Origin of the sequence: Alkaliphilus pronyensis (assembly GCF_009017275.1) — a bacterium.
Taxonomy (GTDB): Bacteria; Bacillota; Clostridia; order Peptostreptococcales; family Natronincolaceae; genus Alkaliphilus_C; species Alkaliphilus_C pronyensis.
In genome coordinates, this window is record NZ_WBZC01000027.1 from 1 (window position 1) to 57,671 (window position 57,671).

Here is a 57,671-nt window from a genome sequence, read left to right on the forward strand (position 1 = left end):
TAATTTAATCTTACCATAAACAGCTACAGTAGCAATAATAGCTACAAACAAGGTTGTAATTTTCTTATCTAAGGCATCTGGCATATAGTCCTTTATAAAGTGGGTGATAAGATTCGTAATAAAAACAGCCCCATAAAAGGTCGCTAAGTATTCAGTTGTTATCCAATCAATTTGAGGCATAGCACACACTCCTAATTATAATAATTAATACATTGTATGCTCTACACCCACTGTTTGCCTCAGTTTTATGTCTTTCTTTACATCCTTTTGCTTAAATGAGTTAATAATAATTATTTACAAAACTTAAAATGTGTATTATAATATCTGCAGGTAATGAAGTTGTAAGGGGCATTAGTTCAGCTGGGAGAACGCTTGACTGGCAGTCAAGAGGTCAGCGGTTCAAGTCCGCTATGCTCCACCAGTATTGAAAAATACAAGAAAACAGGGTTTTTATGCCCTGTTTGTTTTTTGCCTTTTTGGGGGTGTAAAGGTATCACTATAGTCTAATGTTCTGACCTGTTACAGTCTCTTAAATAGTCGAAACTAAGTTTACTTAATTTTTAATAAGTCTTCTAAATCAATTAAATCTGTAGGCAAATCAGCTGTTACCTCCAGCTGGTTTTTGTGTCTTGGTTGATAAAATTTCAAGTATGCAGCATGTAATGCTTGTCTATCTATAGGCTGATCTTCACTCTTACCATATAAGGTATCTCCTATAATCCTATGTCCTATATGGCTTAAGTGAACTCTAATTTGATGGGTTCTACCTGTTAATAACTCCACCTCCAGCTTAGTTGCTGTTTTATATCTATTAATTACCCTATACTTAGTTAAAGAATATTGACCCCGTTTATCAACAATTCTTTTTATAGAATCATCTGTTGGTCTATAAATTGGCTCTTCTATTATGCCTTCATCCTTATTAACAATTCCCTCTACAAAGGTTATATATTTTTTTTGAATTTTATCCTTTAGCATCATTTGAGACATTACATGATGGGTATATGGATTCTTTGCAATAATTAAAAGACCTGATGTATCCATATCTAATCGATTAACAAATCGTATTCTGCATTTTTTTTTATTTTTCTGTAGATAATAGGCGGCTGCATTGGCAATAGTATAATCAGAGTGACTTTTTGTAGGATGGGAAACTATCCCTGGTTGTTTATTAATTAATATTAAATCAACATCTTCATATACAATGTTAAACTGAATATCCTGTGGGATAAATTGATTATCTTCTTCCTCCATATCAATTTTTATAATATCCTTCTCCCTTAATATTTCATGATACTTTGCATATGAGTTATTAATAAAAACCTTTTTTTCTTTTTTTAGCTTTGTTAATAGCCTACTTGAAAAATCTAATTTCTTTTTTAGAACTTGCTTTATTGGTTGTCCCTCATCTTCCTGTTCTACTTCATATACCATTATGGTTTCAGTTTCCTTGTCTTTAAGTAGCATCTTTTCACCTCTTCTTCTTATGCATTGCTATTATATTATGAAATTTTTAGTATATCAATATATATTAATAAATATATTATTAAAAACCTGCTACAAAGAAATTAGTTAGTTTTAAAAATTGATAATCTGTGGTATATATAATAATAGGGTATCTAAATTACAGACATTTTAATCAAAGCCCAACAGTAATATTTAATTATATAAGTAATTAAATGTATTAAAGGAGAGTCTCTATGGATTTTAATAAGGCAATTAACATTGTTTATAATGATTCAAGCTTTTCTGTTGAAACCTTTAAATATCTTAAGGAAAAACTAAATGAATTAGGCTATTATGTATGTGATGTTTTTGACTACACAGCAGAGCTGGTTATATGTATAGGTGGAGATGGTTCCTTCTTAAGGGCATTGCACCAATATAGCTTCCCTGATATACCTATTTTGGGAATTAATACAGGGCATCTAGGTTTTTTAGCTGAAATAAATCCTGAAGAAATAGATAGCTTTATTGAACGTTACGTGAAGGGAGATTATTTTATACATAATATAAACCCCGTAGAGGCTGTTATTTGCACCAGAAATGATTGTATTAACTCCTTTGGATTAAATGAAATAGTAATTAAAGGTGATAAATCTAGGACTATTCATTTAGATATTTCAGTTGATGATCAATTAATACAAAGATTTAGTGGAGATGGCATTTTGGTATCAACCTCTACAGGAAGTACTGCTTATAATTACTCAATTGGCGGTAGCATTATTGATCCCAGATTAAATGTTTTGCAGGTAACCCCACTTGCTCCAATTAACACAAATGCGTATAGATCATTTACCTCAAGTGTTGTATTACCCCATGATGCTACAATAAAGGTTAATCCAGAATATAGGTTTGAAGACTCAATAGTAATTGTAAGTGATGGAATGGAATACAGGTATAGTAGCATAACTGAAATATCTCTTAAGCTATCTGAATTAAATATTAAGATGCTTAGATTAAAGGATTACGAGTTTTGGGAAAAGGTTATTGATAAGTTTTTATAGGAAAAGCCCCTTTAGGTTACACTAATGGGGCTTTGCTTTATTTTTATACCTGATTTGCAAATAGAATTATACCCTCTAAAAATTTTTTTACATTAATTTTGCCATGATACTTGCTTTTTCCCTTTAGATAATCCATTTCTATTCTTACTTCTTGAAAATCAAATAGTGTATTTGCATAGGTTGTAAAGGTTAAATCACCATAATCCTCTAAGCCTAAGCTGGCTACGTTTTTTATTGCTTTACCTATGGCCCTTCTGACCCTTTGCTCAATGGCTTTATCACTGCATTCAACTTGGTTATAACCAGTAGAATAGTGTTGACATAGCAATTTATAAATATCAGATGTTTTATATCTAGATAATCTTTCATTTTTTTGTAATCTACTTATTGATAGCATATGTACTATCTCTATTATATCTTTGCTTCCAGCTTCTCCTAATATGCCTATCTGAGATAAAATAAGCTTTACAGACTCCTTTATGTCTTGCCTATTGTTTTGGCTAGATAGATTACTATTCATATCCTTCAATAGCTTAAAACCACTTTCAAAATGTCTAACGGCTTCTGTTAGCTTATGCTTTTCTATAACCTTTTTCATAACAGATTCAACTTCATTTACATTTATAGGCTTATTAATAAAATATTCAATTCCACCTTCATATGCCTTTGCTATCATATCCTTTGAGTTAACCTGTGATATCATTACAAATAGAGTATTAGGGTTTATTTCCCTGGCCTTTTCCACCAGCTCTATACCATCTAAAGTTGGTAGAAGTAGGTCCACTATCACAATATTAGGTCTACATAAGCAAATCTTATTGAGTCCATCTTCCCCCTCTTCGCTTTCACCAACAATGTTACCTAGCCTACAAGAAAGTATAATGTTCTTTAAAATTTCCCTTATACTTATATCGTCGTCTATAATATAAATACTAATATCCATAAGCTTTCCCCCATTATAAATTACTTATTGGTATATAGACTGTAAAGCTTGTATTAAATTGATTGTTGTTGTTTTCTGTGTTAACCTCTATTTTCCCCTTAAATTGGTTTACTACTAAGTAAGCTACATGGGTTAATCCTATTCCTGAGCTCATTTTACCCGTGCTTTCATCAAACTTAGTGGTAAAGCCTGGTTCAAAAATTACAGTGTAATTCTGTGGTAATATACCTTCTCCATTATCCATTACAGAAATCACTAAATCTTGTCCATTAACTTCCCCCTTTATTTTAACATATCCTTTATCTGATATGGCTTCTATTGAATTCACTAGTAAATTATTAATAATTGATATTAATTCATAGGACTTGTTCACCATTATGTTTCCACTGCAATGGTATTCTATAGTTATATTTTTTTTAATTATTACACTATTTTTATCATAGCTTGATTCAATTATACTAAACATATCCTTAAGCAGCATGCCTTCGTGTTGGCTAATTTTAGGCAGAATATTTTCTAGCCCTGCCGTTAATCTTAAATAATCCTTTTTAATTTCGTGTATATCCCTTGATATTGATAATGCTTTAAAGCTCATTTCACTGTTTTCCTCTGACTGCTTAATCTCCTTATACAGCTGGTAGCTCTTATTCATTGCATTTTCTATATCATCCATAGACTTTTTTAAAAAGAACACCTCTGACCTCAGATTTGATGTCAGCAGCACCAGCTGTTTATATCTTTCCTCGTGCTGTTCTTTGACAAGTAGCATTTCATAGTACTTAATCACCTCAATTATGAGGATGGTAATGAAGCTTCTTAATAGCCCTACAAAAAAAACTATTGTAAAATTATGTAGAGCCTCCATTCTTATTAGTAACTCAATAATATTTGACAAGCCATCAGACATTGTTAGTAATAGTATAAACATAAACTTTTTTTCATGTAATAGTCTATAGCCAGAAATACTTAAAAAAATGCCAAAGAATGTATAGTATATTATAACAGGAAAATGAGTTATGGCTAAATTGTATGCATTGCTTGTGTTAGGATTTTGAACAAACTCAATAAATACTCTGAAGATAAATAAGAATACACCAACAATAAATGAGGTTGGAACTATACTAAGCTCTTTATACCAAAAAATAAATAGTGAGAAAGCAACAACGCTTAAGGAAAATCGAAAATCACTGCTGAAGGGATTTAAATAAATTTGTCCCATAAAGGTTGTAATGAAGCAGACAGAAAATATCTGCTTTAGTTTTGAGTTCCTCAAATTACCCCTCCCTTAGAATATTTAGAGGACTTACTGTTATAGTTTAACGATTAAGCTCATTGTATATGGATATAGTACTGCCCTCTGCCCATTGCTTACGTTGCTTATTATTCTTATAAAAGATAAGTGTTTTATTTTTTTTATTATATTGCCATTTTCCCTGATGTAGTTTGTACTCACCCTTTACAATTAGATCCTCTAATAGCATATAATTATTATAAAAGTATTCATTATAGATGGCCTCAAGCTCTTCTTCAGGTAATAACTGCTGATAGGTATCTATAGCCATAGCCTTGTAAACCCATTCCAGTTCATCAGTCAGCCTATTCATTCTAGTTATAAAATAACCTCTACTAACAAAAACAAATGTTTCAATATCAGTAGTTGGGATAAAGCTTTCTTCAATTTCAGTAAATAATATTTGATTAACCTCTATCCACCCTATAGCTTTAAATTTTTTTCTTATTAACTCTATAAAAGCATTCTTATTAATATTATCTAGTGTTAGGCTTGAATAATCATTACTATAATCTTGTGCCTTAGAAGCATTGTTTATTATATCAGTAAAAATCTCTTCATTTAACCAAATCCAGTTTATTTCATTGGTGCTAGTATCAAACAACTCCTCAACACTGTTTTTATCTATTAAATCTATTAAGCTATTCATCATATAAACCACCTCTTGATTAATTTAAAATATTTGAATTAGTAATAATTAAATACCTATAGTTAAAAGTATGTAATAAAGCTTACTATTACACCAACTAAATATGCCGATTTAATCAAAAGGAGGGAAATAAACTATAAAATCCAGCCTTAACACAACTACACCGGCTGGATTTAAGCATATCATAAAAACTCTTTATGGTAAATACTATTGTAACCTTACTAGATTTTCCATCTCCTCTAGTAATCCCTCAAAAACCTTTAAGGCTAACTCTACAGGTTCTTTACTTGTCATATCTACACCTGCATTTTTTAGCAGGTTGATTGGATAGTCAATGCTACCACTCTTTAAAAATTGCATATATGGCTCTACAGCACCTTTACCCTCTTCTAGTATTTTCTTTGAAAGGGCCATTGCGGCAGAAAAGCCTGTTGCATATTGATAAACATAAAAGCTACGGTAAAAATGTGGTATTCTTCCCCACTCTATTTCTATTTCTTTATCAATAATCATGTCATTTCCATAGTACTTGACATTTAATTGATAGTATATTTCATTAATTCTTTCTGCCGTTAAGGCTTCCCCTTCTGCTATTAATCCATGAGTAATCTTTTCAAACTCTGCAAACATTGTTTGTCTAAACATCGTTGTTCTAAACTGCTCTAAGAAATAGTTTATATAGTACATTTTCTTTTTTACATCACTACTGTTTTTTATCATATAGTCAATAAGTAAAGCTTCATTTACAGTTGATGCCACTTCAGCTACAAAAATCTTATAGGATGAATATATATATGGCTGATTTAAAGCTGTATAATAGCTGTGTAGTGAGTGTCCCATCTCATGTGCTAATGTAAATAAATTATCTACATTATCTTTATAATTCATTAGTATAAATGGAAATGAATCATAGGTTCCCCAGGAATAGGCTCCGCTGGACTTACCTTTGTTTTGGTATACGTCCACCCAACGGTTTTCGAAGCCAAGCTTTAGCTTATTACAATAATCCTCTCCAAGTGCATTAAGACCCTTCACCACCAAGTCCTTGGCATCCTCATAGGTTACTTTTATATCTATATCTTGAACCATTGGTGTGTAAATATCGTACATATGTAATTCTTCTACCTTTAGCATTTTCTTTCTAAGGGACATATATCTATGCATTAGGCTTAAATTATCATTTACAGCTTCTATTAGCTTATTATATACCTCAACTGGTATGTTGCTTTCAAATAATGTAGCCTCTAGTGAAGAGTTATAATTTCTAGCTTTAGCATAAAATGCATCTTTTTTAAGATTAGAGGTAAAGGTGGCTGCTAAAGTATTCTTATAGCCTAAATAGGTTTTATAGAATTGATAGAAGGCATTTTTTCTAACTTCTCTATCTTTGTTTTCCATAAAATGTGTGAAATTCCCTGCTGTTAACTCTACAGTTTCTCCTTCTTCATCCTTTATTTCTGGAAATTTCATATCTGCATCATTAAGCATATCGTATATATTTTCAGGTGCATTTGCTAAATCTCCAGCTTGTGCCAATAGCTTTTCCTCTTGAGTTGATAATATATGTGGCTTATTTCTTAATATTTCCATTATAAATTGCCTATATTTTATTAATCCTTTTTCCTTTGCTATTAAGCTTTCTATTGTTTTTTCATCAATCTGCAATAATTCTGGATTAAGAAAAGATACCTTACTTTCAATCTCTATAAATAAGCCCTGAGCCCTGTCGGTTAATGCTTGATATTTTGGATTAAGATTGTTTTCATCCCGTCTCATCTTGGCGTAGGTATACAGTTTAGAAACCTTAAGCATTAGTTCTTCATATAGCTGCAATGCTTCATAAAGCATATCCTTAAGCCTTCCTTGATACATTGCAAACTCATTTGATAGCTTTTTTGCTTTTACAAAATCCTCCTCCCAAAGGACGTCACTGCTATAGATTTTTTCAATATTCCATTTGTATTTAATGTCAATATCTTCTCTGTCAAGTATCTTCTTTGAGGCTGATTGATTATCTGACATCTAATTACCACCTTCCATTTTTTCGTTATGTATAATAGTATATTAAATATATTTTACATATAACTTCTTTTTCCTCTATTTTCATAGAAAAAAAAGGCATATCTGCCTATAATAGATAATATACTAGTTTCGTTTTTAAGCTTATTTTCTATTGTTCTAATATATACTCCTTATAACTTGCATACAAACATGATTCTTTAAATTGTTTTAATATTTTTATATTTTTTTTAAATTGTTTGTGATTTCGTAGTATAATTGATATAGTAGAATAAATATATTATTATCTGTGGGAGGACTCATTATGCATTCATTAATCCATGCAATTGCTTTGGATCCCTCTAAGTGTGTAGGATGTACTAATTGCATAAAACACTGTCCAACAGAAGCCATTAGGGTTAAAAATGGTCAGTCAAGAATTATTAAAGAGAGATGTATAAACTGTGGTCAGTGTATACAGGTATGTCCTCGCCGTGCAAGATTTGGTGTTACAGACAGCTTAAACTCTATTGATAATTATAAATATAAGATTGCTTTAATAGACCCTGTCTTATATGGTCAGTTCATTGAAGGTATAACACCTTCTCAGATTATTCGCAGTATACTAAGCTTTGGGTTTGATGATTTTTTTGAAACCTCTAGGGGTGCTGATATAATAACAAGCTTCACAAAGCAGCTGGTTAACAATGGCTTTAAAAGACCTATTATATCCTCCGCTTGCCCTACTATAGTTAGACTAATTCAAGTTAGATTTCCTAGTTTAATTGAGCATATATTGCCTATAGACTCTCCTGTAGAGATATCAGCCCATTTAGCTAGGGAAAAAGTAAAGGCTAATCATAAATTAAGTGATGAGGAAATTGGTGTCTTTTATATTACACCATGCCCTGCTAGAATATTTAGTTTCCAGAAGCCAGTTGGAATAAAAAAATCTCATGTAAATGGTACCCTTTCTGTTAGAGATGTGTTTTTATCAGTAAGCAAAAATCTTGATAAAGATAAAGCTACCCATGAAGAATTCTACCCCTCAGGGAAAGGTATTGGTTGGGCAAGAACAGGAGGGCAAAGTCAAGCACTTGGATTAAAGGAATATCTAGCTGTTGATGGAATACAAAACGTGATAAGTGTATTAGAAGAGATAGAATATCATAAAATTAGGGACTTAGTTTTCTTGGAATGTCATGCCTGTACAAATGGCTGTGTGGGTGGCAGCTTAACAATAGAGAATTCTTTTGTTTCTAGAAATCGTATTAGAAAGCTTGTAGAGGATTTCTTTAACTATGAGGCCAAAGCAATAGAATCCTTTACTGAATATCAATTAACAGAATCCCTCAAGCCTATTCAGGTTAGCACGCTGGCTGATAATTTATCAGAGGCAATAAAAAAAATGGAGCAAATTGAAAAGGTGTTACCAACATTACCTAATATTGATTGTGGTGCGTGTGGTGCTCCCCGATGTCGATCATTAGCAGAGGATATTGTTTTAGGTTATGCTGGAATAGAAGACTGTATAGTTCTTTTAAAAAAGCATATCTCTGAAAAAGATAATACAGATGAGGATGACAGGGAGTAAGAAAATTAAAGATTAAAAAGCAAATAAAGAAATGTTGAATGTTGAACCATAAAAGCAAGGAATATGGAATAGGTAATAGGTAATATGGAATAGGTAATAGGTAATAGGTAATATGGAATAGGGAATAGGGAATAAGTGCAAAACCTTAAAAAGTAAAAGTAAAAGGTGAAAAATAGCAAATTATAACTGAAAATTGAAACCAGCAAACATGCTGTAATTCAGCTTATCTGCTGGTTTTTTTATTTTTGTATTTTTAATTCTTAACTCTTAATTCTTAACTCTTAACTCTTAACTCTTAACTCTTAATTCTTAACTCTTAACTCTTAACTCTTAATTCTTAATTCTTAACTCTTAATTCTTAACTCTCAACTTTTAACTTTCATTTTTTTTATCTAAATTACTGTGTTTGTTATTGAGCCAATTTTTTCTATACTACAGATTACTTCATCTCCTGCCATTAGGAACCTTGGTGGCTGAAAGCCCATACCAACTCCTGCTGGTGTGCCAGTAGCAATAATATCTCCTGCCCTTAGGGTAACACCCTGGGATAAATCGCTAATTATAGTGGGTATATCAAAAATCAGCTTGCTTGTATTAGAGTTCTGTCTTATCTCACCGTTTACACTAGATTGAATATTTAGATGAACTGGAAAAGGAATACTAGATTTATGGGTTATGCAGGGCCCCATAATACTGAAGGTATCTAAGCTTTTACCCTTTAGCCATTGGGTATGCTTTTTTTGTAAATCTCTAGCTGTTATATCATTAAGTATACTATAGCCAAAAATGTACTCCTCTGCCCTTTCCTTTAAAATATTACTACCTTCCTTACCTATAATTACTGCTAACTCTACCTCATAGTCTAATTGATTAGTTAATTCCTGATGGCTTTTAATGGCTTCCTCTGAGGCAATTATATTTGATGCCATTTTACTAAAATACACTGGTGCTTCTGGTAAGGTGAAGCTATTTCCTTTGAATTTTTGCGATTCTAATGCATGATCATAATAGTTAAGACCGAGGCATATTATATTACGCAAAGGTGTAGGTATTGGACTGATTAGTTTTACATCCTCTTTCTTAACAAAAAGCTTACTATCATTTGCTTTGCATAGATAATGGTTTATTAAACCAATGGTTTCATCCTTACAGTTCTTAATAAAGTTAAGCATGTTACCATAGTGATTAAGCTCTTTTGTGTTTGATAAGTCAAGTATAAGATTACTGTCCTCCGTTAAAACCCCTATGCTTTCAATATTATCCTTTACAAAAGTTATAAATCTAATATCAATCACCTCAATTATATTGTTATTGTTAGCTGTTTCTCTTATGTATTATATACTCTTAGCCTGTTTTCTTTATGTTTTTAATAATTACAAGCTGCATGCACATTAGTCATATGGGTTAAAAAACAAAAAACCTCGGCAAAGGGTGTATTATTAATACGCTAGGATGCCGAGCTCTGACAATTATGATTATATTTTGGTGGGCAATAAGGGACTCGAACCCCTGACTTCTTCCACGTCAAGGAAGCACTCTACCAGCTGAGTTAATTGCCCTTAAACTACATATAAATATAATTAATAATAACATCTCTTTATAATTAAATCAAGAACTACATTTATTAGTTGGCTTTAGCAATACATCAATAGCAACGAATAAACCTACAAATTATTTATACCATTTATTTGCAGTATGTTTCGGTAGTCTATTTTGGGGGTAATAGAATATTATGATTAAAATAACTTACATAAGGAGGTCATGGGAATGCCGACAGGTGATAGATTTTTTAAGAATCAACCTATTATGCGTAGGGTTCTATATAGTCTAGTTCCAATTATTGTGGGAGCAATTTATTTCTTTGGTTGGCGGACTATTATTTTAATGTCTGTAGTAACCTTATTTGGCTTTTTAACAGAGGCAGCCTTTAAAAGAAAGGGAAAACAGCCAGTTACAGAGGCAGTAGTTGTATCCTCTATACTATTTACACTGACTTTGCCGGTTTCAACTCCCCTCTGGGTCGCAATAATAGGTATTATTTTTGGAATTGCCTTCGCCAAAGAAGCCTTTGGTGGCTTTGGTCACAATGTATTTAATCCTGCCCTTGCGGCAAGAACCTTTATCTATGTTTGTTTTCCAGAATATCTTACAGTTAAATGGAATGTTGCAGCTGAATCATTCCCAGGTGGGTTAGTTCAATATATGACACCAGCAGTGGATGCCATAACCAGTTCGACCCCTTTAACCATCTTAAAGCAAACTGGAGAGGCTCTTCCTTTAAATCAGCTATTTTGGGGTAATGTTTCAGGTTCCTTAGGTGAAACAAGTGGATTTCTAATTTTAATAGGTGCTATAATACTAATTTATACTAAGGCTGCTGATTGGAGATTAATGATTTCACCGATAGTTGGCTTTGTGGGATTAAGCAGTATTTTAAACCTTACAGGTGTTTTAAGTGATCCTGGTCCTGTGTTCGGGCTACTGTCAGGAGGAATATTGTTTGTAGCTGTGTTCTTTGCAACCGAACCAGTGACAGCACCGAAGGGTAAAGAAGCAAAGCTTGTATATGGACTACTTATTGGTATAATCACCCTAATAATAAGGGCATTTGGAATATTTGTTGGAGGAGCTATGTTTGCAGTACTAATAATGAATACCTTTGCTCCAATTTTGGATGTAGGGTTTAAGACCTTAAAGACAAGGAATGGGAAGCAGGTGAAGGCGACATGAAGAAATTCAATATAAAAGCTATACTTTTTATGTTGGTTTTATCTGTAATTTTTACAGGAGTTCTTGCAATCATCAATGAATATACGAAGGATAGAATACTTCTTAATGAAGAATTAAAGCAGCAAAAATCACTTTTATATGTATTGGATCTACCGATACAAGAAAAAACAGCAGTTGAAGTAAGCGCCACATATTCAACTAATATTATTGAAAAAACAACTAATGGTATTACATATTATGAAGGCTATAGAGATGGAAATATTGAAGGTTATATATTTCCATTTGAGGGTGAAGCTGTTTGGGGTACATTAAAGGGTTTTATTGCCCTTTCCACCGACTTTAGTGAAATAGTTGGTGTAGATTTCCTTTCCCATAGCGAAACACCGGGCTTAGGTGGAAGAATAGATGAATTGCAGTTTAAAGAGCAGTTTAGAGGCATAGAAGTAGACATTACTAAGGATGAAGACTACCTAGTCTATAGGCCAAATCAAGGAGGACAAATAGATACTATTTCTGGAGCAACTGGAACCTCAAATGCTGTTATAAACATTTTAAATAATAACCTAAACAATATCCTTAATGACGTAAAGGAGGGGTTGGAAAATTGATTAAGCTAAAGGAAGTAAACAATATTTTTACTATGGCAATTTTTAAAGACAACCCAATTTTCAGACAGATTCTAGGAATTTGCTCTGCCCTTGCTGTAACAAATCTTATGCTGAACTCATTGGTTATGGGCATTGGATTAGTTTTCGTAACCTCTTTTTCTAGCTTGACAGTATCCATTATCCGTAGCTATATCCCTAAACATATTAGGATGATGGTTCAAACCCTTATTATTTCAGGCTACGTAATTATTGTTGATATTATACTAAAGGCTTATTATCCCACCATGAGTGAAGCCCTTGGACCATATGTGGGATTAATAATAACGAATTGTATTATTATGGGACGTTGTGAATCCTTTGCTCAGAATAATTCTCCTCTACCATCTTTTCTCGATGGAATTGCAACTGGTGTTGGTTATACTATAGTTTTATTAACCATTGCCTTCTTTAGAGAGCTACTAGGATTTGGAACTCTATTTGGATTTCAGGTTGTTGGTTCCTGGTGGCCTAATTGGATCTTTATGATAATGCCCCCTGGAGCATTCTTTATGCTGGCTATTTTGATTTGGGTTTCTAACTCATTGGTGCCGAAGCCTGATGAAGATAAGCTTTCACCGGCAGCAGCAAAGGTAGGAGGTGTTAATTGATGGCTGATATTAATCCCTTTGTAATTTTAATAGCATCAATTTTTACCAGTAATATGATTCTTAGTAATTTCCTAGGGATGTGCTCATTTATTGCAGTCTCAAAGGAGATTAAAACCTCCTTAGGCTTAGGTCAGGCTGTAACCTTTGTTTTAACAGGCACTACAATAATTAACTATTTAGTATATCACTATGTTTTAATACCCTTTAACCTTGAGTACCTACGCTTTATAGTGTTTATTATAACCATTGCTGCCTTTGTACAGCTGGTTGAAATGATTGTAGAAAGATACTTACCAACCCTTTATTATTCATTGGGAATATTTCTACCTTTAATTACTGTTAACTGTGCTATTCTTGGTGTTTCACTGTTTATGGTAATTAGAAGCTATTCCTTTATTCAAGCAGTGGCATTTGGTGTTGGCTCAGGTCTTGGTTGGCTTCTTGCAATCTTGGCTATGTCAGGTATAAGGCAAAAAATTAAAAATTCTCCAGTTCCAAAGGGTCTACAGGGTCCTGGAATAACCCTAATAATAACTGGGTTAATGGCTTTGGCATTTATAGGCTTTTCAGGCATTGTTAAAATACAATAATCGAGGGGAGGAATAGCCCTATGATGACTATACTAATTACAGTAGGCGTTATATCGGGTATAGCAACAACACTAGCTTTACTCCTTACAATTGCCGATGTATATATAGCTAATTATGGTGAAAAAAAGATTATCATTAATGATGATAAGGAGCTAATTGTAGAGGGTGGAAGCTCACTGCTTTCTACATTAGTAGGTAATAATATCTTTATACCCTCCGCCTGTGGTGGCAAGGGTAGCTGTGGCTATTGTAAATGTAAGGTAAATAGTGGTGCTGGTCCAGTTCTTGCTACCGAGCTTTCTTACTTAACTGAAGAGGATCAAAGAAATAATGTTAGACTTTCCTGTCAAATAAAGGTTAAGGAAGACATGGCAATAGAAATACCAGAGGAATTGTTTAACGTAAAGCAATTTAAAGGTGTTGTTGAAATATCTAAGGATTTAACCGACAAAATTAAGTTCTTACGTTTAAGGATTACAGATGGTCAAGAAATATCCTTTAAGGCTGGGCAATACCTTCAATTGACTTCACCACCATATCCAGGAAACAAGGATGAGGTATATAGAGCATATTCAATTGCATCATCTACAAAGCACAAGGATTACATAGATTTGATTATAGGCTACGTTGAAGGTGGAATATTAACAACCTATGTCCATAAGCATTTATCTGAAGGTGACGATGTAACCTTTAATGGCCCCTATGGTGATTTTTATCTACAGAATTCTGACTCTGACATGGTAATGGTTGCTGTAGGTACAGGAATGGCACCCATTAGAAGTATATTACAGGAAATGCTTGACAAGGGTATAGAAAGAAAAGCTGTATTTTTCTTTGGAGCCCGAAGCAAAAGTGACCTTTTTATGCTTGATGAAATGGAAATGTTTGAAAGGGAGCTTTATGATTTCAAGTTTATTCCTACACTATCTAGACCAAAGGATGAAGATAACTGGGATGGCTTCACAGGTAGAGTACCTGATGCTATAGCTGATTATTTAGAGGAAGCACCAAATCGTGAGGCTTACCTTTGTGGTAGTGCCCCTATGATAGAATCAACCGTAAAGAATCTTTTATTAAAGGGCTTTACTGAAGATAAAATTTTCTATGATAAGTTTGATTAAACATTAAAGACTAAGATGATTACAATAATCTTCTTAGTCTTTAGTTTTGGTTTATATAATTTAACCCTTATACTCTTTATTCTATTGACACCAGCCCAAAGGCTTTTCCAACTAGAGTGATTACCTTTTCTTCAAAATGACTATCAACAACCCATGATATTTTAATTTCCGAAGTTGTTACCATTTTGATTTCAATATTATTGTCGTCCATAGCTTTAAAAACCTTAGCAGCTACCCCAGAGTGGGTTCTCATCCCTAAGCCTACTACAGAGATTTTTGCAATGCTTTTGTTAATTTCCCATTTAATATCCGAATATTCCTTTTTCCAATTACCAATAATCTCTTCAGCTATTGCAATATCCTCTTTAGGTATAGTAAAGCTCACATACATTTTCCCTGCTTCAGTTATCATATGGGATATCATATCTACATTTACTTCCTTGTCCGCCAGTTGTCCAAATAATCTATAAAGATTACCTGTGGAGGATGGTAAGTTTAATACTGTAACTTGTATATCATCTAGGCTTGAAGCCATACCGGTTATTATTGTTTCTTCCAATGAATCTTCCCCCTCAAATTCTATCATGGTGCCCCTTTCATCAGAAAAAGTAGAAGCAACATATAAAGGTATTTTATATTTGTTTGCCAGTTCTACAGCTCTATAATGCATTACTCCTGCACCTAAGCTTGCCATTTCCATCATTTCTTCGTAGCTTATTTTATCTATTTTACGGGCCATTTTAAGCTTTCTAGGGTCCATTGTATATATACCCTCTACATCAGTATATATTTCACACTTTGCCCCTAGCTTAGCTGCCAATGCCACTGCTGAGGTATCGCTACCTCCTCTACCTAATGTAGTATATTCATAATTGTCATTTACACCTTGAAAGCCTGCAACAACAACTATTTTATTATCTTCTAAAGCATCTATAACCCTTGAGGTATTAATGTCCTTAATACGTGCTTTTTGGTGTAGTGAGGTGGTTTTAATATTTAATTGATGCCCAGTAAAGGATATGGCTGAATACCCCTTTGAGATTAGAGCCATTGACAACAGGGATATTGTAATCTGTTCTCCTGTTGTCAATAGCATATCCATTTCTCTTGGTTCTGGTGAATCGGTAACCTCTTTAGCCAAAGACAAAAGCTCATCAGTTGTTTTTCCCATTGCAGAAACTATAACAACAACACTATATCCTTCAGAGCTTTTCTTTATAATTTTATCAGCAACAGCCTTAATTTTATCAACTGAGGCTACAGAGGTACCTCCGTATTTCTGTACAACAATATTCATCTTATGCTTCCTTTAAATTACGAAGAACCTCGACAATTTCTGTCTTTGACTTCGTTTTTTCATCAATTGCCTTTATGACCTTTGCAGGTGTGCCTGCAACCACTACATTTTCTGGAACATCTTCAGTAACTATAGCCCCGGCAGCCACAACTGATCCTTTTCCTACCTTTACACCCTCTAATATTACAGCATTAGCACCAATAACAACATTATCTTCTATAATCACAGGAGTTGCAGATGGAGGTTCAATAACTCCAGCTATTACAGCTCCTGCCCCTACATGACAGTTTTTTCCTACAATGCCTCTTCCTCCTATAATGGCGTTCATATCTATCATAGTGCCTTCACCAATGACTGCACCAATATTTATAACTGCCCCCATCATAATAACTGCATTTTTCCCTATTTCCACCTTCTCTCGGATATATGCACCTGGTTCTATTCTAGCTTGAATATCTTTTATATCTAACATTGGAATTGCAGAATTCCTTCTATCGTTTTCAATTTCAAAATCCTCTATTAGTTCTTTGTTCTCCTGTAGCAGTACATTTACATCCTTCCATTCTCCAAACAAAATAGCTGTAGAGTCTGTAACAAAATTTTTAACCTGATAGCCATTCCAGTTAATCTTATCAATTTTTCCCTTTAAGTATACCTTCACTGGGGTCTTCTTTTCACTGTTCCCAATGTATTCTATTATAGTTTTTGCATCCATTTATGCTTCCTCCTTAGTCTATTCCAAGTACATTTTTCATATTGTATAAACCATTTGCTTTATTTATTATAAACTTTGCAGCCACAAGAGCCCCTTGTGCAAATACTGACCTGTCATGGGCTTCATGGATAATCTTTAATGTTTCTAAATCATTAATAAAATGTGCTTCATGAAGTCCTACAATATTACCTCCCCGTATAGCATGAACTCCTATTTCCCCCTTCTCTCTTGGACATTGTCCGTATCTCCCGTGCTGATGCTTTGTAGTGGCTTCTAGCCCTTTTTCTATTGCCTCCACTATAGTTGTTGCACTTCCTGATGGAGCATCCATTTTTCTATTATGGTGTGCCTCTATTACTTCGATATCAACTTTGTTCTTAAGTATTGCTGCCACCCTTTCCACCAGCGAAAACATTATGTTCATACCAAGTGACATATTAGTTGCATGTAATATTGGTATAGTCTTTGAGGCTTCTTTAATTTTATTTAAATCCTCATCATCAAATCCTGTGGTTCCAATTACCAATGGAGTTTTATTTTTAATGCAATATTCCAGTAGGCTGTTTACTGTTGTTGGATGTGAAAAATCTATAACAACATCTGCTTTAAACTCAATGCTTTCTACAGGGGTGCTACTGCTAACACCACCTATATTTATCCATTGGGAATCTTCCTTTGCTAGACGGAAAATGTTTTGCCCCATTCTACCGCTAATCCCCCATATATATAAGTTCACAAGGATCATTCCCTTCAAATGATATTTTGAGTCTTCATTTCACTTCTTAGTTTTTCTAAATTTCCTTCTTCTAATACTGTTAAAGGTGATCGTAGTTGGTTAGAAATAAACTTCATTTCATTTAGTGCAGCCTTTACAGGTATTGGATTAACCTCAATAAACAAATAGTCGATTAGCTTTTTATACTTTAATTGTAAATCTAATGCTTCACTTACCCTTCCATCCATAAAGGCTTTACACATCTGTTGCATTTCCTTTGGTATTATATTTGCTGATACAGATATTACACCATGCCCCCCGCAGCTATAGATAGGAATTACCTGATCATCGTTTCCCGAATATATTTTAAAGCTATTTGGAACTAATCTTTTAACCTCTAATATTTGAGAAATGTTTCCACTAGCTTCCTTTATGGCAATAATGTTGTCAACCTCTGCAAGCTCTGCAACTGTTTGTGGTAATATGTTGACACCTGTACGGGAGGGTACATTATATAATATAATGGGTAGCTTTGTAGAATTAGCAATCTCTGTGTAATGGGCTATCAGTCCTTTTTGGGTGGCTTTATTGTAGTAGGGTGTTACAACTAGGGCTCCATCTGCACCTAGAGCTTCTGCCTCCCTTGTATAATTAACTGCGGCTTCTGTACTGTTTGAGCCTGTTCCAACTATAACGGGTATTTTACCACCAGCTACTTCAACGGCGGTTTTAACTATCTGTACCCTTTCCTCATGGCTTACAGTTGAGGCTTCACCTGTTGTACCAAGTACAATTAAGGCCTGTGTTTCATTCTCTAGGTGAAACTCTATTAAAGCTTTAAAACCTTCTAAGTCTATGTTACTCCCTTTAAAGGGGGTAACTATAGCAACTCCCGAACCATTAAACATAAATATTTCTCCCTTCTATAATTTGATATTTTCCATAGCTTCAATAATCTGTACTGCATTTGTTGCAGCACCCTTCCTTAAATTATCAGCCACCACCCATAAGGAAAGACATTTAGGGTTAAATAGGTCTTTTCTTATTCTTCCTACATAGGTACTATCTGTGTTTTCTACTTCTAATGGTGTTGGATAACAGTTTTCCTTTGGGTTATCCATTAAAATAACACCGTCTGCCTTTTCTAATATTTCCTTAACCTCATGTATTTCTGGTGTTTTCTCAAATTCAACAGTAATAGATTCGCTGTGACCATAGTAAACAGGAATTCTAACGGTTGTGGCATTAACTTCAATATCTTTGTTTTCAAATATTTTTTGTGTTTCGTATACCATCTTTAACTCTTCCTTTGTAAATCCATTATCATAGAAAACATCTATATGAGGTATACAATTTCCATGTATTTTTCTTGTGTAGACCTCATTTGGATAATTCTTATCCTTAACTTGATTCTCCAGCTCTTGAATAGCTTTAAATCCACTACCAGACACAGCTTGATAGGTAGAAACTACTATTCGCTTCATTCCAAAGCTCTTGTGTAGAGGCCCTAAGGCAACAACCATTTGAATGGTTGAACAGTTGGGATTAGCAATAATACCTCTATATCCCTTTAGTACATGGGAGTTTACCTCAGGAACCACAAGTGGTATTCCTTCTGTCATCCTCCATTGGGAAGAATTATCTATTACTATGTTACCTGCCTCTGAGGCTATTGGAGCAAATTTCTCAGAAACACCACCACCAGCAGAAAATAGTAAATAGTCAAAGCTATCCCTCATGGCTTCTTCAGTTAGCAGCTCAACTTTAATTTCCTTTCCCTTAAATAAAACGGTAGATCCCTTAGATTTTTCTGATGCAAACAATCTTAATGAACTAATAGGTAGATTTCTTTCCTCTAGTATTTCTACCATTTTTGACCCTACTGCACCAGTAGCACCGACAACACCAACAATTAAGCCCATATAAAATCCCCTTCCTGTATATAGTATTAAGCTAAATTTAAAACAATATATTATTAATCTTTATTCTATTATATTAAAATTATTTGCAAATTATATTGTATAAAATGCTTATTATGTTGCAAAAATTGCTATAAAAAACTCCTAAAATAATTTTTAGGAGTTTTGTCAACACAATAAAAGCACAAATATAAATCTATTATATCGTAACCATATCGTAATAAACAAATAGCACTCCATGAAATTCTTTCATGACAGTTGCCTAGTTATTCACCAGACCCCCAACAGTCAAGCTGAAAGTAATTTGACTGTTTCGGCACGTCAGCCTTTTTATGGTAATATCGAAGACTTTCCTTCTTATCACTTACCATATACTCTTCTTCAGTGCACCTCTATTTATTAATCATATTTAGTTATACATTGTAGGTAGTTTATCACAGGGTAAAACCCCCTGTCAACTGATTTTGATTTTTTTAATAATAAAAATCGTGGTCACCAATAGTTTTATAAAATCTTCTATTTTCAACTATCCAGAAGTTTGTTGACTTTACTGGGTTTAGAAAATATAAAACCTCACCCACTGGTGCTTCTCCATTAAGTGCTGCAGCTGCCGCCTTTATGCTATCATTATTAGGTGTATTATTAACTGTACCGTCAATTACTGGTGAAAACTGTGTGTAGCCATGCTGCTTATCAAAAATTACTCCATAAATAGTATTTGGAAAATCACTGCTTTTAACTCTATTTAATATTACATTCCCAACAGCAACTTTACCTTCATAGGGCTCTCCTTGGGCTTCTGCATGAATAATTCTGCTTAACCAATATATGTCATCAGCCCTTGTTTCACCCCTTGAGGCTGTCACCTCTATTTCAGAGGTTTTTGTTGGCTTTAAAACCAGCACTTGTCCCACTGTTATTTTATCAGTATTAATATTATTATATTTTTTTATTTCTTCAATAGTTAGACTTGCCCTTTTAGCTATCAAATATAGGCTATCATTTTCTTTTACTATATACTCTTCCGAATTAATAGGTTCCATATTAATCGTAGCTTCTTGAGGCTTAATCTGTTCTTTTGTGTTATCTATTTTTTCTTCATCCTCTAGCTTTTCCTTCTTCGTGGCTTTAATATCCTCATATGTATCTTTAGTAGCCTCTTCAGCTTCATCCCTATTGTCATTGTTGTATTTAGGCTTTATAGCTCCATTAACTTCATCATTTGTAGCTTCATAAGCTACTGCTTTTTCATTTGATTTTTCAATCTGATTCAAAAGCATATGTATAGAAACAGTTAAAACCATTAAAGAAACAATAATAGAGTATACAGCATATTTATTATTAAAAAATCTTTTTCTCATCATCATCAACCTTTCTGTATGTAAAAAATTTTAGCATAAAAATAGGTCAATGTACATGAAATCAAGTGGTGTAACTATTGCCATTATTGGATTATTTAAATAAACCATCCATCAATTTCTTAATACTACTGCTTCTCTTTTTTGTTTCTTCACTATCAATTTTAATTCTCTTTCCATCCATCAGTATTACGTCACCTTCTTTTGCATGGGGGGGAAGATTACCCCTTTCAATATTTTTGAACTGCCCTTCGATTTCAACTACAGCAAACCTACCTTCAAAACGATCTATTATTCCCTTTTTCATAGTATCCCCCTCGTTACTTTTATTTTTTTTATATTAAGCATCTAAACCCCGTTTTCCTTTTTTTTCATTATTTTATCTGCGGAATTCTAAATTATATAGGTCAGTACGTCGATGCTTTAACAATGGTAGCTCTTCCCTTACCCTTTCTAAGTAGTTAAGGTCTATCTCACCACAGATAATATCCTCCTTCTCATTTGCTTCGGCAATAGCTTTGCCCCAAGGATTAACAATTGATGAATAGCCATAGGCTATGTAGGCTGCGTTGTTATTTCTTGCTGGTGCTGCTGCAACAACATACACTTGGTTGTCTAACGCCCTTACCTTAAGCAGCTGATGCCAATGGGCTGGACCTGTGGTCATATTAAAGGCGGCAGGAATAATAAAAACCTTAGCTCCACTAAGGGCCATAAGCCTCATTAGCTCTGGAAATCTAATATCATAGCATATGGCTACGCCTATTGGGCAAAATGGTGTATCTATAATGGTAATATCTTCACCATAACCAAGCATATCTGACTCTTTAAAGGTTATTTTGTCTTTTATATCTATATCAAACAAATGGATTTTTCTATGTCTTCCAACGTTTTCACCTTTATCATTAAACACAAAGGAGGTATTATATATTTTGCCACCAGATTTTTCTGGTATAGAGCCACCTACTATAAATACATTTAACTCTTTAGCTAAACGGGATAGCATTTTTGTAGTTTCCCCTGGTAGCTCCTCGGCGTACTGGCGAAATAACTCATTATCATATGGGCAATTAAACATTTCAGGTAAAACCACCAGCTTAGCTCCCTTATCCTTTACAGCCTTAAGTATCATATCTTCTGCCTTTTCAAGGTTTTTAGCTTTATCATCCACCACTAGCATTTGACATATTGCAACGGTAAAACTATTCTCCATCCTCTCATCCCCTTCACAAAAATTATTAAACTATATTGCCTTGCTTTTTTTAATTTTATACAAATCAATTTTGATATTTGCTATTTAATAGCTTAGCCATTAAAATAGTATTATACTATTTATGTATTTAGGGGGTTACAAAATATGCGAACAACTATATGGTTTTTTATGTTTTGGGTATATACCATAGGTACCGTTTTTCTTCTTCCATTTGCAATGTACTTAAATAAAAAAGGAGAATTGCTAAGAAAGAGAAGGTTTACACAAAATATAGCCCATAAATGGTCTAAAAAATTAGTTGCATTAACTGGTAGTAATATTGAAGTTATGGGTGTTAATAATATCCCTGATGGCCCTGTTCTTTTTGTTAGTAATCATCAAGGAAATTTTGATATACCCTTGCTCCTTTCAAACCTGCCTAAATCAATAGGCTTTGTTGCAAAAATTGAGCTTAAGAAAATGCCAATTATTAATCGTTGGATGGAATTATTAGAGTGCGTATTTATTGATAGGAAGGATTTAAGGCAATCCTTAAGGGCTATAACTAGGGCTATAGAGGTATTAAAATCTGGACAATCTATAGTTATATTCCCTGAGGGAACCCGTAGTAAGGGAAATGAAATTCAACCCTTTAAGCCTGGAAGTCTAAGAATGGCTGCGAAGGCAGATGTACCTATAGTCCCAATAACTATTAAGGGCTCCTATAAAATTTTAGAGGCTACCAATAAAATTAATCCTGCTGATGTTCAAATTATTATTTCAGAGGCTATAAATGTAAATGAAATAGATACAGATAAAGCTACTGATTTAACTGTTATGGTATTCAATATTATTAAAGATAACCTTGAAAACAACCAAAGTGTATATAGCAATTAAGTTTGGGTATTATTTGCTTACAGAAACATATGGATTCCCCTTAATAAAAAATCTCCAGGGAAAATCAGCGGCTTCTTGGGCATAGCCAATATTAATACGTTTACTTGTTTCTATACTGATGTTATTTTCTCCTTCATCAATTATAAACATCGAATCTCCACATAAATCTAGCTTGTTATGGGTTTTGTTCACTCCTAGTGCCATGCAAAGCTTACCAGGTCCATTGGTTAAGTTTACTATTTGCTTTTTGGTTAATTGAGATAAGGGCTTTTGATATCTTATATTGCACATAGCTTCTATACCTTCTATTGGCTCTATTGCTCTGATTAATACAGCTGCTGGTTCATTTAGTGGCTCTGTAACAATGTTTAGACAATGATACATGCCGTAAATTAAGTATACGTAGGCATGGCCAGGTTCACCAAACATAACCTCCGTTCGTGGGGTTTTTTTATTAGGATAGCAATGGGCGGCTTTATCAATTTTACCTACATAACCCTCGGTTTCAACAATCCTACCACTTATAATGCTATTGTTATCCTTAATGACAATAAGCTTGCCCAATAAATCCCTCGCCACGTCTAAAGTGTTTCTAGCATAAAACTGTCTTTTAAGCTTATTCATTACAGAACACCCTTTAAGTTTGATTTTTTCCTCTTACTTTGTTGATTGCCTTCATAGTACTATTGCTCAATTATTGTTACTTACTGTAATCTTCGCTAATATAAGCCCCCGATTTGCCACCAGTCTTTTTCACCAGCCGTATATCTGTTATTCTCATGCCTCTGTCAATTGCCTTACACATATCATATATTGTTATGGCTGAAACAGAAACAGCATTTAACGCTTCTATTTCTACACCTGTTTTTCCAGTTGTAGCCACTATGGCTTCAATATCTATTTTACTGTTACTCTTATCAATTGAAAAGCTTATATTGGCACCTGTTAATATTATGTTATGACACATAGGAACTAATTCGCTTGTCTTTTTAGCCGCCATTATTCCAGCCACCTGTGACACTGCTAAAACATCACCTTTGCCTATTGTTTTGTCAATTATTTTAGTTAAGGTTTCAGGCCTCATATATATGCTTCCTTTAGCAACTGCCTCTCTTCTAGTATTTAATTTTTCCCCTACATCAACCATCTTTGCTCTACCCTCTTCATTAAAGTGGGTAAAATCACAACTATTCATTTAAGCTTGCTCCCTTCTATATAAAATCATCTATTGAGATTACCTGAATCTCCATATTCTCAATAGCATTTTTAATCAATGCCTCTACATCTAACCTAGCTTCAGAGGTCAATATTTTTTCTAGCCGTGGCTTGGTTAATGGTCTTTTAGGTAAAAAAACCGTGCAGCAGTCTTCATAGGGTAGAATTGATGTTTCATAGGTTCCTATATCCCTTGCTAATTGGATTATATCTTCCTTATTCATGGCAATAAGGGGTCTAAAAACCGGTAAGTCCACAGAGGAATTGGTGGTGTGTAGACTTTCAACGGTTTGACTTGCAACCTGTCCAATACTCTCACCTGTAATTAAAGCCTTAGCATCGGCTCTATTGATTGCAATATTTTCAGCTATCTTCATCATAAACCTTCGAGATATAATTGTCATTTCTTCTTCTTTACATTTTTCATTAATTTCCTGTTGTATAGGTAATAGATTAATTGAATACATTTTAAAGCTACCTATGTAGATAGCTAAGGTTTTAGCCAGCTCTAATACCTTTTCCCTTGCCCTTTCACTTGTAAAGGGGTAGCTATGGAAATGAACTGCATCAATTTCTAAGCCTCTTCTTGCAGTTAGCCAACCTGCAACAGGGCTGTCTATTCCTCCAGATAGCAATAAAAGACCTTTACAGCTTGAGCCTATTGGTAGTCCTCCAAAGCCCTTTATCTTTTCAACAAATATATAGGCTTCATCCCTTATCTCTACATAAACAGTTACGTCTGGATTATGTATATCTACAGTTGCATTGCTTTGATTTTGTAGTATATAGCCTCCAACCTCTCTACTAATTTCAGGAGATTTTAATGGAAAGCTTTTGTCTACTCTTTTACTATCTACCTTAAATGTCTTTACTCCGTCAGTTTTATGCTTTCTTTCAATTTCTTCACAGGCAGTTCTTTTAATTAATTCAAAATCTACAGGAAGCCTTATGGCTCTGCTAATAAGTATAATACCAAATATCTTTTTAACCCTTTGAACTATTTGATCCTCATCAAAGCCCTCAGAGTCTATATATATGCGGCTATCCTTCTTATAGGTTCGTATATCACCTAAATCCTTTATTGCAAATCGTATTTGCTTTACTAGCTTATCTTCAAAAAATCTTCTATTTTGTCCCTTTAATACAATTTCTCCGTATCTTATAATTATTGTTCTTTCCAAGCACTATCACCTCTTCATAATTTTACGTAGATGGCCTACATGATGCTTAATTCTTTCGGTAGCATAGTCAAGTTCTTCCTTTGTGTTAATATCACTAAAGCTTACACGTATTGCACTGTCGATAATATTCTCCTTTAAGCCCATAGCAGTTAATACATGACTAAAGCCCTTCTTTTTTGATGAACAGGCTGAGCCTGACGAAACAAAAACATCATCTACCTCAAGACTGTGAAGTAACACTTCACTTTTCACACCTAAAAAGGAGACATTTAATATATTGGGTGCGAAACCATTATCATTCCCGCTATTAAACACCAAGTCTTCTATTTCACTTGATAATAAATTATAAAAATAGCTCTTTAGCTCAGTAATGCTATTAATATACTTGTTTTGATCCTTAAATATAAGCTTTACAGCCTCTCCAAAGCCAAAAATTCCAGGGGTGTTCTCTGTTCCAGGTCTTAATCCTAATTCGTGTTTTCCACCTGTAGTTATTGGGTTAATCTTGGCTCCCTTATTAACATATAATCCTCCAATTCCCTTAGGCCCATGGATTTTATGTCCACTTATTGAAATGCTATCCACCTGTAAACTATGGGCTTTAAAGGGGATTTTACCAAATGACTGAACTGCATCAACATGAAATAGGGTATTATTATTTCTTTTTTTTATAAGCTGGCATATTTCCTTTATAGGCTGAATAGCCCCTGTTTCATTGTTCACATGCATTATACTGACAAGTATTGTTTCATCACCAATTGAATCTTCTATTTGCTTAAGGGAGATAAAGCCATTTGCATCTACATCTAAATAGGTAACTCTAAATCCCTTTGTTTCTAAATAATGAAAGGTATTAAGTACCGATGGGTGTTCTATTTTTGATGTAATAATATGTTTACCACTTCTACAGTTGGCTTCAGCAATTCCTCTAATGGCAATGTTATTGGCCTCAGTACCACCAGAAGTAAAGTATATCTCTTGTTCTTTACAGCCTAATGCTTTTGCTATTATTACTCTAGCTTCCTTTATTTTTTTTTCTACCTCTAGTCCTTTTCTATGTAATGAGGATGGATTACCATACATTTCTGTCATAGCTAATTCAATAGCCTTCATTGCTTCTGGCTTTACCTTTGTTGTTGCTGCGTTATCTAAATAAGCTTCCAATTAAATTCACCTTCAATTCATAAGTTTACAGCTATTATGATATCTAATTAGCATAAATTTGTAAAGTTTTCCTTCCATATTATTATAACCATAAATACTCTTTTAAGTAATAGAGAGGTTCTGAATTATATTACCTGGGAAATTAAAGAGATGCAGATATATTAATATCCATAAAGAAAACCCCTTAATTGTCCTACAGGGATTTTCTTCCAAGCTATTAATATCCTAATTCTTCTCCGATTATAATAACCTTTAAATCAACTGTCATTGGCTTATGATTTATAATTGTAGTTACATTACACATCCTATCTTTACTTAAGCAATCGTTACATATATCTGTTTCAGCACATGGAGTCTTAAGACCTAATCTTTTAGCATTAGGTGGGCATGATCTGGCTTTTATTCTATCTATTGCAGATATTAAATCAGTTGAGATTTTATTTATTCCACACACCACAATTACTTTTTTTGGACCATAGAACATAGCGGCGACACGATTACCAACACCATCAATGTTAATTAATTCTCCTTCTTCTGTTAAAGCATTTGTACTTGTTAGGTAGACATCTGCTGTTGAAGCTTTTCTTCTCACTTCGTTAGCCTCAGAAGCATCAACCTTCCAATGCCAATAAACAGTATTACCTGCCCTTTTTAGCTCTTCATAAAGCTTCAGGCTATTAATAGTCATAGAGCCACCAATACCAACTACATTGTCAGGTTGAATTTCTTTTAGTATTGCTTGTTTGGCATCCTCTGCTGTTTCATAGTAACTAAATTGTATTCCTTTTTTCTCTAAATTTCTTAAAATTGTATTAATCTTGCTCATATAAAAAATCCCCCTAGTCCAATTTTTCTTTATTAATAGTATTATACATTATATTACAATATAAAACTAATATCATAGTTTGACTACACTTATGTTTATCCTAAGAAGCTGGAATGCTAGTAACTCCCCTGTGTTAAGACTGTGGAAAAGAATAGTAATTATTAATTAAATATTTTTTTTAAGTAGATACCATTGCAGAATTTGTCGAATCTTGTTATAATATATTTGTGGTTATCCCCCTGGTAACCTCGATTTATATAATTTTATTCCCAATACCCCTTTTGAAAATCACATCTAGATTGATGTGAGGCTGGGCGACGAACCCCAGCTATTTTTTTTGCAAAAATTACTATATCATATACTTTAATTCACAAAATAAACACAATAATGTATAATGTTCTTGTATCAAATACGTTTGACTAACGGTTGAAATAAAGAAAACTTAAGGAGGTTGAGTATGAATAAGCCTAGAATTGCTGTTATTTTCACTGGTGGAACCATATCTATGTCTGTAGATCCTAGAATAGGTGCTGCCATACCATCCCTTTCTAGTCAGGAAATACTTTCATTGGTTACAAATATTGATAAGTATGCCACCATAGAAATAATAAATTTTACAACTTTACCTGGTCCTCATATTGGCCCTGCTTTAATGATGGACCTACGAAGGATAGTGGTTGATACACTTAATAGGGAGAATATAGATGGAGTTGTAATTACCCACGGAACCGATACCTTGGAGGAAACAGCTTTTCTGTTGGATTTAACTATAAACTCAAAAAAATCTGTAATTATAGCTGGTGCAATGAGGAATTCCTCTGAGCTAGGCTACGACGGTCCCAGTAATTTAGCGGCAGCGGTTTGTACTGCAATATCCCCTGAAGCTAAGGGTAAAGGTGTTTTAGTGGTTATGAACAATGAAGTAAATGCTGCTAGTGAAGTAACTAAAACTAATACCTTAAGCCTAGATACTTTTAAGTCTTTAGAATTTGGTCCCTTAGGTATTGTTGACAATGATGAGGTGATTCTCCATAGAGAAATTGTAAACAGACAGCATATTTATACAGATACAATTATACCTGAGGTGGATTTAATAAAATGTGTTGCTGGTATGGACTCGAGACTAATAAAATTTTGTGTAGACTCCGGTTCTAGAGGAATAGTTATTGAGGCTATGGGCAGAGGTAATGTTCCACCAGGTATGATAGATGGAATTACATATGCAATAGCAAATAATGTAGCTGTTGTAATGGTTTCACGTTGTCCAACTGGTCGTGTGTTAGATACCTATGGATATGTGGGTGGTGGCAGAAGCCTCAGAAATCTAGGTGTAATTCTAGGTGGAGACTTACCAGGCCAAAAGGCTAGAATTAAGCTAATGCTTGCCCTATCAGTAACACAAAGCCTAAATGAAATAAAACAAATAATGGAGCATACTCAGTATGGTACCAAAAAATAAAAAAAACTCAGCTCCACTTATTTAGAAGCTTAGTTGCACTTATCTCCCACTTTAGAAATGACAGCATTAATAACGAAGCTGATATAAAGTATTACATAGGGGCTCACAATGAGCTTTCCTATGTAATTATAAGTGTATAAAAAACTATTTAAAAATGTTATTTTTTAGGCATGTAGCAAGGTCAAAGTCTCTAACCTCATTAGTTGTGAAACGAACCTTAATGATATTGTCTAAAACTTTAATTATTGAACCTTTTCCAAATAGCTTGTGTACTACTTCTCTTCCCTTTACTAGCTTTGCTTTTTCTATGTCGTAGCACTTCATCTCCTCAATAAATCTTGAGGCTTGTACAGTTGCTTCATATCTGGTTTTTGGTGATATAATATGAAGCTGTTCTTTAGCCCTGGTTATAGCGACATAGAAAAGTCTTCTTTCTTCCTCTAGCAATTCACTGCTGTCTATAGATCGTTTATGGGGGGTTATAGCTTCAATAGCACCGATTATAATTACAACACCATATTCTAAGCCCTTAGCACTATGCATTGTAAGAAGTGAAATGCAATTATTATCTTTATTATTCTTTAAAGGTTTTATGCTTTCATTCTTTAAGGTATTTATTCCCCTATAAAGGGATTCAACATCTTCATATTTTTTACAGGCTTCTTCAAGCTCATCTAGGGTATCAAATAGTCCATTACTTGGAATATTCTTTTCTTGACAATAGCTAGAAATATACTGGTCATAGCCTACCACCTTACGTATGTAACCAATAGCATCCTTTAGCTTCATATTTCTGATTGACTTAAAAGCAACCTCCAATTCATTTATCAATTTAAGCTGATATGGTAATAGACCTCCCTTTACCCTTAATGCAGTTATTAAATCCTTATGGTACTGACTAGCTTCTTTTATGGATTTTTTTGTTATATACCTTGTTGGTCTATTAATTATTGAAATTATACTTTGGGTATCCAGTTGGTTATAGGAAGCCCTAATATAGGAAATAATATCCCTTGAAACCCAATGATCAAATATATTGTCAATATTATCATTACATACAAAGGGAAGATTACTTTCAATAAGTGTATCTATTATTCCATTGGCTTGTAGATTAGTTCTATATATTACAGCAATGTCGCTATAGCTATAACCCCTACTAATAGCATCTGCAATTATTTCAACCACCAGTCTATTTTCCTCTACTCTATTGGCGGGTGAATAGAATTCTAAAGGCTGTAGGTTTTCATTAATACATTCCATTTTCTTTTCTACTCTAAATTTATTCTTAGAAATAAGCATGTTGGCAGCATCTATAATATGCTTTTGGGATCTATAATTGCTATCAATAGTTATTCTTTTTGTGTTGGGAAATATCCTATTAAAATTCAGAATAAAGCTGGGATTAGCCCCTCTAAAGCCATATATAGACTGATCATCATCACCAACTACAAAAACATTGTTATTTGGTTGCGCCAGCATTTTAATAATTTCAAATTGAATTTTATTAATGTCTTGAAACTCATCTATCAATATATACTTAAACTTTCGTCTTAAATACTCTAATAATTTGGGTTCCTTCTTTAAAGCTCCATAGCATTTAGTCAACATATCGTCAAAGTCTATTTTACCGTGATCTTTTTTATATGCTTCATAGCAGTCAATTACCCTGTCAAAATCCTTTTTATCTAAAACATTGGAATTAAAAGAACCCTGTAGATAGTAGTTACATTTAAATATACCTATCTCCTGTAGTATTTCCTTTATTAACTCCTCATCGTAAGAGTTTTCAATTTCGAGAGTTCTAACTATGTTTTTTATTACATTACGCTTTTCCTTTTCATTTAATATATTCAACTTTTCAGACGGAAAACAGCCTCTTATAATTCTATAAAAAATTGAGTGAAATGTACCGAAATTAACATTGCTCTTTAAGCTATTATCCATTAGCTTGTTAAACCTTTGCTTCATTTCTTCGGCTGCTGCCTTTGTAAATGATATTACTAATATGTTATCTGGTGCTACACCATATTCCATTATTAGATTATATATTCTATGGGTAATGACGGTGGTTTTTCCTGATCCAGGACCTGCATAAACTATACATGGTCCATCCTTGTGTATTACAGCCTTTAGTTGTTTTTCATTTAAGAAGTTATTTTTTTGACTCATTATAATGTACCTCTAACACATATTTTCTAAACCAGTATTTATCTCAGCGACGTTACTAACACTCCCGCTTCTTAAACGGGACATAAGTGCCCCAAGCTTCGAAATAAGGGCAACTAGAGTTCAGGTGGAGTTAAAGCTCCATCTGAACTAAGTTTTTTTATAGGCTAATGCTTCCAGACTTCATCAGCATTTGCTTTATCAGTCCATTTATTGCATATTCAACGGGTTCTGGAGATGACGAGTACGTATTAATACCCATCTCCTTTCTTAGTTCATATAGCTCCTTTAGTGCTGCTTCAGCTCCATAATTAGAAAATAACAGGTAGCCATAATTCCGTATAAGCTGTGACTTTATATTATTATTAAAGTCAAACCCAATAAGATTTTTATAGGCATTTATCCCTTCGTCAAACTCTTCATTTGCTATATGGTTGCTAATACTATAAAGACCCGTTTCTAGCTTAGTTTGACTATTATTAGTTTCATTATATGTTGTCTCAATAATAGTATTAATATCTTCAATGGGGACATACTCAGATGCTATTGATAAGAACTCACTTAAGCCTTCAATGTTTGAATCCATATTATTGAATAGGTGCTGTAGTCCTTCCTCCATAAGCTCCACTTTTCTTTCCAAAACAATACTATCATCATACTTAATGAGGTAGTAATTATTACCTATTACATTGAAATAGTTTTCGTTCTTTAGCTCCCATAAGGTTTCAATAGGTGTCATATCATATAGGTGTCTTTCATCATAGGGTATATGACCTACGAAATTGCTATAGTGTATAGAGGTTACTGCATCAATAAATTTTTGATGTAGCTCTGCTTCCTCGTCGTGTCCCTCTGAAGATTGAAATAACGGTAGCTCTAGCCTGTCTTCATTAGATAAGCTATCTTTATATACTAAAAAGCTGTCAGAAAAATATTCTAAATCTGACCCTACCCGCTTTAAAACCGTGGCTGCTTCTGCTCTTGTTATATTATTATCTAGCCTTAAGGTTTCATCAGAGTATCCCTTCAATATCCCATTATTAACTGATTCTATAATAAGATCATAATATAGAGTATTATTATCTACATCTATAAAGTAAACATTATTATTATCAATAGGAGGTGTAGTTACTGCCCTTGTCAGTAATAATACCTCATATCTATTAATTGCTGAATTAGGATTAAAGCTTTCACCTTTAAATATATCCATAAAAGTAATATCTGTATCACTATAATCCGATATAAATGTTGCCAATAATGCTAACTCACCGTATGCCCAATGATTACTATCAATATCTTTATAGGCTATGTTTTCACCACTACCACTGTATAAGCCTGCTTCACTATAGATGCCCTTTTTATACATTAAATCGTCTAAGGCTAAAGCAAAGTCAATTCTACTTATGGATTCATCGGGTCTAAAGCTTCCATCCTCAAACCCATCCAGTATTCTAACTGTGTTAGTTGCCCAGTTAACATATTCTTTACTCCAGTGGTTATCTATATCATTATATACACCTATAGCCGTTGAGATATGTATGGATAAAACACTAATAGCAATTATTATAATAATTTTCCCAATTTTCTTCATATTTTTTGGCCCCCCTTGTATTAGCCTGTTAATTATTTACAATCATATCATACTTTTATATAATTTTACTTTACATTTATATGACATCTTCAAAGCTTTAATACTATATACCCATAACCGTATAAGGAAAACTTAGTTACTATGGAGCTTTTACTCTACACAAGCTCTAGCACTGCTTATTTTCAAGCTTGGTGGCACTTATGTCTCCCTTAAGAAGCATAAGTATTAGTAGCTCCGCTGAGATAAATGATTATTTAACTTGTAGGCTTTTTTTGATATTATTAGATTAAAACCAGCGGAGGAAGCTATGATAATCAAAGAGCATACATTGAAAGAGGAGCTTATACTACCTAACTATATTTATGAAATTAATGACCTTAATAATGTTCTAATACTAGATATCGAGACAACTGGTCTAAGTAAGTATAATAATAAAGTAATTCTTATTGGGTATTTGCATTATGAAGCAGCCTCAGTTAAGCTGAAACAGCTTTTTGCAGAAGATCCATCTGAGGAGGGGTTAATCTTAAAGGAGCTTTTAAAGGACATAAAAAGATTTGATACATTAATAACATATAATGGTGCAGCCTTTGACTGTCCCTTTTTAAAGGAACGGTTTAAGAAGCATAAGATTAATTGGTCTATTGATGATTACTCACATATAGATATTCTTCAGCATATTAGACCCTTTAAAAGCCGCTTAAATATACCTAACCTTAAGCTTAAAACCCTTGAAAAATATTTGGGCATAAACAGAAGGGATTTAATAACTGGAGCTGATAGCGTTAATCTTTACAACTCCTTTGTTTCCAATAAATCCCATGAGCTTTTAGAAAAAATACTACTGCACAACTATGAGGATATATACTATCTAGGTAAAGTGTTAGAAATATTTAATTACATACCTGAAGATATTCGTAGAAAAAGAAAGCACTCGGTAATGCTAAGCAATAATATGATTTACTTCACCTACTCTTCTATGGATATATCCATTAATAACAAGAGGATTATATTATCAGGTGAATCTAATAAATTAGCTGATTTTCCAGAGCTAAGCTGTTTCCATGAGGGCTTTAAGCTCTATTGGGACTCAAGGGCTGGAGCTTTTAATACTGAGATACAGTTATTAAATACTAAGCTAGATAGCGGCAATAAAATCTATTATATAGACCTAAGAGCTTTGGGTATATCCCATGTACAATTTGTAAATATAGGTGTAAAGCCATATGAAGATTGCTTTTTACATGTAGATACTACATCACCCAATTTGTTAGCTATAGAAGTATTAATTGGAGAAATAATAAATAAAGCCTTTAAGGAAGCTATGTGTTAGTTAGCGTGAAAGTAAAAAGCCACAACGCAAAAAGTCAGAGTATATATACTCTGACTTTTTAATTGGTGGGCCTTCAGGGACTCGAACCCCGGACCTACCGGTTATGAGCCGGACGCTCTAACCAACTGAGCTAAAGGCCCCAATAATATTGGGATGGCGGAGAGGGTGGGATTCGAACCCACGGCCCCTTTCGGAGTCACTGGTTTTCAAGACCAGCTCCTTAAACCACTCGGACACCTCTCCTTATTATTAGACAAAGGTGCTACTACTGAGTCTGTGACTGCGTTTTAACACTGTAATTGATAGTATAGCATAGGAAATTTCACTTGTCAACAATCCATTTTATTACACTTCAAAAAATTATCTACAAAAAAATAACCAGCTAAAAACCAATGGTTTAGGCCAGTTGAATTACTTTATCAGGCTTATTTATTAACAGCATAGTGTTAATTCTATTCTTTGCATCAACAATCTCTTGATATTTTTTATCGGATACAGTAGGGTCACCATATACCCTCCAGCCACAGGTCTTTGTCAGCTTTAGAGAGGGATGCCCCATAAATCCTATTACATCCTTTAGTGGATATCCTAGAAATACTCCTATTTCGTCTGGTATTTCTCCATCTTTCATTTTCATTATCAAGTGATCTAAATAGTTGTTTAAGCTATATTCTGTAGGATAGTTTAACCTTTTTAGAAACTTCAAATTACTACCATGATTTAATGTATAGTCTAAAAGCCTAACATTGTAGAAGAGTATCTTACTACATCCATTTGGAAATGTAAACTCCTTAAACTTAATCTTTGAACTATATTTAATGATGGCCTTTACATTTTGCTTCTTATTAATGCTAATTTCATCATTACCAGGAAAGCTTAATATTTCAGATGGCTTTACTCCTAATAGGACTGGCCCTAAGGCCCTAACAATCCATTTAATAAACTCATTATTACTATTTTGATTTAAGCAATAGCAATTCTCAGCATTAACCTCCAAGATATTTTCCCCCTTAAAACACTTATGCTGCTTAACAATAAGATTTTTTACTATATAATACTTGTTTGCCCAGTTACTTATTGTCCAGTATTGTATGGACATTGTCTACAGTTATTAAGCTGCTTCGATAAATCACTACAGGCTCTTCTGGAAAATACACAGGGAATGTTGTTTTGTTTAGCTTTTTCCTTCACAATTTGTGTTATATTATGCTCTATAAAGTCATAGAACACTATAATCATATCTGTCTCATTTGGTATTTCATAGTTCCTCATTCCCTTTTTTCTTCCTGTCCAATGGGTGTAATCCTTTATTCCGTATTCCATAAGTATATTTGGTATATTTCCAAGCTTATCTCCACCTACCAGTAATGCACGCATATGTATTCAACTCCCCCTAAATCTTTATTATTGTGTTATTGATATTGATTATCATTATTGTATATTAAGTTTTATCATTTGTCAATATGTTCTTATTCTAATATTATGAAATATCAGATATTCTCACTGGCCTTATTATGTGATATTATTTATATAGACCAAAGTATAGGAGGAAAAAGCTTATGGGAAAAAAGAAAAAGCTATATAAGGAAAGGGTTAAGCTAAGTGCCAAAGAGGCAATTGTTAATTCCCCTGATAAGTTAAACAGAAGTATGCCTAATGTTTATAGGGGATGTGGAGTTATAGGTGACACTAAGTATAATCGCAAAAAATCAAAAGGAGCTGTCCAAAAAGAAATCAAAAACTTTATGGATAGCTCTTTCGATTTAATTCTTTATAATAGTGTGTTATTTGCAATTAAAGTTGTACACCTTAAAACTTGATAAGCCTCAATTATATTTTTAGCCCTATATGTAATTGTACTTGGTGAAGAAAGTGTAACACCTGGTATAATAGATGCAATTTCTGCCATTCCACTGTTTACAAGAGTTATCTCTAACTCAATAGATCCGTTAATAATAATAGGCTTTATACTTTTAATTGCTTTAAGTGCTGTATTAACACTATCTTGTATTTTTTTATGTGCGATCACTGGATTGAGGGATTGTGCAGCAAATCTTCCTCTTGAAATTTTAACAACTGCTGTTTCAATGTCTGAATTAATATCTTTAACTTCCTCAGATAGAATATTGTCGCCTGAAGCCATTATTACAGGTACCTTATATGAGCCTGCAACTAAAGAATTTAATAAAAACTCACCGGCTTCCCTTCCATTTATTCTAATACTATTAACTACCCCACCGTGGTAAGAGTGACTTAAAACACCTGCTGTATTCATTCTTGAGTGATATCCAATAAAAAGAACAGCATCAAAGGTTTCGTCAATCCCCTCCATCATACCTAGCCTTTTAGGTGTACCAGTTATAAGCTCTGCAGCTGAATTCAGATCTTCTAATAATATGTTTGTCATTGGTCCGTGGGAGTCATTTACTACTATTTTAGTTGCTCCATTGTTTTGCAGTGCCTTTATTGCTGCATTAACCTCTTCTGTCATAAGCTTTCTTGCCCTACTGTAATCATGTCCCGAAGGTGAACCGTGGGTTTTATTAACCACACCACTAACTCCTTCAATATCAGCTGAAATGTAAAATTTCAAAATAATCCCCCCTAGTTTTTTAGTATTGCTAAATTTTTTTTTACATAACTTAATCTATAGATTTAGAGATATATCCTTCCAGCTTTCTTAATTTTATCCTTTTGTGGATTTTAATTTTAATGAATTATAACTATTAAAAATTTATACAATTCATGTCTTTACATCGATTTCCTTATATGCTAAAATAGTTTAATATACTTAGTGAGTGTATCTAAGCATGTTTTTGTGAGCGATACAGGATGTTTTTCTACACGTAGATAAAATCTACGGAGTCACTATCTTTGTGACTACGTGGATTTTTTTGTTTTCTATAATAAAGTAAACTTAGCTCAACTTAAATCGAAGCTTGTTGCACTCATATCACCCTTATGAAGTGGGAGTACTGTAAAGACGGTTACATAAATAAAGCCTGGAGGTGTCAATATGACTATAGAAAAAAACATAAAAACATATTATTTTTACTCTACATTTACAGACCTATTAATACTAGGCCCTGTAATAGTGCTATATTTAGTTGCAAAGGGTCTTTCCTTTACAGAAATTATGCTACTACAATCTATTGCAGCCTTTGCTGTAGTAGTCTTTGAGGTTCCCACTGGTGCCATAGCCGATAAATATAGTCGAAAGCTAAGTGTTATATTAGGCTTAGTTCTATGGGTTATTAGCTTAACCATGTACATATTAGGTGAACGCTTTATTGTGCTTGCCACTGCTGAGATTATCTTTAGCTTAGGCTTATGCTTTAAGTCTGGAGCAGATAATGCAATTATATATGACTCGTTAAAGCTTCTTAATAGAGAAGGACAGTACTCAAGAATTGAGGGCTTAGCAAGTTCTTTGGCATTGTATGCTCAAGCAATTGGTTCTATAATTGCAGGCTTTGTTTACGAGATTAATATTCATTTGCCAATGATTATTTCAATAGGATTTATTATATTAACCATAATAATAGCTTTTTCCTTTAAAGAGCCTTCAATCCACAATGATGGTCAGAAGACAAAAACTAAATACTTTAATCAAATTTTAGAAAGTTGTAAATATGTTTTGAACCATGAAAAGCTAAAGGCTATAATGTTGTTTTCAATGGTATTCTTTGCCTTTTATAGAGCTGGTTTTTGGTATTTTCAGCCCTATATGGAAAATGTAAATATTCCAGTAAGATACTTTGGAATTATTTTTATGGTATTTAATATAGTAGCTGCCTATTCTTCTAAGAGAAGTCATCTTTTTATAGAAAAAACTAAGCCTAGAACACTATTATCCTTAGCTCTGTTAATAATAGTCTCCTTCATATTACTTGGTATAGTAAAGGTATGGATTGGTGTAGCTGCTATTCTACTACAACAGATGGCAAGAGGTTTTTACAGACCTACTATAACAAAATATCTTAACAAGCATATACCCAATGACAAAAGAGCAACAATGCTTTCATTTCATAGCTTAGGCACTAATATTGCTGCAGCTGTTACATTACCATTAATGGGGCTAATAAGGGACTCTACAGATATTTTTTCTACCCATTTAATAACAGCATTTGCTATGATAATCTTAATCATATTTGTTACAAAATACATGAACAATAGGTTGAATGTAAATAAACAAAGTGCCTATAGAATAGATAAAAGTTAAGTAATAATTAAAAAGGACTTAATGCTTTAGTTTAATTATGATTAAGTCCTTATATTTTATTCCTTAAAGATTCTCTTCCCTTAAAGCATCTATAATATTTTCTTTTTTTAGCTTAGCACTTGAATGCATCATGGTTATGAATATTATAATAAATACACCTATAGTACATATTAGCATCTCACGCCATGGTAATACAAATGTGAACTCAAATATATATCCAAAGGAGTTATAAATCCACACACTTATTGCAACACCAACAGGCATACCATAAAGCAGTGCCTTGAGTCCATAAAAAATACTTTCATAGTTAATCATTTTATTAAAGCCTTTCGGGGTAAGTCCTACTGATTTCAGCATTGCAAATTCTCTTCGTCGTAAAGCTACATTGGTACTTATTGTGTTAAATATATTGGTTACACCAATTAAGGTAATAAGTGTTACAAAGCCATAAAGGAAGATTGCAATTACAGTGGTTATTCTCAACATTGCATCCTTCATTTCAGAAATATCTACTATTGAAAGTGAGTTTTCAGAAATGTTTGGGTCTAATTGCTTTAAAGCCTCTGTAATGCCATCACTATTATTTGTCTGTATAATCATGTTTGGTTTATCTGCCAGTTTAAGACCCTCTTCACTTATTAATTGTCTAAGTTCTTCAAATACCTCTTCCGAAACAACTATACTTGCCATCATAAAGTCTGTATAGGGTACTCCAAGAGGTAGATTATCTGCAACTGCCCCTATTTCCATTTTAATATCAGTTGATATCTGACTACTTTCACCCAACGAATCCTTTAGATAAAGAGTATCTCCCGCCTCAATATTCATTGGTTCATATTCTATTCGCCCACCAATATTATTTTTATTTACCAAGACACCATGAAAGCTATTAGTATTCATAAAGGTTGAGGGCTCTAATTGGTTTTTGTCAATATACCTTTTAAACTCCTCTTTTCCAACCGCTACAATATAGATTCCATTATTATAGCTACCATCTTCATTCATTTTATACATATCATCTTTTTCAAGTCCTTTTTGCACATATGGACTTAATTGAGAATGTTGTAATTTAGTTGAAGTGTTTATTCTTCTTACTATTGAATATCTGTCAACCCCACTAATACCAGCAGTTTTATTGTATAACTCTAATTGCTTCTCTAAAGGTATGTTTTTCATTGATACTGCTAAATCAAAATCTATTGCTCCATAATACATGTTGCTTGTCATTAAACCATATCTCATAAAGGATGAAAAGGAAACAAATAAAACAATACTAATAAATAGTGAAAAAACAGTAGCTCTATATCTTCTATGATTTCTTTTTAGATTTTTTAGTGCAAGCTCTCCTTCAATTCCATATAAAAATCGTGTAAGCTTAGAGGTTTTAAGATTTTTACCCTTTATCTTTATGTCTGTGTTAAGGCGTATAGCTTCAACTGGAGAAATTTTAGAAGCCTTTTTAGCAGGGATATAAACAGATAATAAAATTGTTATACTCATAAACAAAACTGTAGTTAAAATAGTATAGGGAGATATTATCAATCGTAATGCAACATCTTCATTAAACATAGAATCTATGATTAAACTGTTTACAACCTTTATTGTTATACCAATTCCTACTATTCCTGATAAAATCCCTATAGGTATACCTATACCTCCTAATAATGCACCTTCATAGAATATCATTTTACTAATTTGATTACGGGTTGCTCCAACGCTTGAAAGCATACCAAATTGTTTTTTTCTTTCACTAACTGAAATAGCAAATGCATTGTAAATCACTGTTACAGAACCAACCACAACTAAAAAAAACATAATTAAAGCTAATTTATTGAACATATTATTTGCATTTTCATTTTTTGATATCCTCATCCATTTTAATAACTCATTGTTATATTTATAACTTACATCCCCTACATTTTCAGCCATTTTAGGTATTATATCGTAAATATTCTTAGGTTTCTTTAGCAAAACAAAAACATCAATAGTATCCTCTTTATTCAGCAGAGCTTCATCAAGGTAGGTTATGGCAGTATATGCTGGACTAAGGCCATATTCCATACGTGGTTTATGAATTATACCTGTAATTATATACTCTTCCAATGAAAATATATCTAGTTCCTCTGTCTCTATAAATGGTGTGTTTCTAGATATTAAGTTGCCTCCATTTAATCTATTGCCTACTTCAAATTTTACTTTTTTACCAATATTATAGGCTGAACCACCACTTGTTAGAATATCTTCTGTTATTACAATTTCATTGTATTTTTTAGGCCAACGACCCTCTTTAAGTTTAACAGGCATGTTTTTAAAGGTGTTAGAATCGTATGCGCTTATATGAATATAGGGTTTGTTATTTATGTTTGATTTTTCAAAAATTGAAAATCCGATTTCTTTACTTAACATGTCTTTGGCGGTTGATGGATTATTTCTTATATATTTACTATCTTCATATTTTACACTGTTTAAAACAGCATGGTAGTTTCCATCAGTTTTAATTGCCGATTGTATCATCAAGTCTTGAGAGCTAGCTGCAATAGTGGCTACTCCACATATCATTGCACCAGATAAAATAATACCAATAATTGTAACTATAGTCCGTTTTTTATTTAGCTTCAAATTCTGCAGTGTTAGTTTTGTTAGAATATTCATTGTCTAATCACCTCATCTTTAATGATGCATCCATCATCTAAGGTAATCATCCTATCGGCTTGTAGAGCTATCTGTGGGTCGTGGGTAATAACAACAAGAGTTTGGTTATACTGTTTATTTGATATTTTAAGAAGCTCTATTATTTCCTTTGAATTTTTGCTGTCTAAATTACCCGTTGGTTCATCTGCCAATACTAATGCAGGTTTATTAATTAATGCTCTTCCAATGGAGACTCTTTGCTGTTGGCCTCCTGAAAGCTCATTAGGAAGATGATTTACTCTATTTGCTATATTAAGAGTTGCTAATGTATTTTTCAGTTGCTCCTTATCAACTTCTCTTCCGTCTAGTAATAGGGGTAATGTAATATTCTCTTCAACATTTAATATTGGAATTAAATTATAAAATTGATATATTAGTCCTATTTGTCTTCGCCTAAAAATTGCAAGATTAGACTCATTAAGAGAATATATATCAGTGTCATCTATAAATACCTTTCCATTTGTTGGTCTATCTACCCCTCCAAGAATATGCAATAAAGTAGACTTACCAGAGCCTGATGCTCCTACAATTGCAACAAACTCTCCCTTTTTCACATTGAAGGATACATTATTAAGTGCTTTTACTTGAATATTTCCTTTACCATAGGTTTTAGACAGATTTTCTACTTTTAATATTTCCATTTATCTCTACTCCTTTTCATTTTATGATTTTATTATATCTGCCTAAAATGACTATCCCGTGACTTTTAAAATGACATTTTAGTCATACTGGTTATATATCGTTACTTAAAGGCTTTAAAAAACTTAATAATGAATTGTGTTCCCTTTCCAATCTGACTTTCTACTGTTATATCTCCACCTTGTCCATCTATTATAGCTTTAGCCATTGCCAGTCCTATACCTACACTTTCTTCCCTTGCATTTTTCCCCCTATAGAATCTATTAAATATGTATGGTATGTCATCTTTAGCAATACCTTTGCCATTGTCAGAAATAATGATTGATGTGTATATTGGATTTTCCTCGAAGAAAATTTTTATAATCCCATTTTCATCAGTATGTTCTATACAGTTTTTAAGTATGTTTATTACAGCCTCACATGACCAATTAAAATCACCAATAAATCTGCACCTGTCTATACCTTCTATTTCTACCGTTTGCATTTTTATATCAAGTGGAATACTAACTACTTCTAGTGATTTATCTATTAAGGCTTTAACATTAACTTCTTCTCTTTTCATAGTAACAGTACCTGCATCAATCTTGGAAATCTTCAATAATGAGGTAATAAGCCATTCCATTCTTTTTAACTGATTTCTTATTTTATTATGAAACTTGATTTTAACATCATCATCTGGATTATTTGATAATAAATCATTTAGTACATACATTGATGTCATTGGAGTTTTTAGTTGATGTGAAATATCTGCTAAAGAATTAGCTAGAGAGATTTTATCCAGTTTAAGTTTTTCCGTCTGCTCCTTTAGCATAGTTGTAATTTTATAAATTTCATTTTTTAATATACTAATATCTCCTTCATAGTTATCTCTAATATCAAGGTTATAATTTCCCCCTTGAATACTTTTTACATAATCTGTCACTTCATTTACTCTAATAAAGAGTTTTTTAACAAAAACAAAAAAAATAATTGTTAATGTTGTGTATATTATCAGGGTTAATAGGATAATCAAAAACAAATTATTGTTACTATTACCTTTTAAAATTGTAATCTCCTGAAATATTTCATCCTCCTCTAATCCATAACTAGCTAATATAGCTTCTCCCTTTGCAACATTACTATAATTAAGATTTACCATTTCATTAATTATGTCAGTCTCTGATTCAGGATACTTCTCAACTATTGCACCTAGTATAGCTGCGTTATTTTTTCTAACGGTACTATTAAAGTACTCAATACTAGAGTAATAGACTATAATTGATAAACCAATAGAAATGATTAGTGCAATAAAAAGTATTGCAGATAACACTTTCACTTCAGAATTTTTATAAATACTCATGATTATTCACCCACCTTATACCCAAGACCCCTTATGGTTTTTATAATTTGTGGGTTTTGGGGGTCATCTTCAATCTTTTCTCTTAACCTTTTAATGTATACTGTTAAGGTATTGTCATTAACAAAGTCACCTGCAACATCCCAAATTCCTTCAAGAATTTGGTTTCTGGACAGAATCTTACCCTCATAGCTAGTAAGTGTCAATAATAGTTTATATTCTAAGGCAGTTAAAGGTATCTCCCTTTCCCCCTTAACTACCTTGGCATTTGCTGTATTTATAGTAATATCTCCAATAAAAATAAGATCACTGCTATTTGATTTTTTACTATATCTCCTTAAAATACTCTTTATCCTAGATATTAATTCTCTTACTCTAAAGGGTTTGGTAATATAGTCATCTGCCCCCATATCTAAACCCATAACAACATTTACCTCTTCATCACATGCTGTGAGAAAAACCACTGGCACATCACTTTTTTTTCTTATAAATTGGCATAATTCAAATCCATTACCATCAGGTAACGATACATCCAATATGATTAAATCATATTCATTTGAATTTATAGTCTTGAATGAGTCGCCAGCATTATGGCAAATAGTCGTTTTAAAGCCTTCCTGCTTGAGAGAATATTCTATACCCATTGCAATGGTTTTATCATCTTCTACAACTAATATTTTTTCCATAACTCACCTCAAAGAAATTTTAGACTACTAAACCTTTAATTATAATTAAAGCAATACTAAACTTCCAATTATCACGACAAGCAAAGCAAAAGTTATTATTATTGCCATTGGCCTACCATAATTAATAGTCCACCCAATACCAAACCTCTTCTCAATAAACAAGCTAGGATCATGTGGATTATAATAGATTACACCTAGCTTCCAAAATCTATCGTCGTCTCTATCAATAGTGTTATTATTTGCTTCTTCTGTTTCTTTAACCTTTATTCTGCTTCCACTCTGACCGGTTTTAAAAGCAACAAAAATGGCACCAAAGATTGCTATAATAACTGTAATTCCTTGTATTAAAATGTAAGCTGTCATTGAGGGTTTAATAACTGTTAAAGCATTTAACTGAAGGTATGCAAATTGTACATTTAGAACTATTAAAACAACTATCATGTAAATTATCCAATATCTTTTAGCTAATTTATTTTGAATAGCTGAGGTTTTAGGTGTAGCTGGATTTATACTAGGCTTTGCCCTTTGTATCATTTTAGAAATAAAAAAGAACATTGCTGTCATAAAGGCTTGTGTTAATGGTAAAAGAAAAACCGTTGTAAAGCTTGTTTCTTTAATGGTGGTAGGATTTCCATATAAATCGAAATGAGTAGGTATTTTATCTGGTAAATGAGGATATTGTATCATGGTAAATAACAAAGTAAGTATTAATACACTTATTGGTATCCAAAACCAATGTAATGACAACAAGTGTCTATTTATTGCATGGGAGGTATCAACAATAACCACCTGTTTTTTATTGGCAGTCCAGCCCTTCTCTCTTTTTAACTCTTTAGCCTTCTTATGGATATATACATAATTAAGCATCATAGAAATAATTAATGGCAATATTCCCCACATGGAATAATCTGTATTGTTATTGATGAGGGCCAATATATTGGCAGCAAATGCTATTATGATAGTTGTTAATAGGTAGTTTCTCTTATATTCTTTTGTCAGCTGTTTAGCTTCTTGACTATTGCTTGCCTCCTCTGGAATAGCCACACCAAAAAGTAGGGTTTTTCTAATAAAATTAGGCATAAAATAACCTATTAATAGAAACGGTATGTAGACTGTAAATATATTTAATAGAAACACAAATAAAAACATGTTTATTTTCCCCCCTGTGTTTTGTAGTTATCATAGTTTTTTTCTATAATATTAATAAATTCTTCTTTAGTGAGTCCCCTCATAAAAGCCTCTGCTGTGGTGGTTTTCATTAAATCATCAAGAAGCTCCATATACTCTGGTGTTTTAGTAAGGTTTAAATCAGGATTAATCATTACTCCACTTTTTCTATGAATGATAACCCAGCCTTCTTGTTTCAATTGATTGTAGACTTTGATTACTGTATGAAAGTTTATGCCAATATCTGATGCCAATTGTCTAACAGAAGGTAAATCTTCACCCTGCTGCAATGCACCTGTTGCTATTCCCCTAATTATTTGATTCTTAATTTGCTGATATATTGGTATTTCTGACTCGAATTGTATTTGTAGAAGCATTTTATCCTCTCCTAATTATAACTGTTAGACATATTATATAACAGTCATATAAAATAAACAACATCATATATAGCTAGAGCATAAAATAAGATAGCTACCAACTAAGTGTTTTTAATGGTAGCCAACCTGTTTATTTATTTCAGAAGCATTACTAATACTTTAGCTTCTTTTGTTGCTTTTGCTAGTACAATTTTTACTGCACTAGCTTTAAATTATCTTCCTGCCTAGTATTATAATTTGTCATTTTCAATCCCCTCATGACTTAAATATACAGTCACTATTCTGTGTCCGTCAAACTTGATATGAGGAAACCTAATGACTTCAGATTATGTAAGGACGATCAAAACGTTTTTCATATGCATTGTTTTCTCTAAGTTGTTTATCCCAATAAAAGTTTATTAATCCAATCCTATTAATTATCTTAAAAATAATATTCGCAACCTTTCCAAATCTAACTGGTCTGCCTAATTTGTCAATATCAGCTGGGTTGAAACACCCTTCATGCATTATGCTCTCAATGGCCCTTACAATTGGTACTATCATTTTTTCTTGCGCCTTAGCTGATTTCATCTGCAACCCTTCTACCCCTCCCTTAATGGCTGTCCCAATATAAGTTCTTCCCAATCTAAGAGCCAACTGCTGAAAATATGCCTCAAGAAAGTGGGATTGGCTACTTTCAGGAAAACCAGATTGTATAAAGAAACTTAAACTTCCTTTAGAAACTTGAAGCTTCTCTATAAACTCCATGACATGGGAAGGCATTGCATGGACATATAGAGGCACGAAAAACATGACATGATCTTCACTTTTAAAAGCTTCTATCCACTGTTTCCATTTATTTTCTTCATTCAAATCACGAATTTCAACCCTATCAGCTAGACTTTCGCTAACTTTTTTTAAAATAAGTGAGGAGTTGCTTCCACTTCTTCTAGGGGAACCATTGTAAATCACTAGTTTTTTGATAGATTCAATTGACCCAAAGGACAAGACCTGATTTTTAGCCTTCCTTGATTTCAGTGGAAGCAGGTGAACATTACCGTCTTTTAATATGCGATATGCTCTAGATTTAAAATGGTAGGCTGTACGATATAAATAATCCTCAATAACCTGTTCTTCTATCTTTGTTAAACCCTCAATATCATAGTAAAATACCATATCTGGATAGTCCTTATACCTAGCAGCATGATGACATTCTCCATCAATAATTTCTATATAGGGATGATAGTGGGGAATTGTCCTGTCAAAAAAAGCTTTGGCATTGTGATTGATAAATCCTTGGGCTGTATTCATTAGTAAAATTACAGTATCACTATTTAAGTAGTCTTGATAGAACTTAACCATTTGATCCTTCATTACACATCTGCCAGGGGTCTTTAGCCAACAACTCCAACATCCAATACATGAAGATATGGATTTATTTCCTAATCTAACAACCTTCAAAGGTTCATCATAAAGATTTGAAATCTCCTCCAGTATTTCTCCATCTTGTTTCTCTCTCAAATCAAACACTGTTTTCATTCTAATCTCCTTCCTTCTTCCTTTATAATTGAAAACTATCCAATATATTATTCTATTCATGCTTTAATACTTCAAAACCTTACATAAACAACAAATTTCAGTTATCATTATAGTTAAGTTCGATAATCCTATTATTATAATCTATTTGTTAAAGATGAATTTTGGGGCTAAATCAACCCTTTAATTCCCTAAAACTACTATAAATACTATATACTTTTATAAACATAACAAGTTCACTAAGACCTAATATCTTCTAGTCAGATACAAGAAACGACTCAGCCATTTATGAGTTATGTTATGCTATTGACTTTTATGTCCTTATTTAATAAGCATCAATCGAGGATGGTTATGGGTATATGGCCCTATCTCCATTGTAAGATAGTCTAGATGTACATAATAATCTCCTTTGAAAAAGAAGGGCTCTACTTCATAATTACCAGTAAAGCTATAGTAATTGGGCTGTCCTGAGCCTCCACCACCACCACCAATAGTTTTGAGGATTTGATCATCTAAAACACTATATACTCTATCGGCAACCGACATAAAATGTCCTGTTTTTCCAACAAGAGTAATATCAATCTGTATTGAGTTTTCGCCTTCTCTTACTACACGTATCCTATATTCTGTAAGTTTATCTAATGATATATTTTGCCACTTATTTAGCTCTATAGAATAAGCCTTTTCAATTTTCTTTAATAAATCTGCAGAACAAAAGTTCAATTGCAAGCTGTCACCAGTTCTTTAATCTAGTTGTCTATATGAACAAAAGTATTCTAAGTAAGTGCTATTACCATCATATCTCAAATGTGAAGTCTTGGGCATTACACCAGAGGAATAATAAGTTGATCCTGAATCTGTATTTTTAGGGTTTTTTTCCAGCTCCAGATTAGGTAACCTAGAGGCTGATAAAGAAAAACCCTTTTCAATAAGCTCTTTAGATAACCCATAATCTACTTTAATAATTATACCCTTATGGTTAAGTATCATTGCTTTGGGATATATTGTTATTTCACCTTTTTCGGTGGTTAGCTCTCCTTCCAATAATATGGTTTTTTGATTAAATAAATATTTTAAATTCCAATTGTTTTGCCCTACGGTTAAGTAAAGAAGTGCTGCTACAAAAGCAATTAATATCAATAAATATGTTGTTTTTTTATTTCTACTTTTAATATGCATTTTATTGCCTCCATGGTTTATTCTTTTCTAAGTATCTATTCTATTTTATTAGTGCTTATCCTTTATATATAATTATAGTTTTGTTTTATGTTTATTGTAGCACCACTTGTGGTAACAAAAAAATAGAGAGAAAGGAGTATTAGTAATGTTGCTGAAATTAAGTAAAGTATAGGAGGTGATTTATTTGACAAACAAAACGGAATTACCAGCACCTTCTGTGGTTATCTCTCTAATACCTATATTTGTAGTGTGTATAGCTCTCTTTTTATCGGTTTTTATTTATGAAACTAAGGTTCATATCCCTCTATTTCTAGGAGCTATTACAGCTGGTATTATTGGTTACATTCATGGTTTTTCATGGAAGTTCATTCAGTCAGGCTATATAAGCAGTATTAGTAGAGCTATCCCTTCTCTTCTTATTCTATTGATTATTGGAATGCTCATAAGTGTATGGGTTGCCAGCGGTATTGTTCCTGCCATAATTTATTATGGTTTTGATATATTAGTACCATCAATTTATTTACCTTCAATTTTTATTGTATGTTGCTTTATGTCTGTAATTACAGGTAGCTCATGGACCACAATTGGTACCTTTGGGGTGGCAGCAATTGGTATTAGTCAAGGCTTGCAGATTCCGCCACCAGCAGCAGCTGGAGCTATCGTTTCGGGTGCCTTTTTTGGTGATAAATTGTCTCCAATGTCAGATTCAACTAACCTTACACCCTCTGTATTAGGAGTAAACTTATACTCACATATTAAGCATATGTTATATACGACAGGTCCAAGCTTCATTATTTCTCTAATTATGTATGTCATATTAGGCTTGTTTTTGGTTGAAGGAAGCAGTGATACTGCTTTTATATCCAAGTATCAAAAGGAAATTATAAAGCATTTTACCTTTTCAGGTTGGCTTTTCCTTCCGCCAGTTATTGTTATTATTCTAATCGCCTTTAAGATACCTGCTATTCCTAGTCTTGTTACAGGTGTTCTATTGGGTGGTGTAATGCAGCTTTTTATTCAAGATAAGAGCATGGGAGATTTTTTTAACATCCTTTATAATGGAGTTCATCTTTCAACTGGCTTAGAAGAAGTAGACAAGCTTCTATCTCGTGGGGGGATGTCCAGCATGTACTCAGTAGTTGCTCTTGCAATTTTATCCTTAGCATTCGGAGGTATTATGAATAGATGTAAAATGCTTGAATCAATAGTAAAAAAAATGACAGTACTTGTTGACAGCAGAGGTCATTTGATAATAACTACTTTACTTACATCTATATTTATTAATATCTTTAGTGCCAATCAATATTTAGCGGTTATTATTCCAGGACAGATGTATGAAAGCTCCTATAAAAAGCTTAAATTAAGTCTAAAAAACCTAACAAGAGCATTAGAAAGTGGTGGAACCTTGACGGCACCTTTAATACCATGGAATAGTAGTGGTGCTTTTATTTACTCTGTTACCTCCATTTACCCATTTGCCTTTGCCCCCTATGCCTTCATATGTTGGCTTACACCTATCATTACAGGGATATTTGGATATATTAATATAACTATGGAGAAGGAAGATTAAAAGTTTAAAAATCCCCTTAAAGAGAAGCTTTCGGCTGAAAAACATAAAGAAAACTTAATTCCACTTACTTTTAAGCTTAGTTACACTTAGCAACCGCTTAAGAAGCGTAAGTATTAGTAACGCCTCTGAGATAAAAAATGGATTGTGTCCTAATAGATGTACATACAAAAACCTGCTAACTATTAAGTTAGCAGGTTATATATTATGGTGCGCCCAGAGAGATTCGAACTCCCGACCTTCTGATTCGTAGATATAGGACTAATATCTCTCACTGTTTTCTTAGATATTATATTATAGTATTTATCACTGTTTGCTAATGTTGATGTCTTATTTTATAACTTCAGACATTTTATTTTTTTATCGTGTTAGTAGTATGGTAGCAGTATTAATATTGCCCAGCCAAATCAATAAATTACTATTTTTTTGAAATTATAATGAGAATAACAAGAGTCAAGATAATGTCATTAACATCTAAGGTTCTTGTAGTTAGCTTATTATTTTTGTGGCATTATCTTTACTTGATTAATGATATTAGCCCTTTTCCTGTTTGTCTAATCAATCTTTAAAGCTATATACCATAGTCCTCTTTTATTCAGTTTTTCTAAGGTTATATGATGCATTTTCCTTTTAACCTAAATCTTTCACCATTACCAAAATTATGATGACTATGATAACCTCTCATTTTAGGCTTCCAACTTAACTTGACAATGAAATACATAAAAAAACTATTTTTAGACTAATAAATAACAGTTCTACCTTGGTAATTAACTATGTTTGATAACTTACTTCATATTACTTGTTACCAACATTTCCTTCTCAGCATCTTCTCGTCTAATTGAATAATAGTACAAAACATCTTGGATTTTTGCTTCTAACTCTTGTTCTTTAACATTTTGAAAATCATTTGAATGAATTATATGTTTTGCGATCGTCAATTGTTCAGGAGATAATCTTCTGAATTTATTCCACCATTCATCGGTAATTCCATTGTTTTTATAATACATCCTATATATTATAAAAGTTTCTGGCATATATAATAGTTTCTCAAACTCCTCTTCATTTCTTCCAAACGCCTCTTCAAAAAAATCTTTACCTTTTCCTATTTTCCCTTTTGTGGAATTTAAGATTGCTTGAACAGCCCTAATATACTTTCTATTCCAATGTTCCCCTATATACGATCTATCTGCAAAATATTCAGGATCATCTATTGGATGATATTTCATAGGAAATGAATAAATAGTAACACCTAGTTCTTCACATAAATCTATGTTTAGTTTAAGCCTATAATATAAATCAACGGGCTTATCCTTATAATTATAAAGCAAGTAATTAGACATTGATTTTATATTATATTTAACAGCAGTTCTAATTGCCTTTTCATAAATATTTTTCATTCCCCATGTATCAAAAGCAACCCTTAATGGGTTAATAGGAATTTCTGATAATTTTTTCATCTTATCATCAGTTAATAGCCTCGCATCTAATCCTTGATTAAAGTCAACATGCCTAACCTTAGGTTTTTGCATTATATATTTTTTATCAAATAGAGGCTTAAAATAATCATATGTGTCCAAAATATTAGCTTTGGTTGCTGTAACTTCATCTAGCAAATTATATTGCTTCAACAATTCATATGTTTTAGATTGATCTTCTATAGGTAGTTTGGTCATTAATTGCTTATATAGTTTAATTATAGACTTTATATATGCTCTACTATTATAGTCATCTTGAATTGCTTTAATTGCAATCTCATATTTATTAGGTTCCATAAACATTTCTTTCTTACCAAAACCTGATAATTTAATTTCGTCTATAATTTGATTAAATCTTTCCGATGCTAAAACATTATTATCTAATAGTAACAAATTCCTTTTTTCACCAAATCTATTTCTTACATAGTCAATTTGACCCTGTATTCCTATATATTCACAGTATGTTGGTTCTATTGTAGGTACTAAACAAAAAGAGCATTTATTAACACATCCTCTTGTCATATATCCATAATACCCATTATTCTCTGGATAATCATAATCAACTTCTTCTAATATCGAATAATCTAATGGTAAGTTATCAATAACAATTTCATTATCGTCTAAAATTCTAGGTGTATTTAATAAACCTATCCAAGGTTTTATACCAGTAGCCTCTTCTATTTCGATTGGCAATACACTAGCTGCCACTCCACCAATGAATACTTGGTTAGGATATTTACATAGCTGCTTAAATGAGTTTATAGTCTCAATCGTCTTTTTCCAATGAAATGTAAATAAAGTACTAATACATACCCTGTCCCATTTGGGATCATCTAAATATATTTTCTTCTTGTAATAATCCTTGTAGTATATTAAGTTTTGAGAAACAAGATTACTCTCTGATTGAGAAGCTAAAAAGTCTAAGTCATCATAAAACCCTCTCATTATGAATTGCTTAATCCTATCTTTTAGCCTGAACCATTCTACTCTATTATCAATATTGTACAATTTTTCTACCACTTCTTCATATATACCTTGGACAATAAATTCCCTAAATTCACCTTTATAAAAAATCACTTCATCACCTAATTGTCTATGATAAGTTGCTAGCTTCATAAGGCCTATAGGTGGATATTTATTTTTATAATTGGGTTCTACTAGTAATACCTTCCTGCTCATTATTTTTTCAACTCACTCTGTATTTTATTTATTAACTCTCCACTAGTTTTGGGATCTAACATAGCTTTTATAACGGTATAAATTTTCTCAACAATTTTTCTTTCTCCCTTATTCAATTTGCTCAATTCAGATGTAATGTAAATCTCTTTTTTATCTTTCTTTTCAGTCTCTAATATATCAATTTCTTTAGCAGTTTCCCTTAAATAATCGATTGGATTAGCATATTCTTTTTCGTAAACACTCATAACTCTTTTAAGCACATTATTAGACTCTGCTTTTTCTTTATACCTTTTAATCTCCTTTTGAGCTTTTTTTACATCTTCTGCCATTTTGTCTAGTTCTTCTTGAAGTTTGGTTTTTTCATCCTTATTAATAAAGGGTTTTGTATCAAATTCTTTGGTTTTTTCTCCATATGTTTGAATTTTTTTAAACGAGTTCTTGATTTTATTTGCATCATGATAAACATAATGTAATGTGTTCTTAAAAAAGTATTCTAATTCAGTATCAAACTCTACTCTTGTATTGTTTTCATTAAAATAGTCTCGTCTTGCGTTAGGCACTAAGTCGTTATGTATAGCATGCACTTCACCTACATAATAGCCATTACCCCTAGTTTCCTTAAAAAACTTATCCAGTGTAATTTCATCACCTATTTGAATATTTTCTTTGCGTAATCTAATTCCCTTCATTTCATTTGATGAACTAGGTATGTTCTTCTTAAAACCACTTACACCAAACCATATCCAGGCTAGAAGTTCACCTTTACTATTATGTAATTCTTTAAACTCAACATCGTATAATTGATCATACATTTTGTAAGTCTGGCTTTCATATAGTTTGTCTTTATATCTTTTATGAATATCATCACCATTAACTAAAATTTGATATTCATCAACTTTATACCCTCTTGAATTAATATAGTCTTTAATTTTACTTGTAAATAAGAAATCTATATTATAAGGAACTGGTGCATTCCATGCTATGTATTGACAGACTTTATTTTCATCTAGCAACTCACTATTTTCGCTTCTAATATTAAGCATCTCTACTGTAAAAAAATGATCATTTTTATCATGTTTGAGAGTTTCATAACTTATAATTTCTTCTAATATTTCCTCTGCACTTTTTTTGACACTACTATCATCAATTAATTCACGACACCTTTTAGCATCCCATGTCATTATTGTTTTTTTATCTTCTCCTTTATAAGAGGTTATAAATCTTAGTTTATCACAATATGCTAAACCTCCTAATCGACCTATCCCTCTAAAACCCTTGTCTTCAGTTTTGTTTTTGTCTGAATCAGCTATGTCAGCTAACTTTTTTACTATATCTGACGTTTTAATTCCCGTAGCATTGTCATAAATGGATATGTTTCTTTTTTTGTCATCTATTTGTATTTCTATATATAAATCTTCACCAACAAATAGTCCGCTCTTTTTAGCCTTGTCTATTTGGTCAGCTGCATTTTGGATATACTCCCTATATATAATTTTCGAATCCTCATACATTCCAGTAGTAAGATTTTCAATAACATTTTTTCCTATTTTTATCTTTGTCATTTTCTCATACCACCTTTATTTAAACTGTTTGTATATTGGCTTTGGAAACTTTATATTAAGTAGTGATCTAAATATAGGATTCTGTATAATATACTCACCTTGTTTTAATCTTGTCATCATGCTTTTATAAACAGCTGGAACGTACTTATAATCACCCTTAGCTAGTTCAATAGCATTAGTTCTACCATAGGCAGCTGTTGCGCTATTACCTGTAACTCTTTGATGGATTGCACTTCTAAATTGCTCTGCACCAAATAAGATAACTCCTAAAGATCTTCCTCTTTCTGCTATATCTAATATTTGTCTTAGAATCGGAGAGTTTTTTGGCACTTCACTAGAAGCAAACTTATTTAATTCATCAATAAAGATAATAATTTTTGAAGGAGCGTTGCCATTTGACTCTTTTTCCCCAAGTTGTAGATTATATAGTTCTCGTATTGTATTGCCAAAAACATATGCTTGCATATCAGTATTAAGCTTTGCAATATCTACAACAAAAACATCATTTTTCTTAATTTCAGAAATTTTCTCAGCAATTCTTATCTCACTACTAGCAGATTTTACTGGCGAAAACAATTCATTGTTCATGATTGATTTCTTTATCATTCTAGTAAATTTCCGCCAGGATTGTACAGTTATCTCCTTTCCTTGCTGATAACTATTGCCGCTTTCACACATTTTATCAAGCTCTTCTATAAAATCTGACCAACCTTCAATTCTACCGAAGTTACCATAACCATTAATAATATAATTTAAAATTGAATCCATTGTTTGTGTACTATCCTCAACATTGGCAAACATTAAATCTAAGCTATCTTTATCATATTCATATTCAAATTTATACTTAAAAGCTTTTTTTTGAGCTATTTGCTTATCAAGTAGATACTTATCAGCATATGTATTTAAAACCCTCGCACCAGAACATGGGTATAAATAAGTAACGTTCTTAAATGGTTCCGTAGTTAATCCCAACATTTTATATAATTCTTTAACTTCTTCCTCATCTTGATTATTTTTCTCCATATTGTCATAATCATTGAACTCGTTAGGTTCATCTATAGCTAATAAATCTTTCCCTTTAACGTTAAATACAACAAATGCAGTATTGTCATTTGCTTCTTCTTCAACTTGTGCTAAACATTTATCTTGAATAGCTTTTAATAAAAACATACCATAAGAGGTCTTAGATGCTAGCCCTGAAATACCTGAAATGTTTAGGTGGGCGCCTTCAGGACCGATCAAGAATTTAGAATCTATATGTACAGGTAATACAATTTTACTATTTTCGTTAGTGTTTTCATACATCTCTAGATAACCACATACTAAAGGATTTTTTATATCTTTTAAGCCTAATGCATAAGAAACTTCTTCTTTTGTAGCCATATAGACTTTAGAATTGCTTTGAACTGGTATAAATATGTTTTTATCATTTCCTACAACTTTTGCTTTTACATAGTTCATTCCTATCCTCATAGTACTCTCTTCTGCTGTTACCTCACCAAAATCATTCGATATAAAGTTAGACAAAAAACTTGCTGAATCAGTAATATGTGATATTTCTTCTATAACTGCGTATGTAGCACTATCTTTAACATGGTCAACCTTTACTACATCAAAAGGATTCAATATCAGGTCTTTTTTTGTCCAAAATCCAAACTCATCCATTGTAGTAGGAACTTTTTCAGTTGCTATTACTTTTCCTATTAAACTCATTTTTTCACCCCACCCTAAAATAATTGCATAAATAGATTATTGCTTATATATTTGCTCTTAACAAAAGCTTCTGTTAAGTATATAGGATATAAATGATTGGCCCATCTAGTATCGTGACCATAACATACAGGATTTCTTTCATTAATTAGATGTGCTGAAATATGATCAATAAGGTCAGTATCAACGCCATTTTCAATTTCTATTTCCTTGATCGCAATTTTTTCTACCTTCAATATACCATCAAATATATTTCTTGTATATTCAGGTTGTCTAATTCTGATATACCATACTACAAAGTAAACATTACCTGCAATGCTAGATTGATACATGTAAGCAGGTGTTCTCTCATAAAGTTTCAAACCGGCTATAATGTCAGAATTAGACTTACCACCTTTGACTAGACATTTTGTAGGATTAAAAGACTTAGATACACCTAAAACGTACTTATAATGATTTTTTATATGTTTATCTTTTAAATTTATACCCTTCATACCTTTCTTATCGGATACAACCTTATACTCTAATGACCCATCCTTTATAAGCCAATTATATTGATTAAGTTTATGTTCAGATGCTAATTCCGCCACCGCATTCTTCTCGAGTTCTACCATATAATCTTGGATAACTGCAATCCCTTTTTTTTCGGGCGAATCATCTGAAGTTGGCTTTTTATAATAAAGAACATTATTAAAATCAAATTGATACCCTGCTACGATTTTTTTATCTTTATTTATTTTCTTAAGTAAGTCCTCACAAAAATTAGACATTCCCCATTCGCTACTACTAGCATTGCGAGGAACCACTATTACCATTTTTCTTTCTATCTTTTCCTTTATCATCATTTTATCTATTCTTTTACAACAGCCAACTCCTATTTGCCCTGCAATTATAGGAAAAACATTTTTCTCATAAGAAATATCATCAACCTTGTATGTGTGTCTTGAACCATCTAAAAAATATGTGAAGATAGATTTGTGCCCTATTAACTTGTCTGCTCTTTCTTTTAAGCTTATAGGTTTTTGAGGTTTAGTTGTTTCACCAAAATTTTTCCAAACAACTTCTCGTTCTTCTTCATACTCAATTGAAGAAGGGTTTATTATGTCATGACAATATCTATGAGACTTATATCTTTTACCTTGGGTCTCCTTAGCAATAATGTCTATGACAGTTAACTTATTCTTCATCTATCCTAACACCTCTCTTTAATCAAGCTATATAGTAACTCATGTATGCTGTCCACCTTATGAAGTATCTCACTAATATGTTTTGACAGCTTTATGCTTAAATATAACTATTTCTAAAAGTGATAAATTTTAATATAAATTAATTAGCGACTAATATCGTAAATCATCTTATTATATTTCTTTGTTTAAATGTAAAATCCTTCAATTGTTATTATCTTTTAAGCAATATCTAATTCTAATCAAGTACTTTAATTAGATAGTTTGTAGCCACTTGGGCAATAATTGGTCAACAATCACCCTCCTACTCCAAAAATGTCAAAAACCCCAACACTATTGAATCATTGGAGTTTTTTCATTTCATCTGGCTCACCTAAGACAACTCGAATGTCCGATTTACGGTTGAATATGTACTATCTGTTATTATGGGATTTTTATTAATTATTGAAGTCTACTATATTACATAATTGTCATACCTAAAATGTATTATATTATAGTCTTCTAAATTATCATCATATATTATCAGTCGCCAAATAGTCGCCTAACTACTTAGTATCTATTTTGTGTATTCATAAACAATTTAGACTCTTCCTAATAAACACTATGAGTTTATGTATATTCATTTAGCAATTCAGAACAAAGCTAAGTTGGTTTATATACTACCAACTTCCTCTATTTAATATTCTGTAAAACTCGTCATAGGCAGGATCTTGATGAAACCAATGTCCATGATTATTTCTAAAATCCTTTGCCCATTCATTTGCTCTTTGTTTTTGAATATCAGTAACTACTTCGCCTAATAACAATTGTCTGTGTGCTTTTTCATAAAACTTAATGAATTCTAGCACTTCATCTAAATATGAGTTTCTACTCACTCTCACCCTTACTAACTTCACTATTTCTTCAACTAATTCCTCAGTCATATATGCATAATCAATATCATCTGGGTGGTATGGGTTTAGTCCAGTCCAACGTTCTATTCTATCAATACATATTAAGTCTTTCATAATTATATCACTTGCTTCAAATCTTTGATTTCTGATTCTATTGATAAAATTAAATTACACGTATTTCCTAGCTCGTTTTCTAACTTTTCTTTTCTATCCTTAAGAGAAATTAAGTTTTGACTTGTTTTACTTCTTCTATCTTCTGCCAGTGATTTTTCTCTATTCTCATCTTCTAATTTATTACTTAGTCTTTGATTTTCTTCTTCTAGTTGTTTTAATCTAAAAGTAATAGTGGCAATTATTCTCCTAAACCGACTATCATTTTTCTTTAGTTCTGCTGAAATGGCAGATATTTTCTCTTGGTACTCTTCTGTTTTCATATTTAATTCAGCGATTTCTCTAGTTAGTTTTTCTTGTTCCTGCTGAATTTCAACAATCTTGGCTTGTAAGTTTTTTTCTTTCTCTCTACTATCTGCTAGTTCCTTCTGTAGCTGATATATTCTATCTTGCATCCTCGAAACTTCTTCCT

General features: G+C 32.6%; 53 protein-coding genes, 4 tRNA genes and 1 riboswitch (1 of these 58 running past the window's edge). Of the genes, 14 read left to right on the forward strand and 43 right to left on the reverse strand.

The genetic code is table 11. The annotated features are described in order from the left end of the window. On the reverse strand, positions 1 to 180 hold a 180-nt coding region (locus tag F8154_RS08500; RefSeq protein WP_151861194.1), incomplete at its 3' end, for a hypothetical protein. A 165-nt stretch (positions 181 to 345) separates the two neighbouring features. Between F8154_RS08500 and F8154_RS08505 the strand changes: the two genes are divergently transcribed. Then, positions 346 to 421 (forward strand) — tRNA-Ala (locus F8154_RS08505). A 128-nt stretch (positions 422 to 549) separates the two neighbouring features. Here the strand turns inward: F8154_RS08505 and F8154_RS08510 are convergent. Beyond that, entirely contained in the window at positions 550 to 1,467 is a 918-nt protein-coding gene (locus tag F8154_RS08510; RefSeq protein WP_151861195.1) for an RluA family pseudouridine synthase, read from the reverse strand. A gap of 233 nt (positions 1,468 to 1,700) precedes the next feature. Here F8154_RS08510 and F8154_RS08515 point away from each other — a divergent pair, with 233 nt between their 5' ends. After that, positions 1,701 to 2,507, forward strand: coding sequence for an NAD(+)/NADH kinase (locus F8154_RS08515; protein ID WP_151861196.1), 807 nt, complete (start codon positions 1,701 to 1,703; stop codon positions 2,505 to 2,507). Between the two features lie 43 nt (positions 2,508 to 2,550). On the opposite strand, the gene F8154_RS08520 is transcribed toward F8154_RS08515, so the two are convergent. The 4 genes from F8154_RS08520 to pepF form a co-directional block, all read right to left on the reverse strand. Then, complete coding sequence (locus tag F8154_RS08520) at positions 2,551 to 3,450, reverse strand: response regulator (RefSeq protein ID WP_151861197.1); 900 nt, start codon at positions 3,448 to 3,450, stop codon at positions 2,551 to 2,553. Positions 3,451 to 3,463: 13 nt separating this feature from the next. Beyond that, positions 3,464 to 4,723 carry a sensor histidine kinase gene (locus tag F8154_RS08525; protein WP_151861198.1) on the reverse strand — a complete coding sequence of 420 codons (1,260 nt, stop codon included), beginning with the start codon at positions 4,721 to 4,723 and terminating at the stop codon, positions 3,464 to 3,466. Positions 4,724 to 4,766: 43 nt separating this feature from the next. Continuing rightward, entirely contained in the window at positions 4,767 to 5,393 is a 627-nt protein-coding gene (locus F8154_RS08530; protein WP_151861199.1) for a hypothetical protein, read from the reverse strand. 204 nt (positions 5,394 to 5,597) lie between these two features. Next, positions 5,598 to 7,412 (reverse strand): oligoendopeptidase F, encoded by a 1,815-nt coding sequence (pepF, locus tag F8154_RS08535; protein ID WP_151861200.1) that lies wholly within the window; start codon positions 7,410 to 7,412, stop codon positions 5,598 to 5,600. A 301-nt stretch (positions 7,413 to 7,713) separates the two neighbouring features. On the opposite strand from pepF, the gene F8154_RS08540 reads away from it, so the two are divergent. Then, entirely contained in the window at positions 7,714 to 8,982 is a 1,269-nt protein-coding gene (locus F8154_RS08540) for a [Fe-Fe] hydrogenase large subunit C-terminal domain-containing protein (protein WP_151861201.1), read from the forward strand. Between the two features lie 392 nt (positions 8,983 to 9,374). On the opposite strand, the gene F8154_RS08545 is transcribed toward F8154_RS08540, so the two are convergent. Beyond that, a complete protein-coding gene (locus F8154_RS08545) occupies positions 9,375 to 10,277 on the reverse strand; it encodes a fumarylacetoacetate hydrolase family protein (RefSeq protein ID WP_330577865.1) in 903 nt (300 codons plus the stop codon). A 188-nt stretch (positions 10,278 to 10,465) separates the two neighbouring features. Beyond that, positions 10,466 to 10,541, reverse strand: a tRNA-Val gene (locus tag F8154_RS08550). Between the two features lie 208 nt (positions 10,542 to 10,749). Here F8154_RS08550 and F8154_RS08555 point away from each other — a divergent pair. From F8154_RS08555 to F8154_RS08575, 5 genes are read left to right on the forward strand one after another with little or no spacing between them, the layout of a single operon-like run. Then, positions 10,750 to 11,712 carry an RnfABCDGE type electron transport complex subunit D gene (locus tag F8154_RS08555; protein WP_151861202.1) on the forward strand — a complete coding sequence of 321 codons (963 nt, stop codon included), beginning with the start codon at positions 10,750 to 10,752 and terminating at the stop codon, positions 11,710 to 11,712. Next, complete coding sequence (locus F8154_RS08560; protein WP_151861203.1) at positions 11,709 to 12,320, forward strand: FMN-binding protein; 612 nt, start codon at positions 11,709 to 11,711, stop codon at positions 12,318 to 12,320. Before F8154_RS08555 ends, F8154_RS08560 begins: the two co-directional genes overlap by 4 nt. Then, complete coding sequence (locus F8154_RS08565) at positions 12,317 to 12,967, forward strand: NADH:ubiquinone reductase (Na(+)-transporting) subunit D (protein WP_151861204.1); 651 nt, start codon at positions 12,317 to 12,319, stop codon at positions 12,965 to 12,967. Before F8154_RS08560 ends, F8154_RS08565 begins: the two co-directional genes overlap by 4 nt. Beyond that, entirely contained in the window at positions 12,967 to 13,557 is a 591-nt protein-coding gene (locus tag F8154_RS08570; RefSeq protein WP_151861205.1) for an NADH:ubiquinone reductase (Na(+)-transporting) subunit E, read from the forward strand. Before F8154_RS08565 ends, F8154_RS08570 begins: the two co-directional genes overlap by 1 nt. A 20-nt stretch (positions 13,558 to 13,577) precedes the next feature. After that, entirely contained in the window at positions 13,578 to 14,678 is a 1,101-nt protein-coding gene (locus F8154_RS08575) for an NADH:ubiquinone reductase (Na(+)-transporting) subunit F (protein ID WP_151861206.1), read from the forward strand. 76 nt (positions 14,679 to 14,754) lie between these two features. Here the strand turns inward: F8154_RS08575 and F8154_RS08580 are convergent, their stop codons facing one another. The 8 genes from F8154_RS08580 to F8154_RS08615 all read right to left on the reverse strand — a co-directional run bounded on the left by F8154_RS08580 (position 14,755) and on the right by F8154_RS08615 (position 21,895). After that, entirely contained in the window at positions 14,755 to 15,975 is a 1,221-nt protein-coding gene (locus tag F8154_RS08580; RefSeq protein ID WP_151861207.1) for an aspartate kinase, read from the reverse strand. Position 15,976: 1 nt separating this feature from the next. Beyond that, positions 15,977 to 16,690 (reverse strand): 2,3,4,5-tetrahydropyridine-2,6-dicarboxylate N-acetyltransferase, encoded by a 714-nt coding sequence (dapD, locus tag F8154_RS08585; protein WP_151861208.1) that lies wholly within the window; start codon positions 16,688 to 16,690, stop codon positions 15,977 to 15,979. 13 nt (positions 16,691 to 16,703) lie between these two features. Then, a complete protein-coding gene (gene dapB / locus F8154_RS08590; RefSeq protein WP_279237174.1) occupies positions 16,704 to 17,435 on the reverse strand; it encodes a 4-hydroxy-tetrahydrodipicolinate reductase in 732 nt (243 codons plus the stop codon). A gap of 5 nt (positions 17,436 to 17,440) precedes the next feature. Beyond that, entirely contained in the window at positions 17,441 to 18,313 is an 873-nt protein-coding gene (gene dapA, locus F8154_RS08595) for a 4-hydroxy-tetrahydrodipicolinate synthase (protein ID WP_192930214.1), read from the reverse strand. 15 nt (positions 18,314 to 18,328) lie between these two features. Then, positions 18,329 to 19,327, reverse strand: a complete 999-nt coding sequence (locus tag F8154_RS08600) for an aspartate-semialdehyde dehydrogenase (RefSeq protein WP_151861211.1) — start codon at positions 19,325 to 19,327, stop codon at positions 18,329 to 18,331. A gap of 218 nt (positions 19,328 to 19,545) precedes the next feature. Next, positions 19,546 to 19,727: riboswitch (Lysine riboswitch) on the reverse strand. Between the two features lie 70 nt (positions 19,728 to 19,797). Next, positions 19,798 to 20,685: a cell wall hydrolase gene (locus F8154_RS15290; RefSeq protein WP_207706864.1), complete on the reverse strand. Its 888-nt coding sequence runs from the start codon at positions 20,683 to 20,685 to the stop codon at positions 19,798 to 19,800. 91 nt (positions 20,686 to 20,776) lie between these two features. Next, the gene (locus tag F8154_RS08610; protein WP_151861212.1) at positions 20,777 to 20,989 is read right to left on the reverse strand and encodes a DUF3006 domain-containing protein; all 213 of its coding nucleotides are present in this window, start codon (positions 20,987 to 20,989) and stop codon (positions 20,777 to 20,779) included. A 72-nt stretch (positions 20,990 to 21,061) separates the two neighbouring features. Further along, positions 21,062 to 21,895, reverse strand: coding sequence for a carbon-nitrogen hydrolase family protein (locus tag F8154_RS08615; protein ID WP_151861213.1), 834 nt, complete (start codon positions 21,893 to 21,895; stop codon positions 21,062 to 21,064). Between the two features lie 144 nt (positions 21,896 to 22,039). Between F8154_RS08615 and F8154_RS08620 the strand changes: the two genes are divergently transcribed. Beyond that, positions 22,040 to 22,771: a lysophospholipid acyltransferase family protein gene (locus F8154_RS08620; RefSeq protein WP_151861214.1), complete on the forward strand. Its 732-nt coding sequence runs from the start codon at positions 22,040 to 22,042 to the stop codon at positions 22,769 to 22,771. Between the two features lie 9 nt (positions 22,772 to 22,780). Here the strand turns inward: F8154_RS08620 and F8154_RS08625 are convergent, their stop codons facing one another. The 5 genes from F8154_RS08625 to F8154_RS08645 all read right to left on the reverse strand — a co-directional run bounded on the left by F8154_RS08625 (position 22,781) and on the right by F8154_RS08645 (position 27,157). After that, on the reverse strand, positions 22,781 to 23,395 hold the full coding sequence (locus F8154_RS08625) for a DNA-3-methyladenine glycosylase (protein WP_151861215.1): 615 nt from the start codon (positions 23,393 to 23,395) through the stop codon (positions 22,781 to 22,783). Between the two features lie 76 nt (positions 23,396 to 23,471). After that, entirely contained in the window at positions 23,472 to 23,966 is a 495-nt protein-coding gene (gene moaC, locus F8154_RS08630; RefSeq protein WP_151861216.1) for a cyclic pyranopterin monophosphate synthase MoaC, read from the reverse strand. 16 nt (positions 23,967 to 23,982) lie between these two features. Then, a complete protein-coding gene (gene thiI, locus F8154_RS08635; protein ID WP_151861217.1) occupies positions 23,983 to 25,167 on the reverse strand; it encodes a tRNA uracil 4-sulfurtransferase ThiI in 1,185 nt (394 codons plus the stop codon). 6 nt (positions 25,168 to 25,173) lie between these two features. Continuing rightward, positions 25,174 to 26,331, reverse strand: coding sequence for a cysteine desulfurase family protein (locus F8154_RS08640; protein WP_151861218.1), 1,158 nt, complete (start codon positions 26,329 to 26,331; stop codon positions 25,174 to 25,176). A 217-nt stretch (positions 26,332 to 26,548) separates the two neighbouring features. Continuing rightward, entirely contained in the window at positions 26,549 to 27,157 is a 609-nt protein-coding gene (locus tag F8154_RS08645; RefSeq protein WP_151861219.1) for a lactate utilization protein, read from the reverse strand. 457 nt (positions 27,158 to 27,614) lie between these two features. On the opposite strand from F8154_RS08645, the gene F8154_RS08650 reads away from it, so the two are divergent. After that, positions 27,615 to 28,616 carry an asparaginase gene (locus F8154_RS08650; protein WP_151861220.1) on the forward strand — a complete coding sequence of 334 codons (1,002 nt, stop codon included), beginning with the start codon at positions 27,615 to 27,617 and terminating at the stop codon, positions 28,614 to 28,616. Positions 28,617 to 28,760: 144 nt separating this feature from the next. On the opposite strand, the gene F8154_RS08655 is transcribed toward F8154_RS08650, so the two are convergent. Together F8154_RS08655 and F8154_RS08660 are read right to left on the reverse strand one after the other, a co-directional pair. Further along, positions 28,761 to 30,785, reverse strand: coding sequence for an ATP-dependent helicase (locus F8154_RS08655; RefSeq protein WP_151861221.1), 2,025 nt, complete (start codon positions 30,783 to 30,785; stop codon positions 28,761 to 28,763). Between the two features lie 157 nt (positions 30,786 to 30,942). Further along, entirely contained in the window at positions 30,943 to 32,373 is a 1,431-nt protein-coding gene (locus tag F8154_RS08660; protein ID WP_151861222.1) for an S-layer homology domain-containing protein, read from the reverse strand. Between the two features lie 307 nt (positions 32,374 to 32,680). Here F8154_RS08660 and F8154_RS08665 point away from each other — a divergent pair, with 307 nt between their 5' ends. Continuing rightward, a complete protein-coding gene (locus tag F8154_RS08665) occupies positions 32,681 to 33,706 on the forward strand; it encodes a ribonuclease H-like domain-containing protein (protein ID WP_151861223.1) in 1,026 nt (341 codons plus the stop codon). 63 nt (positions 33,707 to 33,769) lie between these two features. On the opposite strand, the gene F8154_RS08670 is transcribed toward F8154_RS08665, so the two are convergent. The 4 genes from F8154_RS08670 to F8154_RS08685 form a co-directional block, all read right to left on the reverse strand. Further along, a tRNA-Ile gene (locus F8154_RS08670) sits at positions 33,770 to 33,846 on the reverse strand. Between the two features lie 14 nt (positions 33,847 to 33,860). Beyond that, positions 33,861 to 33,949: transfer RNA gene (locus F8154_RS08675), tRNA-Ser, on the reverse strand. Between the two features lie 154 nt (positions 33,950 to 34,103). Continuing rightward, positions 34,104 to 34,703, reverse strand: coding sequence for a DUF3793 family protein (locus tag F8154_RS08680; RefSeq protein ID WP_243141211.1), 600 nt, complete (start codon positions 34,701 to 34,703; stop codon positions 34,104 to 34,106). 77 nt (positions 34,704 to 34,780) lie between these two features. Then, complete coding sequence (locus F8154_RS08685; protein WP_151861225.1) at positions 34,781 to 35,083, reverse strand: DUF2325 domain-containing protein; 303 nt, start codon at positions 35,081 to 35,083, stop codon at positions 34,781 to 34,783. Positions 35,084 to 35,265: 182 nt separating this feature from the next. Here F8154_RS08685 and F8154_RS08690 point away from each other — a divergent pair, with 182 nt between their 5' ends. After that, the gene (locus tag F8154_RS08690) at positions 35,266 to 35,526 is read left to right on the forward strand and encodes a hypothetical protein (protein ID WP_151861226.1); all 261 of its coding nucleotides are present in this window, start codon (positions 35,266 to 35,268) and stop codon (positions 35,524 to 35,526) included. On the opposite strand, the gene F8154_RS08695 is transcribed toward F8154_RS08690, so the two are convergent. Beyond that, positions 35,478 to 36,299 (reverse strand): M55 family metallopeptidase, encoded by an 822-nt coding sequence (locus F8154_RS08695; RefSeq protein WP_151861227.1) that lies wholly within the window; start codon positions 36,297 to 36,299, stop codon positions 35,478 to 35,480. The two genes, F8154_RS08690 and F8154_RS08695, sit on opposite strands and share 49 nt — an antisense overlap. A 423-nt stretch (positions 36,300 to 36,722) precedes the next feature. On the opposite strand from F8154_RS08695, the gene F8154_RS08700 reads away from it, so the two are divergent. Continuing rightward, a complete protein-coding gene (locus tag F8154_RS08700; protein WP_151861228.1) occupies positions 36,723 to 37,928 on the forward strand; it encodes an MFS transporter in 1,206 nt (401 codons plus the stop codon). Between the two features lie 63 nt (positions 37,929 to 37,991). Here the strand turns inward: F8154_RS08700 and F8154_RS08705 are convergent, their stop codons facing one another. From F8154_RS08705 to F8154_RS08745, 9 genes are all read right to left on the reverse strand, one after another. Then, positions 37,992 to 40,580 carry an ABC transporter permease gene (locus F8154_RS08705; RefSeq protein ID WP_151861229.1) on the reverse strand — a complete coding sequence of 863 codons (2,589 nt, stop codon included), beginning with the start codon at positions 40,578 to 40,580 and terminating at the stop codon, positions 37,992 to 37,994. Further along, entirely contained in the window at positions 40,577 to 41,260 is a 684-nt protein-coding gene (locus F8154_RS08710; protein ID WP_151861230.1) for an ABC transporter ATP-binding protein, read from the reverse strand. Before F8154_RS08710 ends, F8154_RS08705 begins: the two co-directional genes overlap by 4 nt. Before the next feature lie 101 nt (positions 41,261 to 41,361). Continuing rightward, positions 41,362 to 42,597, reverse strand: coding sequence for a sensor histidine kinase (locus F8154_RS08715; RefSeq protein ID WP_207706866.1), 1,236 nt, complete (start codon positions 42,595 to 42,597; stop codon positions 41,362 to 41,364). Positions 42,598 to 42,599: 2 nt separating this feature from the next. After that, positions 42,600 to 43,280: a response regulator transcription factor gene (locus F8154_RS08720; RefSeq protein ID WP_151861231.1), complete on the reverse strand. Its 681-nt coding sequence runs from the start codon at positions 43,278 to 43,280 to the stop codon at positions 42,600 to 42,602. A gap of 45 nt (positions 43,281 to 43,325) precedes the next feature. Continuing rightward, the gene (locus F8154_RS08725; protein WP_151861232.1) at positions 43,326 to 44,429 is read right to left on the reverse strand and encodes a DUF1648 domain-containing protein; all 1,104 of its coding nucleotides are present in this window, start codon (positions 44,427 to 44,429) and stop codon (positions 43,326 to 43,328) included. A 2-nt stretch (positions 44,430 to 44,431) separates the two neighbouring features. Beyond that, positions 44,432 to 44,824 carry a GntR family transcriptional regulator gene (locus tag F8154_RS08730; RefSeq protein ID WP_151861233.1) on the reverse strand — a complete coding sequence of 131 codons (393 nt, stop codon included), beginning with the start codon at positions 44,822 to 44,824 and terminating at the stop codon, positions 44,432 to 44,434. A gap of 321 nt (positions 44,825 to 45,145) precedes the next feature. Next, positions 45,146 to 46,402 (reverse strand): NAD(P)H-dependent oxidoreductase, encoded by a 1,257-nt coding sequence (locus tag F8154_RS08735; protein WP_243141212.1) that lies wholly within the window; start codon positions 46,400 to 46,402, stop codon positions 45,146 to 45,148. Between the two features lie 258 nt (positions 46,403 to 46,660). Further along, entirely contained in the window at positions 46,661 to 47,062 is a 402-nt protein-coding gene (locus F8154_RS08740) for a hypothetical protein (protein ID WP_151861234.1), read from the reverse strand. A gap of 21 nt (positions 47,063 to 47,083) precedes the next feature. Beyond that, on the reverse strand, positions 47,084 to 47,518 hold the full coding sequence (locus F8154_RS08745) for a hypothetical protein (RefSeq protein ID WP_151861235.1): 435 nt from the start codon (positions 47,516 to 47,518) through the stop codon (positions 47,084 to 47,086). A gap of 184 nt (positions 47,519 to 47,702) precedes the next feature. Here F8154_RS08745 and nhaC point away from each other — a divergent pair, with 184 nt between their 5' ends. After that, positions 47,703 to 49,088, forward strand: a complete 1,386-nt coding sequence (nhaC, locus tag F8154_RS08750) for a Na+/H+ antiporter NhaC (RefSeq protein ID WP_192930215.1) — start codon at positions 47,703 to 47,705, stop codon at positions 49,086 to 49,088. Positions 49,089 to 49,870: 782 nt separating this feature from the next. Here nhaC and F8154_RS08755 read toward each other — a convergent pair. From F8154_RS08755 to F8154_RS08780, 6 genes are all read right to left on the reverse strand, one after another. After that, positions 49,871 to 51,739, reverse strand: coding sequence for a hypothetical protein (locus F8154_RS08755; protein ID WP_151861237.1), 1,869 nt, complete (start codon positions 51,737 to 51,739; stop codon positions 49,871 to 49,873). After that, positions 51,739 to 53,301 (reverse strand): ATP-binding protein, encoded by a 1,563-nt coding sequence (locus F8154_RS08760; protein ID WP_151861238.1) that lies wholly within the window; start codon positions 53,299 to 53,301, stop codon positions 51,739 to 51,741. The genes F8154_RS08755 and F8154_RS08760 overlap by 1 nt, the downstream gene beginning before the upstream one ends. Positions 53,302 to 53,316: 15 nt before the next feature. Then, the gene (locus F8154_RS08765) at positions 53,317 to 55,014 is read right to left on the reverse strand and encodes an ATP-binding protein (protein WP_151861239.1); all 1,698 of its coding nucleotides are present in this window, start codon (positions 55,012 to 55,014) and stop codon (positions 53,317 to 53,319) included. A 14-nt stretch (positions 55,015 to 55,028) separates the two neighbouring features. Next, complete coding sequence (locus F8154_RS08770; RefSeq protein ID WP_151861240.1) at positions 55,029 to 56,198, reverse strand: hypothetical protein; 1,170 nt, start codon at positions 56,196 to 56,198, stop codon at positions 55,029 to 55,031. 656 nt (positions 56,199 to 56,854) lie between these two features. Then, a complete protein-coding gene (locus F8154_RS08775) occupies positions 56,855 to 57,202 on the reverse strand; it encodes a hypothetical protein (RefSeq protein ID WP_151861241.1) in 348 nt (115 codons plus the stop codon). A gap of 2 nt (positions 57,203 to 57,204) precedes the next feature. Further along, positions 57,205 to 57,671: the 3' portion of a hypothetical protein gene (locus tag F8154_RS08780; RefSeq protein ID WP_151861242.1), read on the reverse strand. 130 nt of this gene lie beyond the right edge of the window; 467 of the gene's 597 nt are visible here — the last part of the coding sequence; its start codon lies off the right edge, out of view — the gene reads right to left on this strand; the stop codon is at positions 57,205 to 57,207.

What these genes read in the sequence shown, in the direction of transcription:
- F8154_RS08510 (WP_151861195.1), bottom strand. Translation starts at nt 1,467, where the DNA reads ATGCTACTTAAAGACAAGGAAACTGAAACCATAATGGTATATGAAGTA.
- F8154_RS08515 (WP_151861196.1), top strand. Translation starts at nt 1,701, where the DNA reads ATGGATTTTAATAAGGCAATTAACATTGTTTATAATGATTCAAGCTTT.
- F8154_RS08520 (WP_151861197.1), bottom strand. Translation starts at nt 3,450, where the DNA reads ATGGATATTAGTATTTATATTATAGACGACGATATAAGTATAAGGGAA.
- F8154_RS08530 (WP_151861199.1), bottom strand. Translation starts at nt 5,393, where the DNA reads ATGATGAATAGCTTAATAGATTTAATAGATAAAAACAGTGTTGAGGAG.
- pepF (WP_151861200.1), bottom strand. Translation starts at nt 7,412, where the DNA reads ATGTCAGATAATCAATCAGCCTCAAAGAAGATACTTGACAGAGAAGAT.
- F8154_RS08540 (WP_151861201.1), top strand. Translation starts at nt 7,714, where the DNA reads ATGCATTCATTAATCCATGCAATTGCTTTGGATCCCTCTAAGTGTGTA.
- F8154_RS08555 (WP_151861202.1), top strand. Translation starts at nt 10,750, where the DNA reads ATGCCGACAGGTGATAGATTTTTTAAGAATCAACCTATTATGCGTAGG.
- F8154_RS08560 (WP_151861203.1), top strand. Translation starts at nt 11,709, where the DNA reads ATGAAGAAATTCAATATAAAAGCTATACTTTTTATGTTGGTTTTATCT.
- F8154_RS08570 (WP_151861205.1), top strand. Translation starts at nt 12,967, where the DNA reads ATGGCTGATATTAATCCCTTTGTAATTTTAATAGCATCAATTTTTACC.
- F8154_RS08575 (WP_151861206.1), top strand. Translation starts at nt 13,578, where the DNA reads ATGATGACTATACTAATTACAGTAGGCGTTATATCGGGTATAGCAACA.
- F8154_RS08580 (WP_151861207.1), bottom strand. Translation starts at nt 15,975, where the DNA reads ATGAATATTGTTGTACAGAAATACGGAGGTACCTCTGTAGCCTCAGTT.
- dapD (WP_151861208.1), bottom strand. Translation starts at nt 16,690, where the DNA reads ATGGATGCAAAAACTATAATAGAATACATTGGGAACAGTGAAAAGAAG.
- dapB (WP_279237174.1), bottom strand. Translation starts at nt 17,435, where the DNA reads ATGATCCTTGTGAACTTATATATATGGGGGATTAGCGGTAGAATGGGG.
- dapA (WP_192930214.1), bottom strand. Translation starts at nt 18,313, where the DNA reads ATGTTTAATGGTTCGGGAGTTGCTATAGTTACCCCCTTTAAAGGGAGT.
- F8154_RS08600 (WP_151861211.1), bottom strand. Translation starts at nt 19,327, where the DNA reads ATGGGCTTAATTGTTGGTGTTGTCGGTGCTACTGGTGCAGTAGGGTCA.
- F8154_RS15290 (WP_207706864.1), bottom strand. Translation starts at nt 20,685, where the DNA reads ATGAGAAAAAGATTTTTTAATAATAAATATGCTGTATACTCTATTATT.
- F8154_RS08610 (WP_151861212.1), bottom strand. Translation starts at nt 20,989, where the DNA reads ATGAAAAAGGGAATAATAGATCGTTTTGAAGGTAGGTTTGCTGTAGTT.
- F8154_RS08615 (WP_151861213.1), bottom strand. Translation starts at nt 21,895, where the DNA reads ATGGAGAATAGTTTTACCGTTGCAATATGTCAAATGCTAGTGGTGGAT.
- F8154_RS08620 (WP_151861214.1), top strand. Translation starts at nt 22,040, where the DNA reads ATGCGAACAACTATATGGTTTTTTATGTTTTGGGTATATACCATAGGT.
- F8154_RS08625 (WP_151861215.1), bottom strand. Translation starts at nt 23,395, where the DNA reads ATGAATAAGCTTAAAAGACAGTTTTATGCTAGAAACACTTTAGACGTG.
- moaC (WP_151861216.1), bottom strand. Translation starts at nt 23,966, where the DNA reads ATGAATAGTTGTGATTTTACCCACTTTAATGAAGAGGGTAGAGCAAAG.
- F8154_RS08645 (WP_151861219.1), bottom strand. Translation starts at nt 27,157, where the DNA reads ATGAGCAAGATTAATACAATTTTAAGAAATTTAGAGAAAAAAGGAATA.
- F8154_RS08650 (WP_151861220.1), top strand. Translation starts at nt 27,615, where the DNA reads ATGAATAAGCCTAGAATTGCTGTTATTTTCACTGGTGGAACCATATCT.
- F8154_RS08655 (WP_151861221.1), bottom strand. Translation starts at nt 30,785, where the DNA reads ATGAGTCAAAAAAATAACTTCTTAAATGAAAAACAACTAAAGGCTGTA.
- F8154_RS08660 (WP_151861222.1), bottom strand. Translation starts at nt 32,373, where the DNA reads ATGAAGAAAATTGGGAAAATTATTATAATAATTGCTATTAGTGTTTTA.
- F8154_RS08665 (WP_151861223.1), top strand. Translation starts at nt 32,681, where the DNA reads ATGATAATCAAAGAGCATACATTGAAAGAGGAGCTTATACTACCTAAC.
- F8154_RS08685 (WP_151861225.1), bottom strand. Translation starts at nt 35,083, where the DNA reads ATGCGTGCATTACTGGTAGGTGGAGATAAGCTTGGAAATATACCAAAT.
- F8154_RS08690 (WP_151861226.1), top strand. Translation starts at nt 35,266, where the DNA reads ATGGGAAAAAAGAAAAAGCTATATAAGGAAAGGGTTAAGCTAAGTGCC.
- F8154_RS08700 (WP_151861228.1), top strand. Translation starts at nt 36,723, where the DNA reads ATGACTATAGAAAAAAACATAAAAACATATTATTTTTACTCTACATTT.
- F8154_RS08705 (WP_151861229.1), bottom strand. Translation starts at nt 40,580, where the DNA reads ATGAATATTCTAACAAAACTAACACTGCAGAATTTGAAGCTAAATAAA.
- F8154_RS08710 (WP_151861230.1), bottom strand. Translation starts at nt 41,260, where the DNA reads ATGGAAATATTAAAAGTAGAAAATCTGTCTAAAACCTATGGTAAAGGA.
- F8154_RS08715 (WP_207706866.1), bottom strand. Translation starts at nt 42,597, where the DNA reads ATGAGTATTTATAAAAATTCTGAAGTGAAAGTGTTATCTGCAATACTT.
- F8154_RS08720 (WP_151861231.1), bottom strand. Translation starts at nt 43,280, where the DNA reads ATGGAAAAAATATTAGTTGTAGAAGATGATAAAACCATTGCAATGGGT.
- F8154_RS08725 (WP_151861232.1), bottom strand. Translation starts at nt 44,429, where the DNA reads ATGTTTTTATTTGTGTTTCTATTAAATATATTTACAGTCTACATACCG.
- F8154_RS08730 (WP_151861233.1), bottom strand. Translation starts at nt 44,824, where the DNA reads ATGCTTCTACAAATACAATTCGAGTCAGAAATACCAATATATCAGCAA.
- F8154_RS08735 (WP_243141212.1), bottom strand. Translation starts at nt 46,402, where the DNA reads ATGAATAGAATAATATATTGGATAGTTTTCAATTATAAAGGAAGAAGG.
- F8154_RS08745 (WP_151861235.1), bottom strand. Translation starts at nt 47,518, where the DNA reads ATGCATATTAAAAGTAGAAATAAAAAAACAACATATTTATTGATATTA.
- F8154_RS08755 (WP_151861237.1), bottom strand. Translation starts at nt 51,739, where the DNA reads ATGAGCAGGAAGGTATTACTAGTAGAACCCAATTATAAAAATAAATAT.
- F8154_RS08760 (WP_151861238.1), bottom strand. Translation starts at nt 53,301, where the DNA reads ATGACAAAGATAAAAATAGGAAAAAATGTTATTGAAAATCTTACTACT.
- F8154_RS08765 (WP_151861239.1), bottom strand. Translation starts at nt 55,014, where the DNA reads ATGAGTTTAATAGGAAAAGTAATAGCAACTGAAAAAGTTCCTACTACA.
- F8154_RS08770 (WP_151861240.1), bottom strand. Translation starts at nt 56,198, where the DNA reads ATGAAGAATAAGTTAACTGTCATAGACATTATTGCTAAGGAGACCCAA.
- F8154_RS08775 (WP_151861241.1), bottom strand. Translation starts at nt 57,202, where the DNA reads ATGAAAGACTTAATATGTATTGATAGAATAGAACGTTGGACTGGACTA.